Here is a 45,825-nt window from a genome sequence, read left to right on the forward strand (position 1 = left end):
TGCTCCCGGGAGTACGCGCCGAAGGCCCCATCCATGGGGCCTCAGCGCTTGACGGGCATCCATGCCCGTCACCTCCCTCCGCATGCCCTTCGCTCGGCCTACTGAAGTCGCAATCTGTGTCGCCTGAGCTATCGCGCGCTTAGAAGCAAAATCAAAAGCGGAGCGAGAGCGAGAGCGAGAGCGAGAGCGAGAGCGAGATACAGCTTCGCAGTTATTGCCCGAATGCACGCCCCAAACCACCAGGAACCCCGCTGCTGTCAGTCTCCTGCCAAGGCCCATTCGGGCTCAGCGACCAGCTCCAGCCGTTGTCAAACCGGTAATAGGTACGCTGCCGGTAAAAGGTATTCGGCTGCTTCTCCAGCACGTAGACACCCAGTTTCGGGTCCCAGTGGCTAGCCCCGCCAGGCGGTGGCGCAAAGCTGGCCGACGTACGCGGCATGGGCTTGGGAATCGCCGCCGGCTTGCTCGGCTGAGTGGACGGCTGCCCGCCCGGCAGGGGCTTGACCACCGGCCCCTGCGGCGGCACCCGCTCGATCGGTGGTTCGGGCTGTTCATACGGCTGCTGCACCGTACACGCAGACAAACCCAAGGCCAGGGTGATCAGGGTCAGGCGGACGGTGCTGTGCATGGCATTCTTCTCTTACGGGTCGGGGCTGTCGATGGTCAGGTGCTGCATGGCCTGGGTCGCGCTCGGCAGTGGCGTACCTTGACCGATCCATTCACCATGGGTCGGCTGGCCCGCACGCGAAACACGTGCAACCAGTTGGACTTCGGCAAAGTCGGACAGTTTCATCTGCGGCATCATCGCATCCGCATCCGACAATTCCACCTCGATCGGCAACTGCGCCACCGTTACCCGCTTGGCCGCCAGCGGCATCGGCGGCCCCTTGCTGGCACGGGCGAAGATGAACACCGTATCGTCTGGTTTGACCTTGTCCTGCAACGCCGCCGCCAGCTCCACTCGCACCTTCAGGCGCGCCGCCAACGGCGCAGGCTCGCCAGCCCCAGCTGGCGCCCCGCCCAAACGCTCGGCAGCACGGTCAATACCGCCCTGCAGGGCCGCACGCGAAGCATCACCTTCCGGCAATTGCGCCAACAGGCGCTTCCAGTAATCGATGGCTTCCTGGTAACGCTCCCCCTCGAAGGCCGCGATACCGCGCAGGCCCAGGCTGGTGACTTCATTGGGGTCGGCCTTCAGCGCTTCGTCAGTCAGGCCCTGGACCTGCGGGCTCCACTGCTTGTCAGCAGCAAAATACAACGCCTGCGCCCACTGCCCCAACAGCTCTGGCTGGCGACCGGCCAAGGCCACGGCACGTTCGAAGGTACGTGCCGCATCAGCCGGGCGCTGCTCGGCCATGTAGGCACGGCCCAGGAAGTACAGGGCCTCGGCCGAATCAGGCTGGGCCTGCACCACGCGCTCCAACCGCGCGGTCATTTCTTCCATCGACTTCGGCGCCTGGGCAAACTCCTGGGTCAGCTCCACCTTGTCGGCTGCACCAAAATGCAGGTAAAGCCCCAACGCCATCAGTGGCACCAATACCGCCGCCAGCAGCGGCAGGGCCTTGCCCAGATGACCTTGGCGCTGGGTGTCTGCACCCTCGGTATCGGCCAGCAGCTCGCGGGCGGCTTCGTCGCGGCCCTTGGTCATCTGCGCCTCGTCCAGTACACCGGCGGCCTGCTGGGCGGCCAGCTCGGCGACGCGTTCCTGGTACAGGGCCACGTTCAGGGCAGTACGGTCTTCTTCCGGCTGGCGACGACGGCCACGCAGGATCGGGATCAGCAAGAAGCTGAGGGCGGCGAGCAACAGCAGGCCCGCGCTAAGCCAGAATTCAATCATGGGTCTGTTCTTTTTCCAGCAGTTTGGCGAGACGCTCGCGTTCTTCGGCAGACAACTCGTTGGCGCCCTGCACGGCCGTGCCACGGCGCCGGCGGACAATCACCGCCAACACCACGAAACCACCGGCCAACAGGAGCCCCGGGCCGAACCACAGCAGCCAGGTACGCCCGCTGAGCGCCGGCTTGTAGCGCACGAAGTCGCCATAGCGGTCGACCATGAAATCAACAATCTGCTCGTTGTTCTTGCCCTCGCCAAGCATGCGGAAGATTTCCCGACGCAAGTCGGCAGCAATGGGGGCGTTGGAGTCGGCAATGTCCTGGTTCTGGCACTTGGGGCAGCGCAGTTCCTTGGTCAGTTGCTGGTAGCGCTCACGTTCAGCCTCGTCGCGGAACTGGTAGGTGTCGATGGCCGCCTTGGCCACACCGGCCAGGCCCATGCCCAGCACGGCAGCTGCCAGCCAGCGCCTCATGGCTTGGCCTCGTCAACCAGGCCCTGGTACAACGGTGCCAGCTGTTCACGCCAAACGCTGGCATCGACGATGCCCACATGCTTGTAACGGATGATGCCCTTGGCATCGATCAGGAAGGTTTCCGGCGCGCCGTACACGCCAAGGTCCAGCCCCAGGCTGCCCTGCTCGTCACGGATGTCCAGCTGGTACGGGTTGTGAAACTCGGCCAGCCACTTCTGCGCAGCGGCGTTGTCATCCTTGTAGTTGACCCCGTGGATTACCACCCCCTGCTGCGCCAACTGGTTTAGATACGGGTGCTCGACCTTGCACGACGGGCACCAGGTGGCCCACACGTTGACCAGTGCCGGGCGGCCCTGCAAGTCGGCCTGGGTCAAGGTCCGGTCGCCCTGGGTCGATGCCAGGGAAAACGCGGGGAACGCTTTACCGATCATTGCCGAAGGCAGCTCGTCGGGTTTGAGGAACAGCCCCTTGTAGAGGAACACCGCCACCAGCAGGAACACTGCCAGGGGGACTACCATGATCCAACGCTTCATGCAGCTGCTCCAGACACGCCCAGCGCATCACGCACCCGGGTCTTGACCTTGACGCGGTAGCGCCGGTCCAGGGCCGCCAGCAATCCGCCCAGGCCAGTCAACAGACCACCCAGCCAGATCCAGCGGACATAAGGCTTGATATGCACGCGCACCGCCCAGGCACCGTTTTCCAGCGGCTCGCCGAGGGCAACGTACAGGTCACGCGTGAAGCCGGCATCGATGCCGGCTTCGGTCATCATCGACTGCTGCACGGTGTACAGGCGTTTTTCCGGGTGCAGGGTGGTCACCTCACGGCCCTCACGGCTGACAACGATGGTGCCCTTGTCAGAGATGAAGTTCGGCCCCTCGAAGTGCCTGGCACCCTGGAACAGGAAGTGATACCCACCCAGCTCCACGCTTTCACCCGGGGCCATGCGCAGGTCGCGCTCGGCGCTGTTGTTACTCGAAAGCACAACACCCAGCGCACACACGGCCAGGCCCAGGTGCGCCAGCTGCATGCCCCAGTAGCTACGGCCCAGGCCCGGCAAGCCCTTGACCAGGCCCTTGTGGCGGGTCTTGTCGAAGATGTCGCGCAGGCCGCCGAGCACCACCCAGGCGGCCAGGGCGAAGGCGGTCAGCGTGGGCCAGTCGAAGTCGTCGACGATAAAGCCGGCCAGCGGCGCGAGGATCGCACTGCCGATCAGCACCGGCGTCATCATGCTGACCAACCATTTACCCGGCGTGTCCTTCCAGCGCACCACCACGCCAATGCTCAGCACCACCATCAGCAGCGCCATCAGCGGCAGGAACAAGGCGTCGAAGTACGGCGGGCCGACCGACAGCTTGGCCCCGGTCAGCGCGTCGAGCACCAGCGGGTACAAAGTGCCAAGCAGAATCATCGAGGCGGCCACCACCAGCACCAGGTTGTTGGCCAGCAACAGCGTTTCACGCGACCACAGGGCAAAGCCGACCTGGCTCTTGACCACCGGCGCGCGCAGGGCAAACAGCGTGAGCGAGCCACCCACCACGAACAGCAGGAAGATCAGGATGAAAATGCCCCGCGACGGGTCGGCGGCAAACGCGTGCACCGAGGTCAGCACGCCGGAGCGCACCAGGAAGGTACCCAGCAGGCTAAGCGAGAACGCGGCAATCGCCAGCAGTACGGTCCAGCTCTTGAACACCCCGCGCTTTTCGGTCACCGCCAGCGAGTGGATCAGCGCCGTACCCACCAGCCAGGGCATGAACGAGGCGTTTTCCACCGGGTCCCAGAACCACCAGCCCCCCCAGCCCAGCTCATAGTAGGCCCACCACGAACCGAGGGTGATGCCCACGCCAAGGAAGGCCCAGGCGACAATCGTCCACGGCCGCGACCAGCGCGCCCAGGCAGCGTCCAGCCGGCCGCCGAGCAAGGCGGCGATGGCGAAGGCGAAGGCTACCGAGAAGCCCACGTAGCCCATGTACAGCATCGGCGGGTGCACGATCAGGCCAAAGTCCTGCAACAGCGGGTTGAGGTCGCGGCCATCGGTCGGCACCTGCGGCAGCAGGCGCTGGAAGGGGTTGGAGGTGATGATCAGGAAGCTCAGGAAGCCCACGCTGATCATGCCCATCACCGCCAGCACCCGGGCCAGCATCACCTGCGGCAACTGCCGCGAGAACACCGACACGGCAAAGGTCCAGCCGCCGAGGATCAGCGCCCACAGCAGCAACGAGCCTTCGTGGGCGCCCCACACCGCGCTGAACTTGAAGTACCAGGGCAAGGCGCTGTTGGAATTGCTGGCAACGTAGGCGACCGAGAAGTTGTCGGTCATGAAGGCATGAGTCAGGCAGGCGAAGGCAAACGCCAGGAAGGCGAACTGCCCCCAGGCTGCCGGCCGTGCCAGGCTCATCCACAGGCTGTCGCCGCGCCAGGCGCCCAGCAACGGCACACTGGCCTGCACGGCGGCGAAGCAGATGGCCAGGATCATCGCCAACTGGCCCAGCTCGGGGATCACCAGTGCAGCATTCATGGCTTGGCCTCCCCGCCGGCAGCGGCCTGGCCGCTTTCCTTCAGCGCCTTGGTGACCTCGGGCGGCATGTATTTCTCGTCGTGTTTGGCCAGCACTTCATCAGCCACTACCACGCCTTCGGCATTGAGCTTGCCAAGGGCGACGATGCCCTGCCCTTCGCGGAACAGGTCGGGCAGGATGCCACGGTAGGTGATCGGCACCGACTTGTTGAAATCAGTGACCACGAAGCGCACATCCAGCGAGTCGGACGAACGCTGCACCGAGCCTTTCTCGACCATGCCGCCAGCGCGAATGCGCGTGTCCAGCGGCGCTTCGCCGTTGGCGATCTGGGTCGGTGTATAGAACAGGTTGATATTCTGCTGCAATGCGCTCAAGGCAAAGCCGACGGCAACCCCGACGCCGACCAGCAGGCCGACGATGAGCAACAGGCGTTTCTTGCGCTGCGGATTCACTGGTTGTTCTCCCGGCGCAAACGGCGCGCCTCTTCTTGCAAATAGCGACGGCGAGCCAGCAGTGGCGCACCGACATTCAGCGCCAGCACTGCCAGGCAGATGCCATAGGCCGACCACACGTACAAACCATGATGCCCCATGGCGAGAAAGTCACCGAAGGTGGCAAAGCTCATTGTGCGGCCCTCCGCCCCAGGCTGTTCAATACTTCGTCCCTGACCCAACTGGCGCGTGCTTCGCGCTTGAGTACTTCAAGGCGCATGCGCAGCAACAGCACCGCGCCGAAGAAACAGTAGAAACCCAATGCCGTGCACAACAGCGGCAGCCACATTTCGGCTGGCATTGCCGGCTTTTCGGTAAGGGTGAACGTGGCGCCCTGGTGCAGGGTGTTCCACCACTCCACCGAGTATTTGATGATCGGGATGTTCACCACGCCGACTATCGCCAGCACTGCGCAGGCCTTGGCCGCACTGTCACGATTACTGATCGCCTGGCCCAACGCAATGATGCCGAAGTACAGGAACAGCAGGATAAGCATGGACGTAAGGCGGGCATCCCATACCCACCAGCTGCCCCAGGTCGGCTTGCCCCAGATGGCACCGGTGACCAATGCCACGGCCGTCATCCAGGCGCCGATCGGCGCGGCACATTGCAGGGCGACGTCGGCCAGTTTCATCTTCCACACCAGCCCCACCACCCCGGCCACGGCCAACAGCACGTAGCAGGACTGCGCCAGCATCGCCGCCGGGACGTGGATATAGATGATGCGGAAGCTGTTGCCTTGTTGGTAATCCTGCGGGGCGAAAGCCAACCCCCAGGTAATGCCGACCAGCAACAGGATCACGGCGGCGCCGGCCAGCCACGGCAGCATGCGGCCGCTGATGGCATAGAACCATTTCGGGGAGCCCAGCTTGTGGAACCACGTCCAGCTTATTTTCATCAGGGTACATCCAGGGTATTTGCCGGGCTTGAGAGCCCGGGACTCGTTATTCGCCAACGCTGATCTTCAGGCCGGCCGCTATCGCAAAGGGTGCCAGGGTCACGGCCAGGGCCGTGAGGCTGGCGAGCCAGAGCAGGTGGCCGGTTGCCGGCATATTTTGCAACGCCGCCTGCAACGCACCACTGCCCAGGATCAATACAGGGATATACAACGGCAGAATCAGCAACGCCAGTAACAAACCACCACGCTTCAGACCGACTGTCAGCGCCGCGCCCACCGCGCCCAGCAGGCTCAATACCGGTGTGCCTAACAGCAGCGAGCCGAGCAGCACCGGCAGGCAATGGCTGGGCAGCCCCAGCATCAGTGCCAGCAGTGGCGCCAACAATACCAGTGCCAAGCCGGAAAAGATCCAGTGCGCCAGCACCTTGGCCAGCACCAGCAAGGCCAGCGGGTGCGGCGACAACACCCACTGCTCCAGCGAGCCGTCCTCGAAATCACTGCGAAACAGGCCATCCAGCGACAGCAGCACCGCCAGCAACGCGGCCACCCAGACCAACCCCGGCGATAAGGTTTGCAACAATTGGCTTTCCGGGCCGACCGCCAGCGGGAACATGGCCACGACGATGGCGAAGAACACCAGCGGGTTGGCCAGTTCGGCCGGGCGGCGGAACAACAGGCGCGCCTCGCGACGCAACAACAGGATGAATACGCTCATGCCGCCCATTGCCCCAGGTTCAGTTCACGGTAACCGGAGGGCTTGCGGTCCAGCGTGTGGTGGGTAGTCAGCACCACCGTGCCGCCCTGCTCGCAGTGGGCCGCCAGGTGCGCTTCGAGTTGTGCCACGCCCTGCTTGTCGAGGGCAGTGAACGGCTCGTCGAGGATCCACAGCGGCGGGCCGGCCAGGTGCAGCCGGGCGAGGGCCACGCGGCGCTGCTGGCCGGCCGACAGGGTATGGCACGGGACGTCTTCGAAACCGCGCAGGCCGACGGCCTCCAGCGCTGCCCAGATCGCCTCGCGGCTGGCCGGCTGATGCAGGGCGCACAGCCACGTGAGGTTTTCCTCAGCGGTAAGCAAGTCCTTGATGCCGGCGGCGTGGCCAATCCACAGCAGGACGCTGGCCAGGGCATGGCGCTGTTCTGCAAGTGGCTTGCCACCCAACAGGATCTGCCCGGCCGTCGGCTGCATCAGCCCGGCCAGCAGGCGCAACAGGCTGGTCTTGCCACTGCCGTTGGGGCCGCTGATCTGCAGCATGTCGCCGGCGCCCAGCTCGAAATCGAGCTGCTCGAACAGCAGGCGCCAGTCGCGCTCGCAGGCCAGGCCTGCGGCTTGGAGGTGAAGGGTCACGGTTTCGCCTTATCTTTTTAGGGCTTCAAAGCAGACAATACCGGCCTGAAGCCCGTGTGTCTCAAGTCGCCGCGCACGCTGCCGTTATACTGGCAACCACGGGCGCCCGGCATTATTACACGCGCCGCCGCGCTGCCAAGAGGCCGGGCTCGACAGGTTGTATACAATCATGACTGAAATCAATAGTCTCGGCGCACAAACCGCGATCAACAGCCAAGCCATCAAGGCCGGTATGACGGGCGAACTGCTGCGCCTGATCCAGCCTCAGCCCGGCCTGCTGGCCCCCGGCGAAACCGCGCAAGCCCAAGTCATATCGTTACGTCAGACCGGCCAGGACTTCCAACTGGTGCTACGGTTGATGCAAGCCAACGGCGTGCAGACCCAGCTTCAGGCCAGCGCCAGCCAGCCGTTGCCCCAAGGCAGCCAGATCACCGTCAGCCAGACCGAAAGCAATCGCCTGGCGATCATGCTGCAACAGGCCAGCGCCAGCCAGGTCGCCACCCTCACGCGGCTGGATACCAGCCAGGTGCCGGTCGGCACATTGCTGCAAGGCAAGGTCCTGACCAACCAGGCGCTCGCTCAGGCACCCGGTCAACCGGCCGTGTACCGAGCGCTGGTCAGCTTGCTCAACAGCGCCCAGGCCGGTTCGACACTGAGCATCGACAGCCCCCGTCCACTGGCCATTGGCAGCCTGCTCAGCGCACTGGTGCAGGGGGACCAGTCTTTGCGCTTCGTGCCGCTCAGCGGCCGACAGGATCAACTCACGATTGCCCAACAGTTGCTGACCCAGCAAAACCGTCAAGCCTCACTGCCCGGGCTGCTCACCGCCCTGCAACAGCTCACCCGCGACCCAGGCGCCGATGGCGACCTGCGCGCCAGCGCCGAACGTTTGCTGGCAGGCCTGCCGGACGCCCGACAACTGGGCGACGCCAAGGCAGTAGCACAGGCGCTGAACAACAGCGGCAGCTTTCTCGAAGCGAAACTGCTGAGTGGTTTCACCGCTAGCGTCGCCACCGACCTCAAGGCGCATTTGCTGCGGCTGATAGCCCAGGCCCCTGCCCTGCCGGCGAGTGCCACCAATCTCAGCCCCGCCAGCCTCGCCGTAACCATGCCGGCGCTGGCGCGCAGCGCACTGGGCATGCTCGAACGGGTCAGCCCCAAGCCGCAGCCGGGGGCATTTCCATTACCGTCGCGCCTGCTGGCCCTGGAGGACGAAGGTGACCTGCAACAGTTGCTGCGCTTGGCTGCTGCTGCCATTTCACGCTTGCAGAGCCACGCCATGAGCAGCCTGCAACAAACCGGCACGCTGGAAAACGGCAACCTGCAAACCACCTGGCAAACCGAAGTGCCGGTCCGCCACGGCCAGGACTTCATCCCGCTGCAAGTCAAACTGCAGCGCGAAGAAACCCCGCAGCAACAGGCCGACCGCCAACATGAAGCCCAAGAGCCGCGGCACGCCCTGTGGCGCATCGAGCTGGCCTTCGACCTGCCCCCGCTCGGCCCCCTGCAGGTACAGGCGCAACTGAGCCAGGGCCGCCTGAGCGGGCAACTATGGGCGGAACGCGAGCAGACCGCGCAGTTGATCGACACCCAGCTTGGCGCGCTGCGCGAGCGCCTGCTGGCGCAGGGCCTGGAAGTCGGCGACCTGGAGTGCCACCTGGGCATTCCGCCCCAGGGACCACGCACACGAATGGAACAACGCTGGGTGGACGAAACCGCATGACTGACACGACACCGCGCCAAGCCATCGCGCTGAACTATGACGGCCATCAGGCACCGACCCTCACCGCCAAGGGCGACGCGGAACTGGCCGAGGCCATCCTTGCGCTCGCCCGCGAACACGAAGTGCCGATCTACGAAAACGCCGAACTGGTGCGTCTGCTGGCGCGGCTGGAACTGGGCGATCAAATACCCGAGGCGCTGTACCTGACCATCGCCGAGATCATCGCCTTCGCCTGGCAACTGCGCGGCAAGGTTCCCGCCGGCTTCGATGATTCGACGCCTTCAGAGCGCGATATCACCGCACCATTACCCCTGCTGCCTGGCACTGGCCGGTAGCTATCTACCACCCATCAGCCCGCCATGCGCGCAACCTTGTCGGCCTCCCACGTACAAGGTGTACCGTCATGACCCACAGCAGAATCAACGCCAAAGGCGTGCAGTTCGTAGTAGACCATCTGGCCAACATCCCGCGCCCGGACCGTGAAGCCAATCGGTTGATCCGACAGTGGCTTGCCGGGCAAGGTGTGGAGATCGACCCCGATCGCATCGATGTGGTCACCCTGCACTATCGGCCCGATGAGCAAGGCTATGTCGCAGCGGTACAGCAAACCCAGAGCATGACCCAGGCGCTGCTGGGCAACTGGCAAGGGGAGTCCAACAACAACCTCATCGGTGCGCTGTTCGCCAACCCATGGGCTGGCACCTTCCCTCAAGGGCCATTGAAGCTGGTCGATCGCCTGCCAGCGCTGGGCTTTGGCCATCAGGGCGCCGCTTTCGAAGTGTACAACGGCCTGTTCCTGCGATCGGCTCCTGCCCGTTACGATGCTTCGACCCACGTTCAGGTACCGGCTGAAGCTTTCCAGCGGTTCATAGAAGCGCTGGACTTTCACCAGCCATTCAAAGCCATGCTCGACGCTTACTGGCAGGAGCATCAGGACAGTCACCGCCTGGCCAGCAAGCTCAATTTCATCGCCGCCTGCAACGCCCAGGTCAGCCAGGGGCGCCTGAGTGATGCCGCCAGGGAGCTGGCATGGCAAGCCGCCGGCATGATGCCGCAGCGCTTCAAGATACGGGTGAGCACGCTGAGCATCTATGGCTATGCGGCCACCGACCTGCTGTACATCAATGCCCCCCACAGCGATCTGACCCTGCTGTACATGCCAGGTAACAGCTCGCCCTTGCTCGAATTCGCCAGCGAGAACCTGCTCAAGGACTGGGTGGGCGATCAGTGCAAGGACCCCGCCCGACGCGAGGCACTCAAACAACACTTCAGGCTCGCCGACCGCCCTCAGGGCCTCGATTTCAGCGGCCTGGACACCGCGCTCGAGGGCCTTGGCGACTATCCGGACCGGCACCGGTTGCCACCTGAACATGGTTATTTCAACGATGATGGCGTCTGGCCCCCCAGAACCTACGTGAACTACAAACCTGGCAAGTACAACCCCAAACTGACCGGGGATATGTTCGCAGCCCTGACCGAGCGCCAGCGCCGGCGCAGCTACGACGATGCCGATTTTGTCATCACCACCGATAGCCAGGTTACCAAAGCCAAATGGCGAGGCTACCTCACCAATACGCTCAACCTGCTAGCGCCACTGTGCCTGGTGGTGCCGGGGCTGGCGCCACTGCTGGCGCTCGGTGGCATTGCCCAGTTGGGCCTGGGCCTGGATCAGGTGATCAACGGCCACAGCCTGAAAGCCAAACAGGACGGGGTGGGCGACATCGCCTGGGGGCTGTTCAACGCCGTACCGCTGGCAACGGAGGGCACAGCAGGCATCAAGGCCCTGTTCGAGTTCAAAAGCGATGGTTTTGTCATGCCGCGCGAGGTCAACGGGCAGCTCGGCTATCCGCTAAGCCCGAACAGTCCACCACGGCTTCCCGAGCCAGAAGGCGCAGAGTACTTCCACCACCACGAGCCGATTACACCGCTTGACGAAGGCGACCCGGCTGTTGCCGGCGCGGTGATACGCTTGCCACACTACGATGGCGAACTGGACGACCTGGAATGCAGCATCGAAACCTACAATGCACGCGTGGTCTATGACATGGAGCACGACGCATTCATCATCAAGGAAACCGTCAACGAGGTCGAGCCGCAAGCCTACATCGCAGTGCCTGGCAGCCGTGACCTTGTGGCGCTCGACAGGCAGCGCCCAGTCACCGACGCCATGCGCACCCGCACCTTGCGCGCGCTGGGTGTCGACCTGCCACTGCCAGTCACCATTCCGACACCGGCCCCGGACAGCGCCCCCATCCCCAAACTTATCTCCAGCCTCTGGGTCGGCGACAAAGTCATAAGCGAGCCATTGCTGGCCAACCTTGCCGCCAACGCCGCGCGCCTGAGCGACAGTGAATACAGCATGCGCCTGTTTCTGTCGAAGGCTTCGCCTACCGCCTACGAACAGAACGCAAGGCTATTGGCAGCCCGGGCGCCAGGGCTGCAGGTATTACCGCTTGAAGAGCAAGGCTTCTTCCGGGCCTTCCGCCAGAGCCGCTATTACGCGCAGTACGAGGCAGCGCTGGATGGCAACGGTGGCATCGCCACCAATTACGCGTCTGCGACCGATGTGCTGCGCTACCGGATGCTGCACCATGAGGGTGGGTTGTACATGGACGTGGACGACTTCCTGCTGCCGGACGGCAAGGGCGAAACGATCGATCAGGTCGAGCTGCGCACCCCACCCGATGGGCTGCTGCTGCCAACGCCGATGTCCAACGAGAAGATGAGCATGAATTGCCTGTACAACACCAGCCTCATTGGTAGCCACCCAGGCAACCCACTGCTGGATGCGATCTCCGATGAAATGCTCGCACGTTTCCAGACCCATGCATACTTCTACGAAAGCCGACCGAGCCTGGAACAGGACCCGAGCGGTTTCTATCGCTATGCCAACACGCTCAGCTACCTCACCGGGCCGGCACTGCTCACCGAAGTGGTCGATCGCCATCTACCCGGGTTGCGGACCCTGCGCCAGATCCTCAACCTGCACACCATGCCAAGCGTCAACACCTATCCATTCATCAACCCTTCGCAAGTCAATACAGCCCTGAAGCAACTGCTGCCCCTGAACCGATTCGCCGGCGTGGGCGGCAATCACTCCTGGGTTCGCAATTGAAATGAGCTGCGGGTACTGAACGGGCCTGGCGACACCTTTCAAATCGAGCGACGCATGGGCGCCGCTCGATTTCCCAGGCGACGTACCTGCTGCCGAGGGTATCCCCGTCAAGGAGCACGATAGACCTTGCTCATCAACTCCGCCTCGGCCTGGGTCAGGCCGCAGCTCTGGGTCAACTCATCGATACTCGCCCCCATCCCCACCAGCTTGGCCGCCTGGCTGAAGGTAACGTTGCTCGGGTCGCGCTGCTCGAGGCGCTCCAGCCGGTCTGGCAGGGTAGCCACCGCTGCGCGCAGCTCATGGATGGCCTCTCCCATGCGCACGGTGCCGTTCTGGTAGTCATCCAGGCGCTTGGCCAAATCCTTGATGCGCTGGTCACGCAGCGCATCGCCCTCGGCCTGTTGCGCGGCCAGCTCGCGCTGGCGCTTGCTGTAGTTGAGAAAAAACCACAGGCTCAGCGCCCACACCAGCGCCAGGAAGATGACAGCAACCTGTAGGATCAACTCAGATGTTCTCCAGCTCGGACCACTCTTCCTCGGTCATCATCTTGTCCAGCTCTACCAGGATCAGCAGCTCGCCATTCTTGTTGCACACGCCCTGGATGAATTTGGCCGATTCCTCGTTACCCACGTTCGGTGCGGTTTCGATTTCCGACTGGCGCAGGTAAACCACCTCGGCCACGCTGTCGACCAGGATGCCAACCACTTGCTTGTCGGCTTCGATGATGACGATTCGGGTGTTGTCGGTCACTTCGGTCGGCATCAGGCCAAAGCGTTGACGGGTGTCGATCACCGTCACCACGTTGCCACGCAGGTTGATGATGCCCAGCACGTAGCTTGGCGCACCTGGCACCGGAGCGATCTCGGTGTAGCGCAGCACTTCCTGCACCTGCATCACATTGATGCCGTAGGACTCGTTGTCCAGACGGAAGGTAACCCACTGCAGGATCGGATCTTCGGAACCTTGTGCAGACGACTTTTTCATTCCCCTAGCCCTCTAAATCCGCTGTCTGGCGGTTGTGTTCGGTGTCATTTCTGTTTGGCGTGCATCTGCTTGACTGCGCCGCTGGCGATCAGCTCGGCCAGTGCCGCGACGTCGAGCAGTGCACACATGTGTTCAATCACCGTGCCGGCCAACCACGGGCGCTGGCCACGTTGGCTGCGCCACTTGATCTCGGACGGGTCCAGGCGCAGCGAGCGGCTGACCTGATGCACCGCCAGCCCCCATTCGTAGCCCTGCACGGAAATCACGTATTGCAGGCCCTGGCGAAAATCATCACGGTAGCGGTCGGGCATCACCCAGCGCGCGGTGTCCAGCACCTTCAGGTTGCCGGCCTGGCAGGTCAGGATGCCGAGGAACCAGTCTGGCTGGCCGAACAGCGGCGTCAGCTCCTGGCCGGCCAGGTTGTAGATCGAACCCAGGCACACCAAAGGCACTGCCAGGGTCAGGCCGGCCACATCGAACAGCAGGCATTCGAACGGCTCGGCCGCCCATACCGGACGGCCGTCGACGCTGGTCGGTGGTACTGGCATGTCGGGTGCCGGCAGGTGGACATCGACCAGCGGCATCGCCGGCTCGGCTGTCGGTTCTTCGACCAACACCGGAATCGCGGCCTCGGCCACCACTTCCTGCTCGACCACCGCCACCACCGGTGCCTCCACAGGCATCACGCGGGGCAGCACTGCCAGCCTGGGCTCGGCAAATGGCCGCGGGGCGAGGCTGGCAGCCGCTTCAGCAGGCTCAGGCCGGGCCGCTGGGCGGGCATCGCGCGCCTGCTCCTCACGCACCGCCTCGGCGAACTCGTCTGCCACCGCCGACGGCTCGAACAGCTCCTCAGCCTCGGTAGCATCCTGCAGCAGGCCATCAAGGTAAGATTGCAGGGCCATCTGCGGCCGGGTGCCGGTCTGTCTAATCTGGGTCATCAGGCTACCTGCACTGCAGTCTTGTAGGTCAGCAGGTGCTTGAGCAGCGCCCGGTAAGCGATCAGCCCGCGACTCTTGCCATCGAACTGCGACGGCGTGACACCCTTGCGGCTGGCATCGCGCAGGCGTGTGTCGACCGGGATGTAGCCCTGCCACACCTGCTGCCCATAGTTATCGCGCAACTGCTTGAGGGTACCCAACGAGGCCTGGGTGCGGCGGTCGAACAGGGTCGGCACGATCTGATACGGCAACGCCTGCTTACGCGAACGGTTGACCATGGCGAGGGTGCCGACCATGCGTTCCAGGCCCTTGACCGCGAGAAATTCGGTTTGTACAGGGATCACCAACTGCTGGCTGGCGGCCAGGGCATTGACCATCAGCACGCCAAGCAAGGGCGGGCTGTCGATCAGGGCGAAGTCGAAATCCTGCCACAACTGCGCCAGACTCTTGGCGATCACCAGGCCCAGGCCATTCTGGCCAGGCGACTGGCGCTCCAGCACCGCCAGCGCGGTACTCGATGGCAGCAGCGAAATGCGCTCGTCGCTGGTGGGCAGCAACAATTGCCCGGGCAAGCCCTCGGGCACCGCGCCCTTGTGCAGGAACAGGTCGTAGCAGCTGTGCTCCAAGGCATCCGGGTTGTGCCCGAAATAGCTGGTCATCGAGCCGTGCGGGTCGAGGTCGACGACGACCACGCGCTTGCCGGCCTCGGCCAGCAGGCCGGCCAGGGCGATGGTAGTGGTGGTCTTGCCGACGCCACCTTTTTGATTGGCTACTGCCCAGACTCTCATCAAGCAAACTCTATCTATTGATTTGGCAGGGACACTGAAGATCCAACTGTCACGCGCAAAACTTCACGCATGCCCGCTCCGCGGCAGCACACTCAAAATCGTGTTCGTATCAGCGACGGGGAATTGACGTATCACGGCCTCGCCACCGTTGCTTGTACTGCCGGTGCACTTTGTGTGCCAGCCCGGCGCAACGCAGCATCCGGCGTAGCATTGGCACTGCCCGAACCGGTCAGGCTGCGACGCACTTCGAGGTTGCGGGAAATCACCAGCACAACGCGGCGGTTGCGGGCACGGCCTTCGGCGGTGTCGTTGCCGGCCACCGGCTGGTATTCGCCATAGCCAACCGCCGCCATGCGTGCCGGGTTCACCCCTTCCATGGCCAGCAGGCGCACGATGCTCGCCGCGCGCGCCGATGACAGTTCCCAGTTGGTCGGGTACTGCGCGGTACGGATCGGCAGGTTGTCAGTGAACCCCTCGACGTGCACCGGGTTGGCGAACGGTTTGAGAATGTTGGCCACCTTTTCGATGATGGCGAATGCCTTGTCACTGGGCATGGCATCACCGCTGCCGAACAGCAACGACGAATTGAGCTCGATCTCGATCCACAGCTCGTTGCCGCGCACCGTCATCTGGTCGCTGTTGATCAGGTCGCCAAAAGCATTGCGCACGTCATCACTGATGGTTTTCAGCGGGTCGACATTGGTCGCCGCCAGGCCGGCCTCGGTCTGCTCGCTGTCCTTGACCAGCGGCTCGGCCGGGCGCACGGTCAGCGGCCGCTCATCGCCGATGGGAATTGGCCTGACGGCGCGCTCAGGGTCATTGAACACCCCCAGCAAGGCCTGGGAAATGACCTTGTACTTGCCCTCGTTGATTGAGGAAATCGAGTACATCACCACGAAAAAGGCGAACAGCAAGGTGATGAAGTCGGCGTACGACACCAGCCAGCGTTCGTGGTTTTCATGTTCCTCGGTATGACGACGGCGACGCATGGGTTACTCCATGAAGCCTTGCAGCTTCAGCTCGATCGAGCGCGGGTTCTCACCCTCGGCAATCGACAGCAGGCCTTCGAGCAGCATCTCGCGGTAACGCGACTGGCGCATGACAATGGCCTTGAGCTTGTTGGCGATCGGCAGCAGTATCAGGTTTGCGCTGGCCACACCGTAGATGGTGGCAACGAAGGCCACGGCAATGCCATTGCCCAGCTGCGACGGGTCGGCCAGGTTGCCCATTACGTGGATCAGGCCCATCACCGCACCGATGATGCCAATGGTCGGCGCGTAGCCGCCCATGCTTTCGAATACTTTCGCAGCCTGGATGTCGCGGCCTTCCTGGGTCAGGAAATCGACTTCGAGGATGCTGCGGATGGCTTCCGGCTCGGCACCGTCCACCAGCAGTTGCAGGCCTTTGCGCGCATAGGGGTCAGGTTCGGCGTCAGCCACCCCTTCCAGGCCCAGCAGGCCCTCCTTGCGTGCGGTCAGGCTCCAGTTGACCACGCGATCGATGCCGCCCGCCAGGTCGACCCGCGGCGGGAACAGGATCCAGCGCAGTATCTGCAGCGCGCGCTTGAACGACGACAGCGGCGACTGCAGCAACGCCGCCGCCAGGGTGCCGCCAAGCACGATCAGCGCCGCCGGGCCATTGACCAGTGCGCCAACATGGCCACCTTCAAGGAAGTTGCCACCAACGATGGCGACAAAGGCGAGGATCAGGCCAATCAGGCTGAGGACGTCCATCAGACGCACGCCTCCACCAGGTGCTTGCCGATTTCGTCCAGGCTGTACACCGCGTCGGCCAGGTTGGCCTTGACGATGGCCATGGGCATGCCATAAATCACGCAGCTGGCTTCGTCCTGGGCCCACACCGTACTGCCGCCCTGCTTGAGCAGACGTGCCCCTTCGCGGCCATCGGCGCCCATGCCGGTGAGCACCACCGACAGCACCTTGTCACCGTACGACTTGGCCGCCGAACCGAAGGTGATGTCCACGCAGGGCTTGTAGTTCAGGCGTTCGTCACCCGGCAGGATCTTCACCGTGCCACGGCCGTCGATCATCATCTGCTTGCCACCAGGCGCCAGCAGGGCCAGGCCCGGGCGCAGCATGTCGCCGTCCTCGGCTTCCTTGACGCTGATGCGGCAGAGCTTGTCGAGGCGTTCGGCAAAGGCCTTGGTGAACGCCGCCGGCATGTGCTGGATCAGCACGATCGGCGCCGGGAAGTTGGCCGGCAACTGGGTCAATACCCGCTGCAGCGCTACCGGGCCACCCGTGGAAGTACCGATGGCCACCAGCTTGTACGGCTTGCGCCTAGGCGCTGGCGAGTGCGCAGGCGTAGCCGCCGGGGCGGGTGCCCGGGCCGGCACAGGCGCGCGCGACGCTGTCGGGCTGGCAAAGCTGCTGGCAGGCGTGTGGCTGCTGGCCGGTGCTGCGACCGGAGCCGGGCTGCTGTAGCTGCCAAACCGGCGGTTGCTGCGGGAAATGGTATGCACCTTCTCGCACAGCAGTTGCTTGACCTTGTCGGGGTTGCGCGAGATGTCCTCGAAGTTCTTCGGCAGGTAGTCCACCGCGCCGGCATCCAGCGCATCGAGGGTGACCCGGGCGCCTTCATGGGTCAGCGAGGAGAACATCAATACCGGCGTCGGGCAGCGTTGCATGATGTGCCGCACCGCGGTAATGCCATCCATCATGGGCATTTCGTAGTCCATGGTGATGACATCGGGCTTGAGCGCCAGCGCCTGGTCGATCGCTTCCTTGCCGTTGGTCGCGGTACCCACTACCTGGATCGTCGGATCCGCCGAGAGGATTTCCGAGACGCGGCGGCGGAAGAAACCGGAATCATCCACCACCAGGACCTTGACTGCCATAAACACTCCATTAGGCGGCGCAACCCGCCAGGGTGCGCCACCGAAATCAAATACGCCGTGCGGCGTAACGCTTGAGCATGCTCGGGACGTCGAGAATCAACGCAATGCGACCGTCGCCGGTAATGGTGGCCCCGGACATGCCCGGGGTGCCTTGCAGCATCTTGCCCAGCGGCTTGATTACCACTTCTTCCTGGCCCACCAGTTGATCGACGACAAAGCCGATGCGCTGGGTGCCGACCGACAGGATCACCACGTGGCCCTCGTGCTGCTCTTCATGCACCTGGCCCTGCACCAGCCAGCGCTTGAGGTAGAACAGCGGCAGCGCCTTGTCGCGCACGATCACCACCTCCTGGCCATCGACCACGTTGGTGCGCGACAGGTCCAGGTGGAAGATTTCGTTGACGTTGACCAGCGGGAAGGCGAACGCCTGGTTGCCCAGCATCACCATCAGGGTGGGCATGATCGCCAGGGTCAGCGGCACCTTGATGACGATCTTCGAGCCCTGGCCCTTGGCCGAGAAGATGTTGATCGAGCCGTTGAGCTGGGAGATCTTGGTCTTCACCACATCCATGCCCACGCCACGCCCGGACACGTCGGAAATCTCGGTCTTGGTCGAGAAGCCCGGGGCGAAGATCAGGTTGTAGCAGTCCGACTCGCTCAGGCGCTCGGCAGCGTCCTTGTCCATCAGGCCCTTTTCCACGGCCTTGGCGCGCAGGATGTTGGGGTCCATGCCCTTGCCGTCGTCCGAAATCGACAGCAGGATATGGTCGCCTTCCTGTTCCGCCGACAGCACCACGCGGCCGGTGCGGGCCTTGCCAGAGGCTTCACGCTCATCGGGCATCTCGATACCGTGGTCGACGGCGTTGCGCACCAGGTGCACCAGCGGGTCGGCCAAGGCCTCGACCAGGTTCTTGTCGAGGTCGGTCTCTTCGCCAACCAGCTCCAGGTTGATCTCTTTCTTCAGCTGGCGCGCCAGGTCGCGGACCAGGCGGGGGAAGCGGCCAAAGACTTTCTTGATCGGCTGCATGCGGGTTTTCATCACCGCAGTCTGCAAATCGGCGGTGACCACATCCAGGTTGGACACGGCCTTGGACATGGCCTCGTCGCCGCTGTTCAGGCCCAGGCGCACCAGGCGGTTACGCACCAGAACCAGCTCGCCGACCATGTTCATGATCTCGTCCAGGCGCGCGGTATCGACGCGCACCGTGGTTTCCGCTTCGCTGGCGGCATGTTTTTCGGCGGCCGGGGCCGGCGCGCGAGGCGCCGCGGCAGGCTTGCTGGCCGGCGATGGCGCTGGCGCGGCGGCTGGCTTGGCCACCGGCTGGCTTGCGGCCTTGGCGGCAGCCGGCGCGTGCGCCTGGGTAGCTACCGGGGCCTCTGCAGCGGCCACATCGCCGCCGAATTTGCCCTTGCCGTGCAATTGGTCCAGCAGGGCTTCGAACTCGTGCTCGCTGATTTCGTCGCTGGCGGCGCTGTGGTCCGGCGCGGCGGGGGCTGGTGCCTGGGCAGCAGGCAAGGCGCCGGCCTGGAAGGTGCCCTTGCCATGCAGCTGGTCGAGCAACGATTCGAATTCGGCGTCGGTGATTTCGTCGCTGACCGCTTCACTGCTGACGGCAACCGGCGGTGGCGCAACCTCGGCATTGAACTGGCCCTTGCCGTGCAACTGGTCGAGCAGCGATTCGAACTCGGCGTCGGTGATTTCATCACCAGCAGCGCTGACAGTCTCGCCCTGCATCTGCTCGTCGGCCGCCGCTTGCGCCTTCACCGCATCCAGCGAATCGAGCAACTGCTCGAACTCGCTGTCGGTGATGTCCTGGTGCTGCTCCTCGGCCTCGGCCGGCGCTGCAACCGCCACGCCGGCAACCGGTGCCGGCGCTGCAACAGCGTCGGCTCCGCCCGGTTCTGCCAGGCGCGACAACGCCGCCAGCAGTTCGGGGGTGGCCGGAGTGACTTCGGTGCGCTCGCGCACCTGGCCAAACATGCTGTTGACGGTATCCAGTGCTTCGAGCACCACGTCCATCAGTTCCGCGTCAACCCGGCGCTCACCTTTGCGCAGGACGTCGAAGACGTTCTCGGCGATGTGGCAGCACTCCACCAGCTCGTTCAGCTGAAGGAAGCCGGCGCCCCCTTTTACAGTGTGGAAACCGCGAAAGATCGCATTGAGCAGGTCGGCATCGTCGGGCCGGCTTTCCAGCTCGACCAGTTGCTCGGACAGTTGCTCAAGAATTTCGCCGGCTTCTACCAGGAAATCCTGGAGGATTTCTTCATCGGCGCCGAAGCTCATCAAACGTGCTCCTTAAAAACCCAGGCTGGACAGCAAATCGTCGACATCGTCCTGACCGGACACGACGTCTTCACGCTTATCGGCATGAATCTGCGGACCTTCACCCCGAGTCGGATGTTTTTCTCGATCTTTTTCTGCGCGCAATTGATCGTGGTCATGCTGGATGCCCGCAAAGCGGTCCACCTGGCTAGCCATCAGCACCAGTTTGAGCAGGTTGCTTTCCACGTCGGTCACCAGGCTGGTGACGCGCTTGATCACCTGGCCGGTCAGGTCCTGATAGTCCTGGGCCAGCAAGATGTCGTTGAGATGGCCGGCCACCTTGCGGTTGCCTTCAGCACTGTGCATCAGAAAACTGTCGACACGCTTGACCAGGTCACGGAACTCCGGCGCAGCCACTTCGCGGCGCATGAAGCGTTGCCAGTCGGCGCTCAAGGCCTTGGCCTCGCTGGCCAGGTCGTTGAGCACCGGGGTGCTTTCCTCGACCAGGTCCATGGTGCGGTTGGCCGCGCCCTCGGTGAGCTTGACCACGTAGGACAGACGTTCGGTGGCGTCGGTAATCTGCGACACCTCTTCGGCCTGCGGCATGGTCGGGTCGATCTGGAAACTGACAATGGCACTGTGCAGCTCGCGGGTCAGCTTGCCGACTTCCTGGTACAGGCCGCGGTCGCGGGTCTGGTTCAGCTCGTGAATCAGCTGCACTGCCTCGCCGAAACGGCCCCGCTCCAGGCTTTCTACCAATTCCTGGGCATGCTTCTTCAGGGTCGATTCGAACTCGCCCAAAGAGTTTTGTGATGAATCCATGGCGCGCCCCCTGACGTGACTCAGCCGTTGACGCGTTCGAAGATCTTCTCGATCTTTTCTTTGAGCACCTGGGCGGTGAACGGCTTGACCACATAACCGTTGACACCCGCCTGGGCCGCTTCAATGATCTGGTCGCGCTTGGCTTCAGCGGTCACCATCAGCACCGGCATGCTTTTCAGCTTGTCGCTGGCACGCACTTTACGCAGCAGGTCGATACCGGACATGCCGGGCATGTTCCAGTCGGTCACCAGGAAATCGTAATGGCCGTTTTCCAGCATCGGCAGCGCCGTGGTGCCGTCATCGGCCTCGTCGGTGTTGGTGAAGCCCAGGTCACGCAACAGGTTCTTGATGATCCGCCGCATCGTCGAGAAGTCATCAACGATGAGGATTTTCATGTCTTTGTTCAAGTAGACCTCCAAGCAGTCTCAAACGCGCTCGGCCCCCGAGCGCGCGCATTCATTCAATTCGGTACAACATGGAAAACGACTGCAACGAACCCGGGCTCAACGCGCCCGCCATTCCCCCAGGCGGCTGCGCAGGCGCGCGGCACATTGGCTGTGCAACTGGCTGACCCGCGACTCGCTGACCCCCAGCACCTCACCGATTTCCTTGAGGTTCAGCTCTTCGTCGTAGTACAGCGCCAGCACCAGGCGCTCACGCTCCGGCAGGTTGGCGATGGCCTCGGCCAGGGCAATCTGGAAGCGCTCATCCTCGAGGCCGCGCGCAGGTTCCACCTGGCCACTGGCGCCATCCTCATGCAGGCCTTCGTGCTCGCCGTCCTGCAACAGGTCGTCGAAGCTGAACAGCCGGCTGCCCAAGGTGTCGTTCAAGATCCCGTAGTAATCATCGAGACTCAATTGGAGTTCGGCAGCAACTTCATGATCTTTAGCGTCACGGCCGGTTCTGGCTTCGACCGCGCGCATCGCGTCGCTGACCATGCGGGTGTTGCGGTGCACCGAACGCGGCGCCCAGTCGCCCTTGCGCACCTCGTCGAGCATGGCCCCGCGAATGCGGATGCCGGCGTAGGTTTCAAAGCTGGCGCCCTTGCTGGCGTCGTATTTGTTGGCCACTTCCAGCAGGCCGATCATGCCGGCCTGGATCAGGTCCTCGACCTGCACGTTGGCCGGCAAGCGTGCCAGCAGGTGGTAGGCAATGCGCTTGACCAGCGGCGCATAGCGCTCGATCAGCTCGTACTGGGCATCTTTCGCTGCCCGGCTGTACATCTTGAAGCCGCTGGCGTTCATAGCACGGGTCCCGCGCTGGTGGGTTGCACCAGGCGCTCGACGAAGAACTCCAGATGCCCGCGCGGGTTGGCGGGCAGCGGCCAACTGTCGACCTTCTGGGCAATCGCCTTGAAGGCCAGCGCGCACTTGGAGCGAGGGAAGGCTTCGTAGACGGCGCGCTGCTTCTGCACCGCCTTGCGCACGCACTCGTCGTAGGGCACGGCACCCACGTACTGCAGGGCAACGTCAAGGAAACGGTCGGTGACCTTGGTCAGCTTGGCGAACAGGTTGCGCCCTTCCTGTGGGCTTTGCGCCATGTTGGCCAGCACGCGGAAACGGTTCATGCCGTAGTCGCGGTTGAGCAGCTTGATCAGCGCGTAGGCGTCGGTGATCGAAGTGGGTTCGTCGCACACCACCAGCAGCACTTCCTGGGCCGCGCGGACAAAGCTGACCACCGAATCACCGATACCCGCAGCGGTATCGATCACCAGCACGTCGAGGTTGTCGCCGATTTCGCTGAACGCCTGGATCAACCCGGCATGCTGGGCCGGGGCCAGGTGCACCATGCTCTGGGTACCCGATGCCGCCGGCACGATGCGTACACCGCCGGGCCCTTGCAGCATCACGTCACGCAGCTCGCAGCGCCCTTCTATGACATCGGCCAGGGTGCGTTTGGGGGTCAGGCCCAGCAATACGTCGACATTGGCCAGGCCCAGGTCGGCGTCCAGCAGCATGACCCTGCGGCCGAGCTCGGCCAGCGCCAGGGACAGGTTCACTGAAACGTTAGTCTTGCCGACGCCACCTTTGCCACCGGTCACGGCGATCACCTGTACGGGATGCATGCTACCCATGTCTGTTCTTTACCTTGTCTCGCTGGGACTCAGGCCACACGTAGGGCAATTCTGCGTACCCCTTGGCATAGCTACTTTGCACACACTTCATGGTCAACCCGCTCGCCGTGGGTTGTGGTAGAGATCAGCGAACATGTTGGCCATGGCCTCTTCGCTGGGCTCGTCCTGCTGCTGCACGTTCACCGCCCGGCTGACCAGCTGGTGGCCCCGCGGCAGGTGCAGGTCGTCAGGAATGCGCGGGCCGTCGGTAAGGTAAGCCACGGGCAATTCATGACTGATGGCAAGGCTCAGAACATCGCCAAGGCTTGCCGTTTCATCGAGTTTGGTCAGGATGCAGCCGGCCAGGCCACAGCGCTTGTAGCTGTGGTAGGCGGCGGTCAGCACCTGCTTCTGGCTGGTGGTGGCCAGCACCAGATAGTTCTTCGCGGCAATGCCACGCCCAGCCAGGGTGTCCAATTGCATGCGCAATGCCGGGTCGCTGGCCTGCAGGCCAGCAGTGTCGATAAGTACGACGCGCTTGCGCAGCAGCGGTTCCAGCGCGGCCGCCAGCGACTGGCCCGGGTCGACATAGGTCACCGGCACATTGAGGATGCGGCCCAGGGTCTTGAGCTGCTCCTGGGCACCGATGCGGAAACTGTCCATGCTCACCAGCGCCAGGTTGTGCGCGCCGTACTTGAGCACGTAGCGCGCAGCCAGCTTGGCCAGGGTGGTGGTCTTGCCCATGCCGGCCGGGCCGACCATGGCAATCACGCCGCCCTCTTCGATCGGCTCGATCTCCGGGATTTCGATCATCCGCGCCAGGTGGGCCAACAGCATGCGCCAGCCCTGGCGGGGCTCCTCGATCTCGGCGGTCAGGTCCAGCAGTTCACGGGCAATCGGCCCGGAAAGGCCGATACGCTGCAGACGGCGCCACAGGTTGGCCTGCTGCGGCTTGCTGCCCTGTAGCTGATTCCAGGCCAGCGAGCCCAGTTGTACTTCCAGCAGCTCGCGCAGGCCCGACAGCTCGGAACGCATGGCATCGAACAGGCGCGGGTCGACCGGCGCCGCCGCAGCTGCAGCGGGGGCCTCGGGGGCTTCGACGTGCGGTTCGATCAACGGTTCGGCGGCGGTCAGCGACTGGCCGGCGAACAATTGGCGGTTGTTGTCGCTGCTGTCCTGACGGTGGTCCAGCTCGGCCTGGACAGTGGCGATGCGCGTGTGGGTCTTGCGCAGCTCTTCTTCCAGTTCGGCGTTGGGCACACGCGGGGCCAGGGCGGACAGCTTGTAGTCCAGCGCGGCCGTCAGTTCGACACCACCGGCGATGCGGCGGTTGCCGATGATCGCGGCATCGGCGCCCAGTTCGTCACGGACCAGTTTCATGGCCTGACGCATATCGGCGGCGAAAAATCGCTTAACTTGCATTATCCACTACCTCAGCCGTTAGGGCCCACGGTGGCAACGATGGTGACTTGCTTGTTGTCCGGTATTTCCTGATACGCCAGAACATGCAAATTCGGTACAGCCAGGCGACCGAAACGCGACAACATGGCGCGGATCGGGCCGGCGACCAGGAGGATGGCCGGCTGGCCCTGCATCTCCTGGCGCTGGGCCGCTTCGATCAGCGAACGTTGCAGCTTCTCGGCCATGCTAGGCTCAAGAAGAACACCATCTTCCTGACCCTGCCCGGCCCTTTGCAGACTATTGAGCAAAATCTGTTCCAACCTTGGCTCCAGGGTAATCACTGGCAGCTCCGACTCAACGCCGACAATGCTTTGCACGATGGCGCGACACAATCCGACGCGCACCGCTGCCACAAGCGCGGCGGTATCTTGACTCTTGCCCGCGTTATTCGCGATGGCTTCGGCAATACTGCGAATATCGCGCACTGGCACCTGTTCAGACAACAGGGCTTGCAACACCTTGAGCAGGCCCGACAAGGAAATGACACCCGGCACCAGCTCTTCTGCAAGTTTAGGCGATGCCTTGGCCAGCACCTGCAGCAGTTGCTGGACTTCTTCGTGCCCGATCAGTTCGTGGCAGTGCTTCTGCAGGATCTGGTTGAGGTGGGTAGCCACCACGGTACTGGCGTCGACCACGGTATAGCCCAGCGACTGGGCTTGCGAGCGCTGACCAACGTCGATCCACACCGCCTCCAAGCCAAACGCCGGGTCGCGCGCGGCTATGCCGTTAAGGGTGCCGAACACCTGCCCCGGGTTGATCGCCAGTTCGCGGTCCGGGTAGATCTCGGCTTCGGCCAGGATCACCCCCATCAGCGTCAGGCGGTAAGCACTGGGCTGCAGGTCGAGGTTGTCGCGAATGTGCACGGTGGGCATGAGGAAGCCAAGGTCCTGTGACAGCTTCTTGCGCACGCCCTTGATCCGCGCCAGCAGTTGACCACCCTGGTTGCGGTCGACCAGCGGGATCAATCGGTAGCCGACCTCAAGGCCGATCATGTCGATCGGGGTAACGTCGTCCCAGCCCAGTTCCTTGGTTTCCAGCGCGCGCTGTGGCGAAGGCAGCAGGTCCTGCTGGCGCTGCGCCTCTTCCTGGGCTTTGACCTTGACCTGTTGCTGCTTCTTCCACACCAGGTAGGCGCCGCCCCCGGCCAACAGGCCGAGGCTGAGGAACGCCACGTGCGGCATGCCGGGCACCAGGCCCATGACGACCATCAGCGCACCCGACACCGCCAGCGCCTTGGGCGAGTCGAACATTTGCCGGTTGATCAGCTTGCCCATGTCCTCGGAGCCCGAAGCACGGGTGACCATGATCGCGGCGGCGGTGGACAGCAGCAGTGATGGCAATTGCGCCACCAAACCGTCACCGATGGTCAGCAAGGCATACACCTTGCCGGCATCGCCGAAGCTCATGCCGTGCTGCAGCATGCCGATCAGCATGCCACCGATCAGGTTGATGAACAGGATCAGCAGGCCGGCGATGGCGTCACCGCGGACGAACTTGCTGGCACCGTCCATCGACCCGTAGAACTCGGCCTCCTGGGCCACCTCGGCACGGCGGTGCTTGGCCTGCGCCTGGTCGATCAAGCCGGCATTGAGGTCGGCGTCGATGGCCATCTGCTTACCGGGCATGGCATCGAGGGTGAAGCGCGCGCTCACTTCGGAGATACGCCCGGCGCCCTTGGTCACTACCACGAAGTTGATGATCATGAGGATGGCGAACACCACCGCACCGACCACGTAGTTGCCGCCGATCACCACCTCGCCAAAGGCCTGGATCACCTTACCGGCAGCGCCATGGCCCTCCTGGCCATGCAGCATGACCACCCGAGTGGACGCCACGTTCAGGGCCAGGCGCAGCAGCGTGGCCACCAACAGGATGGTGGGGAACGCGGCAAAGTCCAGCGGGCGCAGGGCGTACACGCAGACCAGCAGCACCACGATCGACAGGGCGATGTTGAAGGTGAAGAACACGTCGAGCAGGAACGGCGGTATCGGCAACATCATCATCGCCAACATCACCAGCAGCAACAGCGGCACGCCCAGGTTGCCCCGGCCGAGCCCGGCCAGGTTGTGACGGGCGTTGCTGATTAACTGAGTGCGATCCACCGCGAGTCCTCTTGATGCAAAACTTTGACGCCCAGGGGGGTGCCTGAGCGTGGCTCTGCAAGAAGCCTTCCAACTTTTTGGTTTGGGCGTTCGCCGTTGGTTTTCTGGTGCCTGTCAGCGGCCAAATCAACTATCGCGACGCAGGTCCGGCGGGATCGGCAGGTCGTCTTTCAGCGGCTCTGGGCGCTTGCCCTTGCCGGATCGGTATTGGCGAATCTGGAACACGTACGCCAACACCTGGGCCACCGCCAGGTACAAGCCAGCAGGGATTTCCTGCTCAATTTCGGTGGAGTAATAGATCGCCCGCGCCAGCGCTGGCGACTCGAGAATCTGGACCTTGTGCTCCACGCCAATCTCGCGGATCTTCAAGGCAATGAAGTCGGTCCCCTTGGCCAGCAGCAGTGGCGCCACCCCGCCCTTCTCCGGGTCATACTGCAAGGCCACCGCATAGTGGGTCGGGTTGGTGATGATCACGTCTGCATCAGGTACCGCCGCCATCATGCGCCGCTGTGACGCCTCGCGCTGCAGCTGGCGAATACGCTGTTTGACCTCGGGTTTGCCTTCGGTGTCCTTGTATTCGTCACGCACCTCCTGCTTCGTCATCTTGAGCTTGTTGTGCGCTTGCCAAAGCTGGAATGGCACATCCGCCGCAGCAATCAGCAATAACCCTGCCGCCATCCATAGCGCACTCCAGCCAACCACCTGAACACTGTGAATGATCGCTTGGTCCAGAGGCTCGTTGGCAATGGAGAGCAACGCTTGGCGGTCGTTGACCAGCACCACTACCGCCACTACCAGAATCACGAAAAACTTGGCGAGCGCCTTCAACAACTCGGTCAAGGCGCTCATCGAGAACATGCGCTTGATCCCCGACAGCGGGTTCATACGGCTGAATTTCGGCTGCAGCAGGCTGCCGGAAAACAGGAAGCCGCCCAGAGCGATGGGGGCGACAAAGGCGATCACGAACAACAGGATCAGGATCGGCTGTACCGCCCAGATGGCCATCTTGCCCGACGCCAGAAGAAAGGCCGCCATCGCGCGCTCATCGACGATGATGTCGCGCGTCAGGCTGAAATTCATGTGCATCATGGCCAGCAGGGTCTCAGCCAGATGCCCGCCGAAGGCCAGCAAGCCACCCGCGCCAGCCAGCGTCACCGCCACGGTATTCAACTCTTTGGAGCGCGCGATCTCGCCCTTCTCGCGGGCAGTGCGCTTACGCTTTTCGGTGGGTTCTTCTGTCTTGTCCTGACCGCTCTCGCTTTCCGCCATGCTCAGCGCGCCCTTGCCAATTCACGCAACCATTGCAGCGCTTCACTGGCCAATGCCTGGTAGTGGGAAAGGATATCGGCCAGGCCGACCCAGAAAATGGCCATGCCCATGACCAGAGTCAGCGGAAAACCGATCGAGAAGATATTCAACTGCGGCGCCGCGCGGGTCATCACGCCAAAGGCGATGTTTACCACCAGCAGCGCAGCGATCACCGGCAAGATCAGCAAAAGCCCGGCGCCGAACACCCAGCCCATGCGCCCGGCCAACTCCCAGAAATGGTTGACCACCAGCGCACTCCCCACCGGCAGGGTGGTAAAGCTCTCGGTCAGTACCTCGAACACCACCAGGTGGCCGTTCATCAACAGGAACAGCACGCTCACCAACATGGTCATGAACTGACTGATCACCGTGACGTTGACCCCGTTGGCGGGATCGACCATCGAGGCGAACGCCATCCCCATCTGCACAGCGACGATCTGGCCAGCAACCACGAAGGCCTGAAACAGCAGCTGCAGCGACAGGCCGAACAGCGCACCCACGATGATCTGCTCGGCGCACAGCAGCAGGCCACGCACACTCAGCGGGTCGAATTCAGGGAGTGGCGGCAGTGCCGGCACGATCACCACGGTAATCGCCAACGCGAGGTACAGGCGCACCCGCGCCGGCAACATGCGGGTACCGAAGATCGGCATGGTCATCAGCACCGCCGTCACCCTGAACAACGGCAGGATGAACGTGGCGACCCAAGTGCCGATCTGCGTGTCGGTCAGCTCCAGCATCGCCGCATCAACCTATGAGCTGCGGGATGTTGGTGTAGAGGGTGGTGATGTACTCCATGAACTTTTGCACCAGCCACGGCCCGGCAATGATCAGCGTGATCAGCATCACCAGCAGGCGCGGCAGAAAGCTCAGGGTCTGTTCGTTGATCTGCGTGGCCGCCTGGAACATTGCCACCATTAAACCCACCAACAGGCTTGGCACCACCAGCACGGCCACCAGCAGGGTGGTCAGCCACAGGGCGTCGCGGAACAGGTCTACAGCTACTTCAGGTGTCATCGGCGGCTCTCCTTGACGGCGTCAGACGCCGCCGAAACTGCTGGCCAGTGTACCCATGATCAGCGCCCAGCCATCGACCAGCACGAACAGCATGATCTTGAACGGCAGCGAGATGATCAGCGGCGACAGCATCATCATACCCATGGCCATCAGCACACTGGCCACCACCATGTCGATGATCAGGAACGGGATGAAGATCATGAACCCGATCTGGAACGCGGTCTTGAGCTCCGAAGTGACGAACGCCGGCACCAGGATCGTCAGCGGCACCTGATCGGGCCCGGCGATGTCGGTGCGCTTGGACAGGCGCATGAACAAGTCGAGGTCGCTCTGCCGGGTTTGCGCCAACATGAAGTCCTTGAGCGGACCCTGGGCTTTGTCGATGGCCTGCTGGGCGGTCATCTGCTCTTTCAGGTAGGGTTGCAGCGCGTCCTGGTTCACCCGGTCGAACACCGGGGCCATGATGAACATGGTAAGGAACAGCGCCATGCCGGTCAGCAGCTGGTTTGACGGCGTCTGCTGCAACCCCAGGGCCTGACGCAGGATGGAGAAGACGATGATGATTCGGGTGAAGCTGGTCATCAGGATGACGAACGCCGGAATGAAGCTCAGCGCCGTCATGATCAGCAGTATTTGCAGGCTGACCGAATATTCCTGCTGCCCGTCCGCCGTGTTGGACAGGGTAATGGCCGGGATCGACAGCGGGTCGGCGGCCAGGGCCAATGGCGCCGCCAGCAGCAACGCCAGAGTCAACAACGTACGCAGCGCGCCACTCATCGCTTGTGGTCCTTAGGGGTCTGGCCCATCAGTTCCAGCAGCCGCTGGGCGAACTCCGGCGTCGCCTGACGGGCGCTTTCCGTCACCTGCACCGGCTCGGCCAGCACATGCAACGCCTCGATGCTGCCAGGGGTATGGCCGATCAGGATCTGCTCCTTGCCCACCTGCACCAGCAGCAGGCGGTCACGCGGGCCGATGGCGCGACTGCCGACGATCTCGATCACCTGCCCGCCTTTCACCGCCGTGCTCTGCAGGCGCCGCAACAACCAGGCCAGGAAGAAGATCAGGCCGACCACCAGCAGCAGGCCGAAAACCATCTGTGCCAGTTGCCCACCCAGACTGCCAGGCGTAGCCGCCGGGCTAACTGCCGGCGTGGCAGCGGCCAGACAGGCGTGGCTGGCGAACAGCGCCGCGAGTGCCGCAATGGCGCGCATCGTGCCCTTCACTCAGCGCAGCTTCTTGATACGTTCGCTGGGGCTGATCACGTCGGTCAGGCGGATGCCGAACTTCTCGTTGACCACGACCACTTCGCCATGAGCGATCAGCGTGCCGTTTACCAGCACGTCGAGCGGCTCGCCGGCCAGGCGGTCGAGCTCGATCACCGAGCCCTGGTTGAGCTGCAACAGGTTGCGGATGTTGATCTCGGTGCTGCCCACTTCCATGGAAATGTTCACCGGGATATCCAGAATCACATCCAGGTTCGGGCCTTCGAGGCTGACGTTTTCGTTCGGCTTCGGCGAACTGGCGAACTCTTCCATCGGCAGGCGGCCGGGGCCGCTGTTGCTGCCGGCGTCACCACCCAGCAGTGCATCGATGTCGGCCTGGCCGGCGGCACCGGTTTCCTCCAGCGCTGCAGCCCACTCGTCGGCCAGCGCCTGGTCTTCTGGGGAGGTGATCTCGTTTTCGTTAGCCATGGTTTCCTCGACAGGCATTCAATTCGTTATGAGCGACCGGCACGCCGTCAGCGGCGTTCGATCGGGTCGATGATCTGCAGGGCCAGGTTGCCCTTGTGCGAACCCAGCCGCGCCTTGAACGCCGGCACCCCGTTGGCACGCAGCACCAGGTGCTCGGGCAGCTCTACCGGGATCACATCGCCGGGCTGCATGTGCAGGATGTCACGCAGCTTCAGCTGACGCCGGGCGACGGTGGCAGTCATTGGCACGGCCACGTCCAGCACGTCCTCGCGCAGTGCCTTGACCCAGCGCTCGTCCTGGTCGTCCAGGTCGGACTGGAAACCGGCATCGAGCATTTCCCGCACCGGCTCGATCATCGAGTACGGCATGGTCACGTGCAGGTCACCGCCGCCGCCGTCCAGTTCGATGTGGAAGGTGGACACCACAACGGCTTCGCTGGGGCCAACGATGTTGGCCATGGCCGGGTTGACCTCCGAGTTCATGTACTCGAAGGTGACCGGCATGATCGCCTGCCAGGCTTCCTTGAGGTCGACGAAACACTGGTCCAGCACCATGCGCACCACGCGCAGTTCGGTCGGGGTGAACTCGCGGCCTTCAATCTTGGCGTGGCGGCCATCGCCGCCAAAGAAGTTGTCCACCAGTTTGAACACCAGCTTGGCGTCGAGGATGAACAGCGATGTGCCGCGCAGCGGCTTGATCTTGACCAGGTTGAGACTGGTGGGCACGTACAGCGAATGCACGTATTCGCCGAATTTCATTACCTGCACGCCACCCACAGCGACGTCGGCCGAGCGGCGCAGCAGGTTGAACATGCTGATGCGGGTATAACGGGCGAAGCGCTCGTTGATCATTTCCAGGGTCGGCATGCGACCCCGCACGATACGGTCCTGGCTGGTCAGGTCGTAGCTTTTGATACTGCCAGGCTCGGATGCACTCTCGGTCTGCACCAGCCCGTCGTCGACGCCGTGCAACAGGGCATCGATTTCATCCTGGGACAGCAGGTCCTGTACGGCCATTGCGGACTCCTACTGCAATACGAAATTGGTGAACAGCAACTGGTCGATGACCGGCTTGCCGACTTCCTTCTGCGCCACTTCCTGGACCACTGCGGTAGCCTTCTGACGCAGCATCTCCTGCCCGACCGGGCTGCTGGCGAGGGTGTCGAAGCCTTGCCCGGAAAACATCATCACCAAGTTGTTGCGGATGACCGGCATGTGCACCTTCAGTGCATCCAGATCAGCCTGGTTACGCGCCTGCATGGTGATGCTCAGCTGCATGTAGCGCTGGCGGCCGTTCTGGTTGAAGTTGACCACGAAGGCCGGGGTGAGGGCCTCGTAGATCGCCGCAGGCTTGACGTTGCTGGCCGCGGCTTCAGCGGCCGGTGCCGGCTCGCTCTTGTGCATGATGAACCAGGTAGCGCCCACCGAAAGGCCGATCGCCAGCAGCAGGCCCACTACGGCCAGGATGATCAGCTTGAGTTTGCCTTTAGTGGCGGGGTCTTTGACTGCTTCGCTCTTCGCCATGCCAATAATCCGTCGTCCATCGGGAGTTCAAGGGAGAATGGCTTGGCTTGAGCAAGTGTTATGCCAGAATTCGGCTTGAGGGATTTTTACGGCGGTGAGATCGAGCGCCGCCCGCGCGGCGCATCGCGAGCTGCGCTCGCTCCTACATTTGTTTCGGGCCAGTATCCCTGTGGCAGACGCGCGCGACCGCCTTGTTTGTACGACGCGATATCGCGCCATGCGCCAAGGCGTACGCGCGCAAATCCCACAGAAAACATTGGCCCGAAACAAACGTAGGAGCGAGCGCAGCTCGCGATGCGCCGCGCGGGCGGCGCTCGATCTCACTGCCCCCACAAAAACCAAGCCAAGCACCAGACATCAGGCGTAATAATCGACCGCACTGTCGCCGACAACCACCTGCTGCTCCAAAGGCCGGCCGCTATCAACCACCTCGACCCCACCCTGTTCCGCCTGTCGCGCCGCGACCCCGGACAAGTTGCTGCCCTGCGCCTGCCCCTGCTGCTGTTGCTGCCCACGCGACTGGTCAGCCACGTTGACATCTGGCTGCGCCAGCCCCTGTTGGACGAACAGCTCGCGCAGACGGTGCACCTGGCTGTCGAGGGCATCACGCACACCGGCGTGACCACTGATGAAGGTGACCTGAGTGGCCTGGTCCGCCGCGACATTGACGCGAATGTCCAGGCGGCCAAGCTCGGCCGGCTCCAGTTGAATATCCGCAGACTTGAGGTTCTGGCTGGAGAGGTACATGACCCGGTTGACCAGTCCCTCGGCCCAAGCGTTCTGGTTCATCGGCAACGGCTGGTGCAGCGGGCTGGCGTTGGCCGGCACAGCGTTGGCGGTCTTGGCCGTGACCGCCTGGGTCAGGCTGGCCAGGCGGTTGGCGAAATCGTCGACGCGGGTGTCACTGCTGGCGCTCTTGGTGTCCTTCAAGCCATCTTCGAGCAAGGCGCCAAAGGCCTTGCCACCCGGTTCACCGCTTTCGCCCTCGGCATTCTCGACCAGATTCGCCAAGGTATTGACGGCCACCTGCCCATCCTTACCCTGGGCCTGCGAGGGATCAAGGGCATGTGCAGAGGTGTTACCTTTGGCCTGAGCGGTATGCTCCAGCGCCAGGCGCAAGGTCGGCAAATTGGCCAAGGGATCGGCATCTGGGTCGAAAGCCTCTTCGGCAGGCGGCTCCTCCTGGATTTGCGCGGTGGCGGCCTGCAGCACCGGCGCCACCGCCTCGGCCTGAGCCTGGATCAGCTGCGCACCCGGCTGGGCATCGGTGACCTGGCCGGCCACCAGGCTGGCATCCCGCAAGCCAGTATCAGCCTGGGCCGCCTCTTGGGCTGGCAATTTGTTGCCGTCATCGGCAACGGCGGGTTTGTCGGCGGGGTCTTTCTTGCCGCCCGCCGCCGCATCAGGCTTGTCCTTTGGCTTGGCCTGGGCGACCTTGTCCTCCTGACTTACCGGCTTGTCGCGGCCCTGCCGGGCCATCACCTGACCAAAGCCGTCGCCCTTTTCGCCCACTGCCTGCAGCGGTTTGTCCGCCTGTACGGCGGCCGAACGCGATGTGCTGGCGGCGGCGCTGGCTTGCAATAAAGGGTTGGGTGCGACAGGCATCGAGCGGTCTCCGCGCCAGAAACAATAAAATTATCCGGGCAAAGACACGCAAGACTCGCGCCAACTCAGCCTGCAGAAATACGCAGTTGCTCATCGCGGTAGAAGCGCTGTACTTCGGCGAACTCTTCATCAATGCGGGTGATGAGGTCTTCGATGCCATACAACGGGGGCCGCCGGGCAGTTTCTTCCAACTGCTGGCAGAGCGCAGCGAGGGCAACCGCCCCCATGTTACTGCTGCTGCCCTTGAAACTGTGAGCAGCCGCGCCCAGTTCTTCGGCGCTTTTCGCCGCATGCAACTGCCCTAGGCGCCGTTCGGAGTCGTCCAGAAAAGTCTGCACCAACTGCAGGTAGCCATCTTCCATGACCTCACGCAGGTCACGAAGTACCTTGTGGTCAATATGCATGTCAGTCACTTGCTCACTCCTTGATCAAGCCAGATTATGCCCGACCCGGCCGCTGGCTCACCAGACGAACTCCACATGTGCGCAGCGCCCGCCTTCACTCCAGCGCGCATCGCTGGCCAGCCGCTGCACCAGGTTCAGACCACGACCGCTCAACCCCTGATCTCGCGCAGGCCGCGCCATTACCTGCTGCACATCGAAGCCGGCACCACTGTCGCGAACCTCGATTTTCAGACGCCCGCCGTCGCCATGGGGTTCAACCTTGAAACTGATGCTTACAAAACCATCGGTCAGCGCGCCCAGGCGCCGGGCGCGCTCCTGATAATAGTTGGCAAAGCCCTGCACATCGCTTTTCAGCTGCGAATCCAGGCCGAGCACGCCATGCTCCAGCGCGTTGGAATACAACTCGCTGAGCACGCTGTGCAGGTTGCCTGTACGCGCGCGCAGGCCGTGAATTTCCTGCAACAACTGCACCAGGTACGGCACCGGATTGAAGCGTTTCAGGCTCTCGCCCCGGACCTCGAAACCCAACGACCAATCCAATGGACTGGAGCGGCCGCTATCAGCGTAGATCATCGGCACCGGGACCCGTTCTTCGGCGCTGAACATGCGGATGTCACACAAGCTGATATCGTCGCGAGGGCGCCCGCCAAAACGCTCCAGGGCCTGCATCAGCTCATCGAACAACCGCGCCGGCTCACGGTTATCGGCCAACACGGTACGCAGGCGCTGCACGCCGAACAGGCGATCCTCGTCGTCGGCGGTATCGAGTACCCCATCCGACAACAGCAACAGGCGCTCACCTGCCGCCAGCGGCAACACCTCGGTACTGTCATCAAAGCGCTCGGCGGCAAGAATGCCCAGCGGCAAGTGCCGCGACTCCAGCACCGACAGTACCTGGCCCTCTACTGACAGGCGGTAGCCATCGGGCATGCCGCCGTTCCACACCTCCACCGACCCACGCTGCATGCTGAGGTTGAGCAGCAGCGCACAGCAGAACATGTCCACCGGCAGGATGCGCTTGAGCTTGGCGTTCATCTCGCGCAGGATCTGCGCCATGCCGTAGCCCTTGGCGGTCATGCCGTAGAACACCTCGGCCAGTGGCATGGCACCGACCGCCGCCGGCAAGCCATGGCCGGTAAAATCGCCGAGCAGCACGCGCATGTCGCCGGCCGGAGTAAACGCCGCCAGCATCAGGTCGCCATTGAACAGCGCGTAGGGCGATTGCAGGTAGCGGATATTCGGCGCCGACAGGCAACCGGAGTGGGCGACCTTGTCGAAAACCGCCTTGGCCACCCGCTGCTCGTTCAGCAGATGGTGATGGTGCCGGGTGATCTGGTCGCGCTGCTCCAGCACGGTGGCCTGCAACCGGCGCAGGCGGTCCATGGCGCGGATCTTGGCGGCGAGAATCACCGCGCTGTAGGGCTTGGCCATGAAATCATCACCGCCGGCCTCCAGGCAGCGTACCAGGCCCTGCTCCTCGTTGAGCGAGGTGAGGAAAATGATCGGCACCAGCGCCTCGCCGGCCAGGGCCTTGATCTGCCGCGCCGCCTCGAAACCGTCCATCACTGGCATCAGCGCGTCAAGCAGCACCAGCTGCGGGCGCCGCTCAACGAACAGCGCCACCGCCTGTTCACCGTTTTCAGCGGTGAATACCTCGTGCCCCTGGCGGCGCACGATCTGCGCCAGCAGCAGGCGGTCGGCGGCACCGTCTTCGGCGACTAGCACGGTCAAAGCCTGTTCGGCCGGCATGTCGGCGCTCAACTGCTGATATCGAAGAGTTTTTCGAAATTGGAGATGGCGAGGATCTTGCGCACGTCGGAGCTGGCATGCACCACCCGCACATCCGACTCGTCGCCGCCCGCGTGGTCGCGCAGCAGCAGCAACATGCCGAGCGCAGAACTGTCCAGGTAAGTAGTGTCCCTCAGGTCGACAACAACCGAATCTGGCCGGCTGGTCTGGCGTTCGTAAGCGTCGCGAAACTCCTGATGCTTGCCGAAATCGAAGCGCCCCTTGATCTTGATTGTCAGCTTTTTCCCGTCCTGCGAAAAATCAGTCTCGACTGCCATGCTAGCGATTCCTTCGATGATGGCGGATGCAACTCCTTTAAGGTTTAGCAGGCGATGGTGGGGGTGGCAAGTGTTCGCCGTGCGGCCTGCGGTGTCCGTGGGATCGAGCGCCGCCCGCGCGGCGCATCGCGAGCTGCGCTCGCTCCTACCTTTGTTTCGGGCCAATTATTCCTGGGGGAATTGCGCGCGAACCCCTTGGCGCATGGCGCGATACCGCGTGGTACAAACAAAGCGGTCGCGCGCATCTGCCACAGGGATACTGGCCCGAAAAAAACGTAGGAGCGAGCGCAGCTCGCGATGCGCCGCGCGGGCGGCGCTCGATCTCACAAGCGCTGCAAGACCAGCGACGAACCGCTACAAATGGCTCTGCCGCGGCAACCGCTGGGAAAGCTCATCCAGCAACCGCTGCTCACGCTTGTCTTCGGCCCGTCGGGCTTCATCCAGATAGCGCTGCACCAGCTTGCGCAAACCCTCCACCCTGGCATAGGCCTGCTGCCAGGTGCCGCGGGCATTGTTGAGGTTGTTCTGGTGCCAGACCAGGCTTTGCCGTTGCTGGGTCATGGCCGTTTCCAGCTGCCCCAGAAAACGCTGGTAATTGACCAGCCAGCTGCCATTGACCCCCTGCCCGCCACGGTTGATCCACTGCAACTGGTAATCCTCGCGGAAGCGCTCCAGCTCGGCCAGCTTGGCCTGAGCTGTGGCCACCTGCTGCTGGAAATGGCCAAGGCGCTGGGCCGCCTTGCGCTCGGCCTCCTCGGCCATATCCACCACCGGCGCCAGGCGCGCGGCGCGTCCGGGCAGCGCCATGGGCTATCAGCCTGCCGGGGGCGTGAAGATCGCCCCCAGCTCTTCGCGGCTTTGCGCCATACCCACATTCTCATGCAGGCCCTGACGCAGAAACGCCACCAGCTTCGATTGCAGGGCAATGGCCAGGTCGGTTTCCGGGTCACCGCCCGCCACGTAGGCACCTACACTGATCAGGTCGCGGCTTTGCGACAGGCGCGACCACAACTGCTTGAATTTCTGCGCCTGGCGCAAGTGGTCGGCGTCCACCACCTGCGGCATCACACGGCTGATCGACGCTTCAATATCGATGGCCGGATAATGGCCTTCCTCAGCCAGCCGCCGCGACAGCACGAAGTGGCCGTCGAGCACGCCCCGTGCCGCGTCGGCGATCGGGTCCTGCTGGTCGTCACCTTCCGACAATACGGTGTAGAAGGCCGTAATAGAGCCGCCACCCGGCTCGGCGTTACCAGCTCGCTCCACCAGCTTGGGCAGCTTGGCGAACACTGACGGCGGGTAACCGCGGGTGGCCGGCGGCTCGCCGATGGCCAGGGCAATTTCCCGCTGGGCCTGGGCGAAACGGGTCAGCGAGTCCATCAGCAACAGCACGTTCTTGCCTTTATCGCGGAAGTACTCGGCAATGCGCGTGCAGTACATGGCGGCGCGCAGGCGCATCAGCGGCGCATCGTCGGCAGGCGACGCGACCACCACCGAGCGCTTGAGCCCCTCCTCGCCAAGGATGTGCTCGATGAACTCCTTCACTTCGCGGCCCCGTTCACCAATCAGGCCGACCACGATGATCTCGGCTTCGGTAAAGCGCGTCATCATGCCCAGCAACACCGACTTACCCACGCCGGTACCGGCGAACAGGCCCAGGCGCTGGCCACGGCCGACAGTGAGCAGGCCGTTGATGCTGCGAATACCGACATCCAGCGGCTTGCTGATGGGGTCGCGGTTGAGCGGGTTGATCAGCGGGCCGTCCATCGGCACCCAATCCTCGGCCTTCATCCCGCCCTTGCCGTCCAGCGCGCGGCCAGCACCGTCGAGCACCCGGCCGAGCATACTCATGCCCATGGGCAGGCGGCCGCCGTCGTCCAGGGGCACCACGCGAGCGCCCGGGGCGATGCCGACAATGCTGCCAACCGGCATGAGGAACACCTTGGGGCCGGCAAAGCCCATGACTTCGGCTTCGACCTGCACCGGGTGGTAACTGTCGTCGTTGATGACCAGGCAACGGCTGCCGACGGCGGCGCGCAGGCCTTCGGCCTCCAGGGTAAGGCCGACCATGCGCAACAGGCGGCCCTCCAGGATGGGGCGCGCTGGCAACTCGATGGCCGCGGCGTAGCTGCCCAGGCGCTTGCCGAAACTGGTGCGGTCAAGGCGCATCAGGGTTGTCCATGGCAGGCTCGACCGGGGCGTCCAGGTTTACCGACATGTCGGGAGCCGCCGGGTGCAGGGAATGGTCGTGCAACTGGTCGAACAGCTGTGCCACGGCCTTCTCGATACGGGTTTCCATGGTCGCGTCGATGCGACTGTGGGCGGTTTCGATGCGGCAGCCCCCCGGCAGCAGCGCGCTGTCTTCGAGCAGCCGCCAGTTTTCCTCGTGGCGTTCGCGCAGGGCCTTGACCAGCTCGAAATCCTGCGGGTTGAGGTGGATGCGGATATTGTCCGCCCCCATCGGCAGCAGCTTGAGCGCCTCGCGCAGCACCTGGGTGATCTGGCTGGAATCGCTGCGCAGTTCACGGCCGATGACCTGACGGGTCATGTGCGCCACCAGGTGGACGACGGTCTTCTCGATCTGCGTGTCCTGCTCGGCGATCGGCTCCATCAGGTTGGCCATCAGCCGCTCGAGGCTGGACAGCTTGCCCTTCAGCGCCTCTTCGGCCTCCTGGCGGACCTTGAGCTGGATGCTGTGGAAGCCCTCGCGCTCACCAGTGGCGAAACCCTCGTTGTAGGCTTCCTGCCGAATGGCTTCGAGTTCTTCCAAGGTCAGCGGCTGGACTTCTTCCAGCGGCACTTCCTCTACTTCTTCCGCAATGACCTCGGGCTCCGGCTCTGGCTCAGGCTCGGGTTCCGGGTCGAAGCTGGGCAGCGTCCACACGTCCACGCCCTCGAGGTCGCGGGCGCGGATCAGGTCACTGGGGTGATGTTCTTTGGTGGACATGTTTTCAGGTACTCAATCCATGTTCAGCCAATGCTCACTCGCTCAAAAAGATTGAACTGGCGCGCACGCTGTGGGAGCAGGCTTGCTCGCGAACACGGGCAACGCCCGTGCGATCCACCGCAGCGCCTGCTTCGCGGGCAAGCCCGCTGCCACAGGGTCAACGGCGGGTTTGCCGCCGTTACAAGATCAGATCATTTCCTCGGCGCCCTTGCCGCCGAGCACGATCTCGCCGGCCTCGGCCATGCGCCGGGCGATGGTGAGGATTTCCTTCTGCGCCGTCTCGACGTCGCTGACCCGCACCGGCCCCTTGGCCTCCAGGTCGTCGCGCAGCAGCTCCGAGGCCCGCTTGGACATGTTCTTGAAGATCTTGTCCTTGACCCGCTCGTCGGCGCCCTTGAGCGACACCACCAGCACATCGGACGACACTTCGCGCAACAGCGCCTGAATGCCACGGTCGTCGACGTCGGCCAGGTTGTTGAAGACGAACATCAGGTCTTCGATCTGCTCCGACAGGTCGCTGTCGATTTCGCGGATCGCGTCCATCAGTGCGCCTTCCACCGAGCTGTCGAGGAAGTTCATGATGTCGGCCGCCCGCTTGATGCCACCCAGGGTGGTACGCGCTGCGTTGGAGTTGCCCGAGAACTGCTTCTCGAGGATCTGGTTCAGCTCTTTCAATGCAGCCGGCTGCACCGTGTTCAGCGAGGAGACGCGCAGAACGATGTCCAGGCGGACCTTGTGGTCGAAGTTGCTCAGCACTTCACCGGCCTGGTCCGGGTCGAGGTAGGCGACCACGATGGCCTGGATCTGTGGGTGCTCGTAGCGGATCACGTCGGCCACGGCGCGCGGCTCCATCCACTTCAGGCTGTCCAGGCCGCTGGTGTTGCCACCCAGCAGGATCCGGTCGACCAGGCCGTTGGCCTTGTCCTCGCCCAAGGCCTGGTTAAGCATTTTGCGGATATACGCGTCGGAACCCACGCCCAGGCTGGTCTGGTCGCCGACGATCTCGACGAACTCGCTCATCACCTGTTCGACCTGGTCACGGTGCACATTGCCCATCTGCGCCATGGCCACACCCACCCGCTGCACTTCCTTGGGGCCCATGTGGCGCAGCACCTGGGCGGCATCGGTCTCGCCCAGCGACAGCAAGAGGATCGCCGCTTTGTCGACGCGGCTCAGCTTGGCGGTAACGGCTCGGTTATCACTCATCGGCGTTGATCCACTCTTTCACGACCTGGGCAACGCGGCCCGGGTCTTCGGCCACCAGGCCTTTGATTGCGTTGAGCTGTGCCTCGTAACCCTCGGTCGGGCTAGGCAGCAGAATGCTTGTCGGGCCACCCAGGCTGACGCGGTCGTTGGCCAGTTCGCCATCCAGACCCATCATGCCGCCCAGCTCCATGTCGCTATCCGAGGCAGCCTGCTTGCCGCCCCCTGTGATGTTGTTCAGCACCGGCCGCAGTACACCGAACACCAGCACCAGGATGAACACTACGCCCAGCACCTGTTTGACGATGTCCCAGAACCACGGCTGCTGGTAGAAGGCGATATCGGCAATTTCCTCGCCCCGGTCGACGGCGAATGGCACGTTGATCACCGTCACGCTGTCGCCACGGCTGGCATCGAAGCCAACGGCGTCCTGCACCAGACGGGTGAACCGCGCCAGGTCTTCGGCGCCCCACGGCGCCCGGGTGGTGTCGCCGGTAGCCGGGTCGATCTTGACCTGGTCGTCCACCACTACGGCAACCGACAGGCGGGTCATGCGCCCTTGTTGCTGGCGGGTATGGCTGATGGAGCGGTCCAGCTCGAAGTTCTTGGTGCTTTGCTGACGTTTATCTGACGGATACGGCGCAAGCATCGGCTGGCCGGTGGCCGGGTCCATGATCTGCTGGCCGTTGGCATCCACCAGCGGTTGGCCAGGCTGAATGGCCGCAGCCGGGGTGGCGGCGCCACCGGTGGTCTGCGGTGCCGAGGCAGCCCCGGGCGGCTGATTGCTCAATGCGCCGGGCACGCCCTGCGGGCCCTGGCTGCTGGCACGCTGCTCATCAACCGACTGCTCGCTGCGCAGTGCTGGCTGGTCGGGGTTGAACTGTTCGGCGGTGGACTCGACCGCGCTGAAGTCAAGCTCGGCGGACACTTCAGCCTTGTAGCGGTCATTGCCCAGCACCGGTTGCAGGATGTTGCGCACACGCTGGGTGAGCATGCTTTCCATGCGTCGGCTGTAGTCATACTGCTTGCCGGCCTCGGTCAAGGCGGAATCCTGCAACTGCTCGGACAGCAGGTTGCCCTTCTGGTCGACCACGGTGACCTGGGACTTGTCCAGTTCCGGCACACTGGTGGCGACCAGGTTGACGATGGCCATTACCTGCCCGGCTTCCAAAGCGCGCCCCGGGTACAGCTCGACCAGTACCGAGGCGCTTGGCTTGCGTTCATCCCGCACGAACACCGAGCTTTTCGGAATGGCCAGGTGCACACGTGCGGCCTTGACGTTGTTCAGGCTGGACACTGTGCGCGCCAGCTCGCCTTCCAGGCTGCGGCGGTAGCGGGTGGCTTCCATGAACTGGCTAGTGCCCAGGCCCTGCTCCTTGTCGAGCAGTTCGAAGCCGACATTGCCGTCGCTGGGCGCCACCCCGGCGGCAGCCAGTTTCAGGCGCGCACGGGAGAGGTCGTCGGCCTTGACCAGCAGGGCGCCAGAATTGGGCTCTACATTGTAGGGAATATCGGCAGCGGCCAGGGTATCCATGACCTGCTTGGTGTCCATGCCCGACAAGCTGCCGTACAGCGGACGATAATCGGGTTGTTGCGACCACAGCACTACGGCAAAGCCGATCGCCACGCTGGCCGCCAGGCCGACCATGAGGCCGATCTGCCGCAGCATGGGCATCCGCGCGATGTTTTCCAGAAACGCCATGCCGAACAGCGGCGGCTTGGCCGCTGGCGTACCAGCCTTGGCGGGGGCGTTTTCGACGACTGCTTCAGCCATGGTTCACGTCCGCCCTCAAACCGGCATCTGCATGATGTCCTGGTACGCCTGGACCAGCTTGTTGCGTACCTGGGTCATGGCCTGCATCGACACGCTGGCCTTTTGCGAAGCGATCATCACGTCGGTCAGGTCGACGCCGCTCTTGCCGATTTCAAAGGCGTTGGCCAGCTGGGTCGAGGCCTGCTGGGTTTCATGCACCTTGCCAATGGCCTGGCCGAGCATGTCGGCAAAGGTACTTTGCCCCGGCGCCAGTTCGGGCGCCGCGGTAACCTTTGGCAACGACATGGCATCGGCCTGCATGGCCCGCATGTCCAACATCAGACGATTGAATTCAACACCTTGGCTCATGACCCTTCTCTCTCCTGCGGCCGCATTTTTTTGACACGCATGCGGCGGATAGCCTACGTAAAGCAACAAAGGTGCCAGCCTTGGCAACTAAAGCGTGTGGCATTACACGCTCCCTGCGGGAGCGCATCAGGGCTGGCAGGTGTTGGCCACAGGCGCTGAAGATGCGATGCCGAGCACTCAGCCGAAAAGGCTGGCCTCGACGTCGAACCCGGCATCGCGCATCTGCGCCAGTTTGTAACGCAGGGTGCGTGGGCTGATGCCCAGGCGCTCCGCCGCCTCCTTGCGGCGCCCCCGCTCGGCACGCAGGGTGTCGATGATCATCTGGTACTCATGGCGACGCATGTCATCGCCCAGCCCACCCGCTTCGGCGGCCACTTCAGGTGATGGCTCGATGCCAGCTGACAATGGAATGGCACCTGCCAGACAAAAATCCGCCGCCTCGATCACCCCACCCTGCTGCAGGATCAGCGCCCGCTGCAGGGCGTTGTCCAACTCGCGGACGTTACCCGGCCAGGCATAGGCTTGCAGGCAGGCCCGCGCCTGCGGCGACAGGCGCACCGGGGCGTGCTTCATCTTGGCCACATGGCGCGCCAGCAAGCGCTCGGCCAGTTGCAGAATGTCACCCGGGCGCTCACGCAGCGGTTGCAAGGCCAATGGGAACACCGACAGGCGGTAGTACAGGTCTTCACGAAAACGGCCGGCCGCCACCTCACCGGCCAAGTCACGGTTGGTGGTCGCCAGCACGCGGATATCCAGGCTGATCGGCTTGCGCCCACCTACCCGCTCCACTTCGCGCTCCTGCAGCACACGCAGGAGCTTGGCCTGCAGGGCCATGGGCATTTCCGAGATTTCGTCCAGCAGCAAGGTCCCGCCCTCGGCCTGCTCGAACTTGCCAGCCTGGGCAGCGATGGCGCCGGTGAACGCGCCCTTCTCGTGGCCGAACAGGGTGGCTTCGAGCATGTTGTCGGGGATCGCCGCGCAGTTGATCGCCACGAATGGCTGCGCGGCCCGTGGCGACTGCTGATGAATGTACCGCGCCAGCACTTCCTTGCCGGTACCGGACTCCCCGGAAATCAGCACGGTCGAATCACTGCGCGCTACCCGCGCGGCCAGCTCCAGCAACTGTCGGCTGGCTGGCTCAAAGGCTACTGGACCCTCTTCACCCGTCACCCGCCCGGCGGCATGCCGCTCGACGAGGCTGAGCAGCGCCTTGGGCTCGAACGGCTTGACCAGGTAATCGGCAGCGCCCTGGCGCATGGCCTCGACCGCACGCTCGACGGCGGCGTGCGCAGTCATCAACAGCACTGGCAGCTGTGGTTGCTGGCGGCGCAGCTGGCTGAGCAACTGGTGCCCGTCCATACCGGGCATGTTCACATCACTGACCACCAGGCTGAAGGTGTCATCCTGCACCGCCTCCAGCGCTTCTTCGGCGGAGCCAACGGCCCGGTAGGCAAAGCCGCCGATTTCCAGGGTGTCGCCCAGCGCCTGGCGCAGCACCCGGTCGTCCTCGACCAACAGCACATTGATTGCCATTACGCGCCCTCCGCCAGCTGCCCGTCGATCAGCGGCAACTCCACCCGCACGCAAGTGCCTCGACCGATTTTCGAACGCAGGCTGATCACGCCTTGGTGCGCACGCACCACAGCCTGGACCACCGCCAGCCCCAGGCCGGTGCCCGTGGCCTTGGTGGTCAGGAACGGCTCGCCCAGGCGCGCCAACAACTCGGCGTCGATACCGCTACCAGCATCACTCACGCACAGGTGCAAGGTGCGCTCGCGGCGGAACAGGTGCACTTTCAAGCGCGCCGAGCCATCGCTGGCTTGCAGGGCATTCTCGATCAGGTTGAGCAAGGCGCCGACAAGGGTGTCGCGGTTGCACAGCAGTTCACCCAGGTGGCTGTCGCACTGCCAGCGCACGGCATGCCCTTGCACATGTGCCTGCGCTGCCTGCTGCAGGGCCTGGAACAAGGCTTTCGGGGTAACCCGATCACCCAGCGGCAATTCACCACGGGCGAACACCAGCATGTCACGCACCTGATGCTCCAGTTCATGCAGGCGCTCCTTCAGGGTGCCAGCAAAACGTTGGCGGGTTTCTGCGCTCAGCTGTTGCTCGCTGTCGGCCAGGTGGCTGGCGTAGAGCATGGCGGCCGACAACGGCGTACGGATCTGATGCGCCAGCGAAGCGACCATGCGGCCCAATGATGACAGGCGCTCGTGGCGCGCCAGTTGGCCCTGCAGGCGACGGGTTTCAGTCAGGTCGTTGAGCAGCACCAGTTGGCCGGGTTCGGCATCCAGCGAGCGGGTGGCGATCGACAGGCGGCGACCATCGCGCAGTGAGACTTCATGGCCGTCATCCTTGCGCGGCGCAAAGCTGCGGGTAATCACCTGGCGCCAAAGCTCACCGATCAGCGGCTCGCCGAGCAGTTCGCAGGCAGCCGGGTTGGCTTCGCGCACCAGGCCTTGGCCATCGATCACAATCACGCCGCCAGGCAACAGGTCCAGCAGGTTTTGCAGGCGGTTGGCCAGGCGCTCCTTTTCGCTGAGCTCATCGATGCGCTGGGCGCTGACCACGGCCAGCTCGCCCTTGAGTTCACTGACCCGGGCTTCAAGCAGGCTGTAGGACTGGCTCAGCTGGCTGGACACCTGGTTGAACAGGGCGAAGGCGTGCTCGATACCCTGACGGCTGTCCTGCTCGACCGGGGTATGCCCCTGCTGATCAGGGGCTCGGGATAGGTGGGCGGCCTGGGGCATCGTGCTCTCTCGCGTGGCTGACCGTCATAAAAACGGTATGGTGCCAGCGGTGTAGCAATAGCCGTGCCGGAGATAGGGATTTGGGTTCGCCGTGGGATTGGGTCAAGACGGAGAAGGGTTCGCCGTGGGATTGGGTCAAGACGGAGAAGGGTTCGCCGTGGGATTGGGTCAAGACGGAGAAGGGTTCGCCGTGGGATTGGGCCAAGACGGAGAAGGGTTCGCCGTGGGATTGGGTAAAGACGGAGAAGGGTTCGCCGTGGGATTGGGCCAAGACGGAGAAGGGTTCGCCGTGGGATTGGGTCAAGACGGAGAAGGGTTCGCCGTGAGTTTTGTTGCGCCGGGGAGATCGAGCGCCGCCCGCGCGGCGCATCGCGAGCTGCGCTCGCTCCTACGTTTGTTTCGGGCCAGTTACGCCTGTGACAGGCGCGCGCGACCGCCTTGTTTGTACTGCGCGATATCGAGTCATGCACCCAGGCGTTCGCGCGCAAATCCCCCAGGAATAATTGGCCCGAAACAAACGTAGGAG

The 45,825-nt window shown here is 63.5% G+C and carries 47 protein-coding genes; 3 read left to right on the forward strand and 44 right to left on the reverse strand.

The genetic code is table 11. The features are described 5' to 3' along the window. Positions 1-211 precede the first annotated feature (211 nt). From DMX11_RS22865 to ccmA, 10 genes are read right to left on the reverse strand one after another with little or no spacing between them, the layout of a single operon-like run. A complete protein-coding gene (locus DMX11_RS22865; protein ID WP_110747167.1) occupies positions 212-628 on the reverse strand; it encodes a hypothetical protein in 417 nt (138 codons plus the stop codon). Between the two features lie 12 nt (positions 629-640). Further along, entirely contained in the window at positions 641-1,837 is a 1,197-nt protein-coding gene (ccmI, locus tag DMX11_RS22870; RefSeq protein ID WP_110747169.1) for a c-type cytochrome biogenesis protein CcmI, read from the reverse strand. Continuing rightward, positions 1,830-2,306: a cytochrome c-type biogenesis protein gene (locus tag DMX11_RS22875; protein WP_110747171.1), complete on the reverse strand. Its 477-nt coding sequence runs from the start codon at positions 2,304-2,306 to the stop codon at positions 1,830-1,832. Before DMX11_RS22875 ends, ccmI begins: the two co-directional genes overlap by 8 nt. After that, a complete protein-coding gene (locus tag DMX11_RS22880) occupies positions 2,303-2,839 on the reverse strand; it encodes a DsbE family thiol:disulfide interchange protein (RefSeq protein ID WP_110747173.1) in 537 nt (178 codons plus the stop codon). The genes DMX11_RS22875 and DMX11_RS22880 overlap by 4 nt, the downstream gene beginning before the upstream one ends. After that, positions 2,836-4,809 carry a heme lyase CcmF/NrfE family subunit gene (locus DMX11_RS22885; protein ID WP_177410782.1) on the reverse strand — a complete coding sequence of 658 codons (1,974 nt, stop codon included), beginning with the start codon at positions 4,807-4,809 and terminating at the stop codon, positions 2,836-2,838. The genes DMX11_RS22880 and DMX11_RS22885 overlap by 4 nt, the downstream gene beginning before the upstream one ends. Before the next feature lie 11 nt (positions 4,810-4,820). Further along, positions 4,821-5,276, reverse strand: coding sequence for a cytochrome c maturation protein CcmE (gene ccmE, locus DMX11_RS22890; RefSeq protein WP_051100801.1), 456 nt, complete (start codon positions 5,274-5,276; stop codon positions 4,821-4,823). Further along, positions 5,273-5,449: a heme exporter protein CcmD gene (ccmD, locus tag DMX11_RS22895; protein WP_003254380.1), complete on the reverse strand. Its 177-nt coding sequence runs from the start codon at positions 5,447-5,449 to the stop codon at positions 5,273-5,275. Before ccmD ends, ccmE begins: the two co-directional genes overlap by 4 nt. Further along, positions 5,446-6,213, reverse strand: a complete 768-nt coding sequence (locus DMX11_RS22900) for a heme ABC transporter permease (RefSeq protein WP_110747177.1) — start codon at positions 6,211-6,213, stop codon at positions 5,446-5,448. Before DMX11_RS22900 ends, ccmD begins: the two co-directional genes overlap by 4 nt. A 46-nt stretch (positions 6,214-6,259) precedes the next feature. Further along, complete coding sequence (gene ccmB / locus DMX11_RS22905) at positions 6,260-6,928, reverse strand: heme exporter protein CcmB (RefSeq protein WP_012051653.1); 669 nt, start codon at positions 6,926-6,928, stop codon at positions 6,260-6,262. Continuing rightward, positions 6,925-7,557: a cytochrome c biogenesis heme-transporting ATPase CcmA gene (ccmA, locus tag DMX11_RS22910; protein ID WP_110747179.1), complete on the reverse strand. Its 633-nt coding sequence runs from the start codon at positions 7,555-7,557 to the stop codon at positions 6,925-6,927. The genes ccmB and ccmA overlap by 4 nt, the downstream gene beginning before the upstream one ends. A 169-nt stretch (positions 7,558-7,726) precedes the next feature. On the opposite strand from ccmA, the gene DMX11_RS22915 reads away from it, so the two are divergent. From DMX11_RS22915 to DMX11_RS22925, 3 genes are all read left to right on the forward strand, one after another. Then, positions 7,727-9,280, forward strand: a complete 1,554-nt coding sequence (locus DMX11_RS22915; protein WP_110747181.1) for a flagellar hook-length control protein FliK — start codon at positions 7,727-7,729, stop codon at positions 9,278-9,280. Further along, a complete protein-coding gene (locus DMX11_RS22920; protein WP_110747183.1) occupies positions 9,277-9,615 on the forward strand; it encodes an EscU/YscU/HrcU family type III secretion system export apparatus switch protein in 339 nt (112 codons plus the stop codon). The genes DMX11_RS22915 and DMX11_RS22920 overlap by 4 nt, the downstream gene beginning before the upstream one ends. Before the next feature lie 68 nt (positions 9,616-9,683). Beyond that, on the forward strand, positions 9,684-12,395 hold the full coding sequence (locus tag DMX11_RS22925) for a dermonecrotic toxin domain-containing protein (protein WP_110747185.1): 2,712 nt from the start codon (positions 9,684-9,686) through the stop codon (positions 12,393-12,395). Positions 12,396-12,502: 107 nt separating this feature from the next. On the opposite strand, the gene DMX11_RS22930 is transcribed toward DMX11_RS22925, so the two are convergent. From DMX11_RS22930 to DMX11_RS23095, 34 genes are all read right to left on the reverse strand, one after another. Next, positions 12,503-12,898 (reverse strand): DUF2802 domain-containing protein, encoded by a 396-nt coding sequence (locus DMX11_RS22930; RefSeq protein ID WP_110747187.1) that lies wholly within the window; start codon positions 12,896-12,898, stop codon positions 12,503-12,505. Position 12,899: 1 nt separating this feature from the next. Beyond that, positions 12,900-13,379: a chemotaxis protein CheW gene (locus tag DMX11_RS22935; RefSeq protein WP_003254393.1), complete on the reverse strand. Its 480-nt coding sequence runs from the start codon at positions 13,377-13,379 to the stop codon at positions 12,900-12,902. Positions 13,380-13,423: 44 nt separating this feature from the next. Next, entirely contained in the window at positions 13,424-14,317 is an 894-nt protein-coding gene (locus DMX11_RS22940; RefSeq protein ID WP_110747189.1) for a CheW domain-containing protein, read from the reverse strand. After that, positions 14,317-15,105, reverse strand: coding sequence for a ParA family protein (locus tag DMX11_RS22945; RefSeq protein ID WP_110747191.1), 789 nt, complete (start codon positions 15,103-15,105; stop codon positions 14,317-14,319). Before DMX11_RS22945 ends, DMX11_RS22940 begins: the two co-directional genes overlap by 1 nt. Positions 15,106-15,236: 131 nt before the next feature. Next, complete coding sequence (motD, locus tag DMX11_RS22950; protein WP_110747193.1) at positions 15,237-16,094, reverse strand: flagellar motor protein MotD; 858 nt, start codon at positions 16,092-16,094, stop codon at positions 15,237-15,239. Positions 16,095-16,097: 3 nt separating this feature from the next. After that, entirely contained in the window at positions 16,098-16,838 is a 741-nt protein-coding gene (locus DMX11_RS22955) for a flagellar motor protein (RefSeq protein ID WP_110747195.1), read from the reverse strand. Further along, positions 16,838-17,962 (reverse strand): chemotaxis response regulator protein-glutamate methylesterase, encoded by a 1,125-nt coding sequence (locus DMX11_RS22960; RefSeq protein WP_110747198.1) that lies wholly within the window; start codon positions 17,960-17,962, stop codon positions 16,838-16,840. The genes DMX11_RS22955 and DMX11_RS22960 overlap by 1 nt, the downstream gene beginning before the upstream one ends. 46 nt (positions 17,963-18,008) lie before the next feature. After that, positions 18,009-20,246 carry a chemotaxis protein CheA gene (locus tag DMX11_RS22965; RefSeq protein WP_110747200.1) on the reverse strand — a complete coding sequence of 746 codons (2,238 nt, stop codon included), beginning with the start codon at positions 20,244-20,246 and terminating at the stop codon, positions 18,009-18,011. A 12-nt stretch (positions 20,247-20,258) separates the two neighbouring features. After that, complete coding sequence (locus DMX11_RS22970) at positions 20,259-21,047, reverse strand: protein phosphatase CheZ (protein WP_110747202.1); 789 nt, start codon at positions 21,045-21,047, stop codon at positions 20,259-20,261. A gap of 20 nt (positions 21,048-21,067) precedes the next feature. Then, entirely contained in the window at positions 21,068-21,442 is a 375-nt protein-coding gene (locus DMX11_RS22975) for a chemotaxis response regulator CheY (RefSeq protein WP_010955070.1), read from the reverse strand. A 108-nt stretch (positions 21,443-21,550) separates the two neighbouring features. Beyond that, positions 21,551-22,291 (reverse strand): RNA polymerase sigma factor FliA, encoded by a 741-nt coding sequence (gene fliA / locus DMX11_RS22980; protein ID WP_110747204.1) that lies wholly within the window; start codon positions 22,289-22,291, stop codon positions 21,551-21,553. Continuing rightward, positions 22,288-23,121, reverse strand: coding sequence for a flagellar synthesis regulator FleN (fleN, locus tag DMX11_RS22985; RefSeq protein WP_003254408.1), 834 nt, complete (start codon positions 23,119-23,121; stop codon positions 22,288-22,290). Before fleN ends, fliA begins: the two co-directional genes overlap by 4 nt. A gap of 93 nt (positions 23,122-23,214) precedes the next feature. Next, positions 23,215-24,522 carry a flagellar biosynthesis protein FlhF gene (gene flhF, locus DMX11_RS22990; RefSeq protein ID WP_110747206.1) on the reverse strand — a complete coding sequence of 436 codons (1,308 nt, stop codon included), beginning with the start codon at positions 24,520-24,522 and terminating at the stop codon, positions 23,215-23,217. Between the two features lie 11 nt (positions 24,523-24,533). Next, positions 24,534-26,663 (reverse strand): flagellar biosynthesis protein FlhA, encoded by a 2,130-nt coding sequence (gene flhA, locus DMX11_RS22995; protein ID WP_110747208.1) that lies wholly within the window; start codon positions 26,661-26,663, stop codon positions 24,534-24,536. Between the two features lie 126 nt (positions 26,664-26,789). Next, a complete protein-coding gene (flhB, locus tag DMX11_RS23000; protein ID WP_110747210.1) occupies positions 26,790-27,932 on the reverse strand; it encodes a flagellar biosynthesis protein FlhB in 1,143 nt (380 codons plus the stop codon). A 2-nt stretch (positions 27,933-27,934) separates the two neighbouring features. Further along, on the reverse strand, positions 27,935-28,711 hold the full coding sequence (fliR, locus tag DMX11_RS23005; protein ID WP_110747212.1) for a flagellar biosynthetic protein FliR: 777 nt from the start codon (positions 28,709-28,711) through the stop codon (positions 27,935-27,937). Between the two features lie 7 nt (positions 28,712-28,718). Further along, positions 28,719-28,988 carry a flagellar biosynthesis protein FliQ gene (fliQ, locus tag DMX11_RS23010; RefSeq protein ID WP_110747214.1) on the reverse strand — a complete coding sequence of 90 codons (270 nt, stop codon included), beginning with the start codon at positions 28,986-28,988 and terminating at the stop codon, positions 28,719-28,721. A gap of 21 nt (positions 28,989-29,009) precedes the next feature. Next, the gene (gene fliP, locus DMX11_RS23015; protein WP_060514507.1) at positions 29,010-29,765 is read right to left on the reverse strand and encodes a flagellar type III secretion system pore protein FliP; all 756 of its coding nucleotides are present in this window, start codon (positions 29,763-29,765) and stop codon (positions 29,010-29,012) included. Then, complete coding sequence (gene fliO, locus DMX11_RS23020) at positions 29,762-30,199, reverse strand: flagellar biosynthetic protein FliO (RefSeq protein ID WP_177410783.1); 438 nt, start codon at positions 30,197-30,199, stop codon at positions 29,762-29,764. The genes fliP and fliO overlap by 4 nt, the downstream gene beginning before the upstream one ends. Before the next feature lie 12 nt (positions 30,200-30,211). Next, complete coding sequence (gene fliN, locus DMX11_RS23025; RefSeq protein WP_110747242.1) at positions 30,212-30,679, reverse strand: flagellar motor switch protein FliN; 468 nt, start codon at positions 30,677-30,679, stop codon at positions 30,212-30,214. Positions 30,680-30,726: 47 nt separating this feature from the next. Next, positions 30,727-31,695 (reverse strand): flagellar motor switch protein FliM, encoded by a 969-nt coding sequence (gene fliM, locus DMX11_RS23030; protein ID WP_012273501.1) that lies wholly within the window; start codon positions 31,693-31,695, stop codon positions 30,727-30,729. 9 nt (positions 31,696-31,704) lie between these two features. After that, positions 31,705-32,202: a flagellar basal body-associated protein FliL gene (fliL, locus tag DMX11_RS23035; RefSeq protein ID WP_110747218.1), complete on the reverse strand. Its 498-nt coding sequence runs from the start codon at positions 32,200-32,202 to the stop codon at positions 31,705-31,707. Positions 32,203-32,559: 357 nt separating this feature from the next. Further along, positions 32,560-33,807, reverse strand: coding sequence for a flagellar hook-length control protein FliK (locus tag DMX11_RS23040; protein ID WP_110747220.1), 1,248 nt, complete (start codon positions 33,805-33,807; stop codon positions 32,560-32,562). A 65-nt stretch (positions 33,808-33,872) separates the two neighbouring features. Further along, the gene (locus tag DMX11_RS23045; RefSeq protein WP_110747222.1) at positions 33,873-34,220 is read right to left on the reverse strand and encodes an Hpt domain-containing protein; all 348 of its coding nucleotides are present in this window, start codon (positions 34,218-34,220) and stop codon (positions 33,873-33,875) included. Positions 34,221-34,268: 48 nt separating this feature from the next. Next, complete coding sequence (locus DMX11_RS23050; RefSeq protein ID WP_110747224.1) at positions 34,269-35,960, reverse strand: fused response regulator/phosphatase; 1,692 nt, start codon at positions 35,958-35,960, stop codon at positions 34,269-34,271. An 8-nt stretch (positions 35,961-35,968) separates the two neighbouring features. Next, positions 35,969-36,277 (reverse strand): STAS domain-containing protein, encoded by a 309-nt coding sequence (locus DMX11_RS23055; protein ID WP_110747226.1) that lies wholly within the window; start codon positions 36,275-36,277, stop codon positions 35,969-35,971. Positions 36,278-36,631: 354 nt separating this feature from the next. Continuing rightward, positions 36,632-37,084 carry a flagellar export protein FliJ gene (gene fliJ / locus DMX11_RS23060; RefSeq protein ID WP_110747228.1) on the reverse strand — a complete coding sequence of 151 codons (453 nt, stop codon included), beginning with the start codon at positions 37,082-37,084 and terminating at the stop codon, positions 36,632-36,634. Between the two features lie 6 nt (positions 37,085-37,090). Further along, complete coding sequence (gene fliI / locus DMX11_RS23065) at positions 37,091-38,446, reverse strand: flagellar protein export ATPase FliI (protein ID WP_110747230.1); 1,356 nt, start codon at positions 38,444-38,446, stop codon at positions 37,091-37,093. Then, on the reverse strand, positions 38,436-39,224 hold the full coding sequence (gene fliH / locus DMX11_RS23070; protein WP_110747232.1) for a flagellar assembly protein FliH: 789 nt from the start codon (positions 39,222-39,224) through the stop codon (positions 38,436-38,438). The genes fliI and fliH overlap by 11 nt, the downstream gene beginning before the upstream one ends. 186 nt (positions 39,225-39,410) lie before the next feature. Continuing rightward, a complete protein-coding gene (gene fliG, locus DMX11_RS23075) occupies positions 39,411-40,430 on the reverse strand; it encodes a flagellar motor switch protein FliG (protein ID WP_013973604.1) in 1,020 nt (339 codons plus the stop codon). Continuing rightward, entirely contained in the window at positions 40,423-42,201 is a 1,779-nt protein-coding gene (gene fliF / locus DMX11_RS23080) for a flagellar basal-body MS-ring/collar protein FliF (protein ID WP_110747234.1), read from the reverse strand. Before fliF ends, fliG begins: the two co-directional genes overlap by 8 nt. 15 nt (positions 42,202-42,216) lie before the next feature. Further along, on the reverse strand, positions 42,217-42,549 hold the full coding sequence (gene fliE, locus DMX11_RS23085) for a flagellar hook-basal body complex protein FliE (RefSeq protein ID WP_003254438.1): 333 nt from the start codon (positions 42,547-42,549) through the stop codon (positions 42,217-42,219). A 177-nt stretch (positions 42,550-42,726) separates the two neighbouring features. Then, positions 42,727-44,082: a sigma-54 dependent transcriptional regulator gene (locus DMX11_RS23090; RefSeq protein ID WP_110747236.1), complete on the reverse strand. Its 1,356-nt coding sequence runs from the start codon at positions 44,080-44,082 to the stop codon at positions 42,727-42,729. Further along, the gene (locus DMX11_RS23095) at positions 44,082-45,299 is read right to left on the reverse strand and encodes a PAS domain-containing sensor histidine kinase (RefSeq protein WP_110747238.1); all 1,218 of its coding nucleotides are present in this window, start codon (positions 45,297-45,299) and stop codon (positions 44,082-44,084) included. The genes DMX11_RS23090 and DMX11_RS23095 overlap by 1 nt, the downstream gene beginning before the upstream one ends. Positions 45,300-45,825: the final 526 nt, after the last annotated feature.

Origin of the sequence: Pseudomonas sp. LB-090624 (assembly GCF_003205205.1) — a bacterium.
Classification (GTDB): Bacteria; Pseudomonadota; Gammaproteobacteria; order Pseudomonadales; family Pseudomonadaceae; genus Aquipseudomonas.

Excerpts from the sequence above, each read along its gene's own strand:
- DMX11_RS22865 (WP_110747167.1), bottom strand. The coding sequence starts at position 628 with ATGCACAGCACCGTCCGCCTGACCCTGATCACCCTGGCCTTGGGTTTG.
- ccmI (WP_110747169.1), bottom strand. The coding sequence starts at position 1,837 with ATGATTGAATTCTGGCTTAGCGCGGGCCTGCTGTTGCTCGCCGCCCTC.
- DMX11_RS22875 (WP_110747171.1), bottom strand. The coding sequence starts at position 2,306 with ATGAGGCGCTGGCTGGCAGCTGCCGTGCTGGGCATGGGCCTGGCCGGT.
- DMX11_RS22880 (WP_110747173.1), bottom strand. The coding sequence starts at position 2,839 with ATGAAGCGTTGGATCATGGTAGTCCCCCTGGCAGTGTTCCTGCTGGTG.
- ccmD (WP_003254380.1), bottom strand. The coding sequence starts at position 5,449 with ATGAGCTTTGCCACCTTCGGTGACTTTCTCGCCATGGGGCATCATGGT.
- DMX11_RS22900 (WP_110747177.1), bottom strand. The coding sequence starts at position 6,213 with ATGAAAATAAGCTGGACGTGGTTCCACAAGCTGGGCTCCCCGAAATGG.
- ccmB (WP_012051653.1), bottom strand. The coding sequence starts at position 6,928 with ATGAGCGTATTCATCCTGTTGTTGCGTCGCGAGGCGCGCCTGTTGTTC.
- DMX11_RS22915 (WP_110747181.1), top strand. The coding sequence starts at position 7,727 with ATGACTGAAATCAATAGTCTCGGCGCACAAACCGCGATCAACAGCCAA.
- DMX11_RS22920 (WP_110747183.1), top strand. The coding sequence starts at position 9,277 with ATGACTGACACGACACCGCGCCAAGCCATCGCGCTGAACTATGACGGC.
- DMX11_RS22925 (WP_110747185.1), top strand. The coding sequence starts at position 9,684 with ATGACCCACAGCAGAATCAACGCCAAAGGCGTGCAGTTCGTAGTAGAC.
- DMX11_RS22935 (WP_003254393.1), bottom strand. The coding sequence starts at position 13,379 with ATGAAAAAGTCGTCTGCACAAGGTTCCGAAGATCCGATCCTGCAGTGG.
- DMX11_RS22940 (WP_110747189.1), bottom strand. The coding sequence starts at position 14,317 with ATGACCCAGATTAGACAGACCGGCACCCGGCCGCAGATGGCCCTGCAA.
- DMX11_RS22945 (WP_110747191.1), bottom strand. The coding sequence starts at position 15,105 with ATGAGAGTCTGGGCAGTAGCCAATCAAAAAGGTGGCGTCGGCAAGACC.
- motD (WP_110747193.1), bottom strand. The coding sequence starts at position 16,094 with ATGCGTCGCCGTCGTCATACCGAGGAACATGAAAACCACGAACGCTGG.
- DMX11_RS22955 (WP_110747195.1), bottom strand. The coding sequence starts at position 16,838 with ATGGACGTCCTCAGCCTGATTGGCCTGATCCTCGCCTTTGTCGCCATC.
- DMX11_RS22960 (WP_110747198.1), bottom strand. The coding sequence starts at position 17,962 with ATGGCAGTCAAGGTCCTGGTGGTGGATGATTCCGGTTTCTTCCGCCGC.
- DMX11_RS22965 (WP_110747200.1), bottom strand. The coding sequence starts at position 20,246 with ATGAGCTTCGGCGCCGATGAAGAAATCCTCCAGGATTTCCTGGTAGAA.
- DMX11_RS22970 (WP_110747202.1), bottom strand. The coding sequence starts at position 21,047 with ATGGATTCATCACAAAACTCTTTGGGCGAGTTCGAATCGACCCTGAAG.
- DMX11_RS22975 (WP_010955070.1), bottom strand. The coding sequence starts at position 21,442 with ATGAAAATCCTCATCGTTGATGACTTCTCGACGATGCGGCGGATCATC.
- fliA (WP_110747204.1), bottom strand. The coding sequence starts at position 22,291 with ATGAACGCCAGCGGCTTCAAGATGTACAGCCGGGCAGCGAAAGATGCC.
- fleN (WP_003254408.1), bottom strand. The coding sequence starts at position 23,121 with ATGGGTAGCATGCATCCCGTACAGGTGATCGCCGTGACCGGTGGCAAA.
- flhF (WP_110747206.1), bottom strand. The coding sequence starts at position 24,522 with ATGCAAGTTAAGCGATTTTTCGCCGCCGATATGCGTCAGGCCATGAAA.
- flhB (WP_110747210.1), bottom strand. The coding sequence starts at position 27,932 with ATGGCGGAAAGCGAGAGCGGTCAGGACAAGACAGAAGAACCCACCGAA.
- fliR (WP_110747212.1), bottom strand. The coding sequence starts at position 28,711 with ATGCTGGAGCTGACCGACACGCAGATCGGCACTTGGGTCGCCACGTTC.
- fliQ (WP_110747214.1), bottom strand. The coding sequence starts at position 28,988 with ATGACACCTGAAGTAGCTGTAGACCTGTTCCGCGACGCCCTGTGGCTG.
- fliP (WP_060514507.1), bottom strand. The coding sequence starts at position 29,765 with ATGAGTGGCGCGCTGCGTACGTTGTTGACTCTGGCGTTGCTGCTGGCG.
- fliO (WP_177410783.1), bottom strand. The coding sequence starts at position 30,199 with ATGCGCGCCATTGCGGCACTCGCGGCGCTGTTCGCCAGCCACGCCTGT.
- fliN (WP_110747242.1), bottom strand. The coding sequence starts at position 30,679 with ATGGCTAACGAAAACGAGATCACCTCCCCAGAAGACCAGGCGCTGGCC.
- fliM (WP_012273501.1), bottom strand. The coding sequence starts at position 31,695 with ATGGCCGTACAGGACCTGCTGTCCCAGGATGAAATCGATGCCCTGTTG.
- fliL (WP_110747218.1), bottom strand. The coding sequence starts at position 32,202 with ATGGCGAAGAGCGAAGCAGTCAAAGACCCCGCCACTAAAGGCAAACTC.
- DMX11_RS23040 (WP_110747220.1), bottom strand. The coding sequence starts at position 33,807 with ATGCCTGTCGCACCCAACCCTTTATTGCAAGCCAGCGCCGCCGCCAGC.
- DMX11_RS23050 (WP_110747224.1), bottom strand. The coding sequence starts at position 35,960 with ATGCCGGCCGAACAGGCTTTGACCGTGCTAGTCGCCGAAGACGGTGCC.
- DMX11_RS23055 (WP_110747226.1), bottom strand. The coding sequence starts at position 36,277 with ATGGCAGTCGAGACTGATTTTTCGCAGGACGGGAAAAAGCTGACAATC.
- fliJ (WP_110747228.1), bottom strand. The coding sequence starts at position 37,084 with ATGGCGCTGCCCGGACGCGCCGCGCGCCTGGCGCCGGTGGTGGATATG.
- fliI (WP_110747230.1), bottom strand. The coding sequence starts at position 38,446 with ATGCGCCTTGACCGCACCAGTTTCGGCAAGCGCCTGGGCAGCTACGCC.
- fliH (WP_110747232.1), bottom strand. The coding sequence starts at position 39,224 with ATGTCCACCAAAGAACATCACCCCAGTGACCTGATCCGCGCCCGCGAC.
- fliG (WP_013973604.1), bottom strand. The coding sequence starts at position 40,430 with ATGAGTGATAACCGAGCCGTTACCGCCAAGCTGAGCCGCGTCGACAAA.
- fliF (WP_110747234.1), bottom strand. The coding sequence starts at position 42,201 with ATGGCTGAAGCAGTCGTCGAAAACGCCCCCGCCAAGGCTGGTACGCCA.
- fliE (WP_003254438.1), bottom strand. The coding sequence starts at position 42,549 with ATGAGCCAAGGTGTTGAATTCAATCGTCTGATGTTGGACATGCGGGCC.
- DMX11_RS23090 (WP_110747236.1), bottom strand. The coding sequence starts at position 44,082 with ATGGCAATCAATGTGCTGTTGGTCGAGGACGACCGGGTGCTGCGCCAG.
- DMX11_RS23095 (WP_110747238.1), bottom strand. The coding sequence starts at position 45,299 with ATGCCCCAGGCCGCCCACCTATCCCGAGCCCCTGATCAGCAGGGGCAT.